This window comes from Bradyrhizobium sp. SZCCHNS30572, from assembly GCF_032484415.1.
In the GTDB taxonomy this organism is placed as follows: domain Bacteria; phylum Pseudomonadota; class Alphaproteobacteria; order Rhizobiales; family Xanthobacteraceae; genus Bradyrhizobium.
On the sequence record NZ_JAUESY010000007.1, the window covers coordinates 362,501 to 418,574 of the forward strand.

54 protein-coding genes, 2 tRNA genes and 2 pseudogenes (2 of these 58 cut by a window edge) are annotated in these 56,074 nt (G+C 63.4%); 34 read left to right on the forward strand and 24 right to left on the reverse strand.

The features are described from left to right. A protein-coding gene (locus QX048_RS21415; protein ID WP_315753799.1) for a hypothetical protein crosses the window boundary here: on the forward strand, positions 1-511 show its 3' portion. 83 nt of this gene lie to the left of the window's left edge; 511 of the gene's 594 nt are visible here — the last part of the coding sequence; its start codon lies beyond the left edge, outside the window; its stop codon occupies positions 509-511. An 84-nt stretch (positions 512-595) separates the two neighbouring features. Here the strand turns inward: QX048_RS21415 and QX048_RS21420 are convergent, their stop codons facing one another. Both QX048_RS21420 and QX048_RS21425 read right to left on the reverse strand, forming a co-directional pair. Further along, positions 596-1,903, reverse strand: a complete 1,308-nt coding sequence (locus tag QX048_RS21420; protein ID WP_315753797.1) for an NAD(P)H-dependent oxidoreductase — start codon at positions 1,901-1,903, stop codon at positions 596-598. A gap of 97 nt (positions 1,904-2,000) precedes the next feature. Further along, positions 2,001-2,804 carry a phytanoyl-CoA dioxygenase family protein gene (locus QX048_RS21425; RefSeq protein WP_315826653.1) on the reverse strand — a complete coding sequence of 268 codons (804 nt, stop codon included), beginning with the start codon at positions 2,802-2,804 and terminating at the stop codon, positions 2,001-2,003. A 209-nt stretch (positions 2,805-3,013) separates the two neighbouring features. On the opposite strand from QX048_RS21425, the gene QX048_RS21430 reads away from it, so the two are divergent. Continuing rightward, positions 3,014-3,556 (forward strand): methylated-DNA--[protein]-cysteine S-methyltransferase, encoded by a 543-nt coding sequence (locus QX048_RS21430; RefSeq protein WP_315718084.1) that lies wholly within the window; start codon positions 3,014-3,016, stop codon positions 3,554-3,556. 31 nt (positions 3,557-3,587) lie between these two features. On the opposite strand, the gene QX048_RS21435 is transcribed toward QX048_RS21430, so the two are convergent. The 4 genes from QX048_RS21435 to QX048_RS21450 form a co-directional block, all read right to left on the reverse strand. After that, positions 3,588-4,454 carry an MBL fold metallo-hydrolase gene (locus QX048_RS21435; protein WP_315826654.1) on the reverse strand — a complete coding sequence of 289 codons (867 nt, stop codon included), beginning with the start codon at positions 4,452-4,454 and terminating at the stop codon, positions 3,588-3,590. Between the two features lie 19 nt (positions 4,455-4,473). Next, the gene (locus QX048_RS21440) at positions 4,474-5,088 is read right to left on the reverse strand and encodes a glutathione S-transferase family protein (protein WP_315718082.1); all 615 of its coding nucleotides are present in this window, start codon (positions 5,086-5,088) and stop codon (positions 4,474-4,476) included. A 119-nt stretch (positions 5,089-5,207) separates the two neighbouring features. Further along, a complete protein-coding gene (locus QX048_RS21445) occupies positions 5,208-6,050 on the reverse strand; it encodes a fumarylacetoacetate hydrolase family protein (protein WP_315826655.1) in 843 nt (280 codons plus the stop codon). A gap of 77 nt (positions 6,051-6,127) precedes the next feature. Beyond that, positions 6,128-6,991, reverse strand: a complete 864-nt coding sequence (locus QX048_RS21450) for an MBL fold metallo-hydrolase (protein ID WP_315826656.1) — start codon at positions 6,989-6,991, stop codon at positions 6,128-6,130. Positions 6,992-7,107: 116 nt separating this feature from the next. On the opposite strand from QX048_RS21450, the gene QX048_RS21455 reads away from it, so the two are divergent. Beyond that, positions 7,108-7,563, forward strand: a complete 456-nt coding sequence (locus QX048_RS21455) for a DUF3775 domain-containing protein (protein ID WP_315736261.1) — start codon at positions 7,108-7,110, stop codon at positions 7,561-7,563. Positions 7,564-7,856: 293 nt separating this feature from the next. On the opposite strand, the gene QX048_RS21460 is transcribed toward QX048_RS21455, so the two are convergent. Both QX048_RS21460 and QX048_RS21465 read right to left on the reverse strand, forming a co-directional pair. After that, positions 7,857-8,639: an SDR family oxidoreductase gene (locus QX048_RS21460; protein ID WP_315753786.1), complete on the reverse strand. Its 783-nt coding sequence runs from the start codon at positions 8,637-8,639 to the stop codon at positions 7,857-7,859. Between the two features lie 141 nt (positions 8,640-8,780). Then, positions 8,781-9,296: a CvpA family protein gene (locus QX048_RS21465; RefSeq protein WP_315718075.1), complete on the reverse strand. Its 516-nt coding sequence runs from the start codon at positions 9,294-9,296 to the stop codon at positions 8,781-8,783. Between the two features lie 110 nt (positions 9,297-9,406). Here QX048_RS21465 and QX048_RS21470 point away from each other — a divergent pair, with 110 nt between their 5' ends. Beyond that, entirely contained in the window at positions 9,407-10,168 is a 762-nt protein-coding gene (locus QX048_RS21470; protein ID WP_315826657.1) for an SDR family oxidoreductase, read from the forward strand. 45 nt (positions 10,169-10,213) lie between these two features. Here QX048_RS21470 and QX048_RS21475 read toward each other — a convergent pair whose 3' ends face one another. Beyond that, complete coding sequence (locus tag QX048_RS21475) at positions 10,214-11,815, reverse strand: GMC family oxidoreductase (protein WP_316200653.1); 1,602 nt, start codon at positions 11,813-11,815, stop codon at positions 10,214-10,216. A gap of 173 nt (positions 11,816-11,988) precedes the next feature. Next, positions 11,989-13,422, reverse strand: coding sequence for a coniferyl aldehyde dehydrogenase (locus tag QX048_RS21480; protein WP_316171771.1), 1,434 nt, complete (start codon positions 13,420-13,422; stop codon positions 11,989-11,991). A 486-nt stretch (positions 13,423-13,908) separates the two neighbouring features. Here QX048_RS21480 and QX048_RS21485 point away from each other — a divergent pair. Further along, positions 13,909-13,985: transfer RNA gene (locus QX048_RS21485), tRNA-Met, on the forward strand. Positions 13,986-14,269: 284 nt separating this feature from the next. Here the strand turns inward: QX048_RS21485 and QX048_RS21490 are convergent. From QX048_RS21490 to QX048_RS21500, 3 genes are all read right to left on the reverse strand, one after another. Then, the gene (locus QX048_RS21490) at positions 14,270-15,355 is read right to left on the reverse strand and encodes a YeeE/YedE family protein (RefSeq protein ID WP_315718316.1); all 1,086 of its coding nucleotides are present in this window, start codon (positions 15,353-15,355) and stop codon (positions 14,270-14,272) included. Between the two features lie 121 nt (positions 15,356-15,476). Further along, a complete protein-coding gene (locus tag QX048_RS21495) occupies positions 15,477-15,827 on the reverse strand; it encodes a metalloregulator ArsR/SmtB family transcription factor (RefSeq protein ID WP_315718315.1) in 351 nt (116 codons plus the stop codon). A 24-nt stretch (positions 15,828-15,851) separates the two neighbouring features. Then, positions 15,852-16,241, reverse strand: coding sequence for a thioredoxin (locus tag QX048_RS21500; RefSeq protein ID WP_315754880.1), 390 nt, complete (start codon positions 16,239-16,241; stop codon positions 15,852-15,854). 121 nt (positions 16,242-16,362) lie between these two features. Between QX048_RS21500 and QX048_RS21505 the strand changes: the two genes are divergently transcribed. Beyond that, complete coding sequence (locus QX048_RS21505; RefSeq protein ID WP_315778323.1) at positions 16,363-17,097, forward strand: cytochrome c biogenesis CcdA family protein; 735 nt, start codon at positions 16,363-16,365, stop codon at positions 17,095-17,097. Here the strand turns inward: QX048_RS21505 and QX048_RS21510 are convergent, their stop codons facing one another. Beyond that, positions 17,098-17,814, reverse strand: a complete 717-nt coding sequence (locus QX048_RS21510) for a hypothetical protein (RefSeq protein ID WP_316200654.1) — start codon at positions 17,812-17,814, stop codon at positions 17,098-17,100. A 94-nt stretch (positions 17,815-17,908) separates the two neighbouring features. Between QX048_RS21510 and QX048_RS21515 the strand changes: the two genes are divergently transcribed. The 17 genes from QX048_RS21515 to QX048_RS21595 all read left to right on the forward strand — a co-directional run bounded on the left by QX048_RS21515 (position 17,909) and on the right by QX048_RS21595 (position 33,753). Beyond that, entirely contained in the window at positions 17,909-18,502 is a 594-nt protein-coding gene (locus QX048_RS21515) for a thioredoxin family protein (protein ID WP_315826661.1), read from the forward strand. Between the two features lie 129 nt (positions 18,503-18,631). Then, on the forward strand, positions 18,632-19,075 hold the full coding sequence (gene soxX, locus QX048_RS21520) for a sulfur oxidation c-type cytochrome SoxX (protein ID WP_315718311.1): 444 nt from the start codon (positions 18,632-18,634) through the stop codon (positions 19,073-19,075). A gap of 20 nt (positions 19,076-19,095) precedes the next feature. Next, entirely contained in the window at positions 19,096-19,548 is a 453-nt protein-coding gene (soxY, locus tag QX048_RS21525) for a thiosulfate oxidation carrier protein SoxY (RefSeq protein WP_315718310.1), read from the forward strand. Between the two features lie 18 nt (positions 19,549-19,566). Continuing rightward, a complete protein-coding gene (gene soxZ / locus QX048_RS21530) occupies positions 19,567-19,893 on the forward strand; it encodes a thiosulfate oxidation carrier complex protein SoxZ (RefSeq protein WP_315718309.1) in 327 nt (108 codons plus the stop codon). A gap of 33 nt (positions 19,894-19,926) precedes the next feature. Then, on the forward strand, positions 19,927-20,751 hold the full coding sequence (gene soxA / locus QX048_RS21535; RefSeq protein WP_315772267.1) for a sulfur oxidation c-type cytochrome SoxA: 825 nt from the start codon (positions 19,927-19,929) through the stop codon (positions 20,749-20,751). Between the two features lie 24 nt (positions 20,752-20,775). Then, complete coding sequence (gene soxB, locus QX048_RS21540) at positions 20,776-22,470, forward strand: thiosulfohydrolase SoxB (RefSeq protein WP_315826662.1); 1,695 nt, start codon at positions 20,776-20,778, stop codon at positions 22,468-22,470. A gap of 5 nt (positions 22,471-22,475) precedes the next feature. Next, positions 22,476-23,759: a sulfite dehydrogenase gene (gene soxC / locus QX048_RS21545; protein WP_315826663.1), complete on the forward strand. Its 1,284-nt coding sequence runs from the start codon at positions 22,476-22,478 to the stop codon at positions 23,757-23,759. Beyond that, positions 23,698-24,456: a cytochrome c gene (locus QX048_RS21550; RefSeq protein WP_315826664.1), complete on the forward strand. Its 759-nt coding sequence runs from the start codon at positions 23,698-23,700 to the stop codon at positions 24,454-24,456. The genes soxC and QX048_RS21550 overlap by 62 nt, the downstream gene beginning before the upstream one ends. Positions 24,457-24,482: 26 nt before the next feature. Further along, positions 24,483-24,917 carry a hypothetical protein gene (locus QX048_RS21555; RefSeq protein ID WP_315718331.1) on the forward strand — a complete coding sequence of 145 codons (435 nt, stop codon included), beginning with the start codon at positions 24,483-24,485 and terminating at the stop codon, positions 24,915-24,917. A 10-nt stretch (positions 24,918-24,927) separates the two neighbouring features. Next, positions 24,928-25,830 carry an alpha/beta hydrolase gene (locus QX048_RS21560; protein WP_315826665.1) on the forward strand — a complete coding sequence of 301 codons (903 nt, stop codon included), beginning with the start codon at positions 24,928-24,930 and terminating at the stop codon, positions 25,828-25,830. Between the two features lie 8 nt (positions 25,831-25,838). Then, a complete protein-coding gene (locus tag QX048_RS21565) occupies positions 25,839-26,279 on the forward strand; it encodes a DsrE family protein (protein WP_409978004.1) in 441 nt (146 codons plus the stop codon). A gap of 68 nt (positions 26,280-26,347) precedes the next feature. After that, positions 26,348-27,448 (forward strand): YeeE/YedE family protein, encoded by a 1,101-nt coding sequence (locus QX048_RS21570; protein ID WP_315754833.1) that lies wholly within the window; start codon positions 26,348-26,350, stop codon positions 27,446-27,448. Between the two features lie 418 nt (positions 27,449-27,866). Next, positions 27,867-29,555: a methyl-accepting chemotaxis protein gene (locus QX048_RS21575; protein WP_315826666.1), complete on the forward strand. Its 1,689-nt coding sequence runs from the start codon at positions 27,867-27,869 to the stop codon at positions 29,553-29,555. Between the two features lie 470 nt (positions 29,556-30,025). Then, the gene (locus QX048_RS21580) at positions 30,026-30,568 is read left to right on the forward strand and encodes a YeeE/YedE thiosulfate transporter family protein (protein ID WP_315826747.1); all 543 of its coding nucleotides are present in this window, start codon (positions 30,026-30,028) and stop codon (positions 30,566-30,568) included. Positions 30,569-30,578: 10 nt separating this feature from the next. Next, positions 30,579-31,136 carry a YeeE/YedE thiosulfate transporter family protein gene (locus tag QX048_RS21585; protein ID WP_315718301.1) on the forward strand — a complete coding sequence of 186 codons (558 nt, stop codon included), beginning with the start codon at positions 30,579-30,581 and terminating at the stop codon, positions 31,134-31,136. 48 nt (positions 31,137-31,184) lie between these two features. Continuing rightward, a complete protein-coding gene (locus QX048_RS21590; protein WP_315718300.1) occupies positions 31,185-31,526 on the forward strand; it encodes a rhodanese-like domain-containing protein in 342 nt (113 codons plus the stop codon). Between the two features lie 259 nt (positions 31,527-31,785). Beyond that, positions 31,786-33,753, forward strand: coding sequence for a methyl-accepting chemotaxis protein (locus QX048_RS21595; RefSeq protein WP_315826667.1), 1,968 nt, complete (start codon positions 31,786-31,788; stop codon positions 33,751-33,753). 98 nt (positions 33,754-33,851) lie between these two features. Here QX048_RS21595 and QX048_RS21600 read toward each other — a convergent pair whose 3' ends face one another. Beyond that, positions 33,852-34,691 carry an SDR family NAD(P)-dependent oxidoreductase gene (locus QX048_RS21600; protein ID WP_315754829.1) on the reverse strand — a complete coding sequence of 280 codons (840 nt, stop codon included), beginning with the start codon at positions 34,689-34,691 and terminating at the stop codon, positions 33,852-33,854. A gap of 151 nt (positions 34,692-34,842) precedes the next feature. Here QX048_RS21600 and QX048_RS21605 point away from each other — a divergent pair, with 151 nt between their 5' ends. Then, the gene (locus QX048_RS21605; protein WP_315718298.1) at positions 34,843-35,232 is read left to right on the forward strand and encodes a response regulator; all 390 of its coding nucleotides are present in this window, start codon (positions 34,843-34,845) and stop codon (positions 35,230-35,232) included. Between the two features lie 105 nt (positions 35,233-35,337). On the opposite strand, the gene QX048_RS21610 is transcribed toward QX048_RS21605, so the two are convergent. Beyond that, positions 35,338-35,565: a hypothetical protein gene (locus QX048_RS21610; RefSeq protein WP_315718297.1), complete on the reverse strand. Its 228-nt coding sequence runs from the start codon at positions 35,563-35,565 to the stop codon at positions 35,338-35,340. Positions 35,566-35,792: 227 nt separating this feature from the next. Here QX048_RS21610 and QX048_RS21615 point away from each other — a divergent pair, with 227 nt between their 5' ends. Then, positions 35,793-37,028 (forward strand): GGDEF domain-containing protein, encoded by a 1,236-nt coding sequence (locus QX048_RS21615; RefSeq protein ID WP_315826668.1) that lies wholly within the window; start codon positions 35,793-35,795, stop codon positions 37,026-37,028. 21 nt (positions 37,029-37,049) lie between these two features. Beyond that, complete coding sequence (locus tag QX048_RS21620) at positions 37,050-37,679, forward strand: peptidoglycan recognition family protein (protein WP_315826748.1); 630 nt, start codon at positions 37,050-37,052, stop codon at positions 37,677-37,679. A 75-nt stretch (positions 37,680-37,754) separates the two neighbouring features. On the opposite strand, the gene rpoH is transcribed toward QX048_RS21620, so the two are convergent. Then, positions 37,755-38,654, reverse strand: a complete 900-nt coding sequence (gene rpoH, locus QX048_RS21625; protein ID WP_315754871.1) for an RNA polymerase sigma factor RpoH — start codon at positions 38,652-38,654, stop codon at positions 37,755-37,757. A 219-nt stretch (positions 38,655-38,873) separates the two neighbouring features. After that, a complete protein-coding gene (locus tag QX048_RS21630) occupies positions 38,874-39,854 on the reverse strand; it encodes an RluA family pseudouridine synthase (RefSeq protein ID WP_315826749.1) in 981 nt (326 codons plus the stop codon). A 31-nt stretch (positions 39,855-39,885) separates the two neighbouring features. Between QX048_RS21630 and QX048_RS21635 the strand changes: the two genes are divergently transcribed. From QX048_RS21635 to QX048_RS21650, 4 genes are all read left to right on the forward strand, one after another. Next, positions 39,886-40,224, forward strand: coding sequence for a hypothetical protein (locus tag QX048_RS21635; protein WP_315718294.1), 339 nt, complete (start codon positions 39,886-39,888; stop codon positions 40,222-40,224). 406 nt (positions 40,225-40,630) lie between these two features. Further along, a tRNA-Glu gene (locus tag QX048_RS21640) sits at positions 40,631-40,705 on the forward strand. Positions 40,706-41,040: 335 nt separating this feature from the next. After that, complete coding sequence (locus tag QX048_RS21645; protein ID WP_316200682.1) at positions 41,041-41,379, forward strand: DUF2326 domain-containing protein; 339 nt, start codon at positions 41,041-41,043, stop codon at positions 41,377-41,379. A gap of 5 nt (positions 41,380-41,384) precedes the next feature. Next, positions 41,385-42,962 (forward strand): hypothetical protein, encoded by a 1,578-nt coding sequence (locus QX048_RS21650; RefSeq protein ID WP_316200655.1) that lies wholly within the window; start codon positions 41,385-41,387, stop codon positions 42,960-42,962. A 107-nt stretch (positions 42,963-43,069) separates the two neighbouring features. Here QX048_RS21650 and QX048_RS21655 read toward each other — a convergent pair whose 3' ends face one another. Together QX048_RS21655 and QX048_RS21660 are read right to left on the reverse strand one after the other, a co-directional pair. Next, on the reverse strand, positions 43,070-44,212 hold the full coding sequence (locus QX048_RS21655) for a DUF3800 domain-containing protein (protein ID WP_316200656.1): 1,143 nt from the start codon (positions 44,210-44,212) through the stop codon (positions 43,070-43,072). After that, positions 44,209-46,584 carry a type I restriction enzyme HsdR N-terminal domain-containing protein gene (locus QX048_RS21660; protein WP_316200657.1) on the reverse strand — a complete coding sequence of 792 codons (2,376 nt, stop codon included), beginning with the start codon at positions 46,582-46,584 and terminating at the stop codon, positions 44,209-44,211. The genes QX048_RS21655 and QX048_RS21660 overlap by 4 nt, the downstream gene beginning before the upstream one ends. A gap of 350 nt (positions 46,585-46,934) precedes the next feature. Here QX048_RS21660 and QX048_RS21665 point away from each other — a divergent pair, with 350 nt between their 5' ends. Further along, positions 46,935-48,116, forward strand: a complete 1,182-nt coding sequence (locus QX048_RS21665) for a Shedu immune nuclease family protein (RefSeq protein ID WP_316200658.1) — start codon at positions 46,935-46,937, stop codon at positions 48,114-48,116. A gap of 3 nt (positions 48,117-48,119) precedes the next feature. On the opposite strand, the gene QX048_RS21670 is transcribed toward QX048_RS21665, so the two are convergent. The 3 genes from QX048_RS21670 to QX048_RS21680 form a co-directional block, all read right to left on the reverse strand. Next, positions 48,120-48,542 carry a hypothetical protein gene (locus QX048_RS21670; protein ID WP_316200659.1) on the reverse strand — a complete coding sequence of 141 codons (423 nt, stop codon included), beginning with the start codon at positions 48,540-48,542 and terminating at the stop codon, positions 48,120-48,122. A gap of 703 nt (positions 48,543-49,245) precedes the next feature. Further along, entirely contained in the window at positions 49,246-49,662 is a 417-nt protein-coding gene (locus QX048_RS21675; RefSeq protein WP_316200660.1) for a GNAT family N-acetyltransferase, read from the reverse strand. A gap of 34 nt (positions 49,663-49,696) precedes the next feature. After that, positions 49,697-50,827, reverse strand: a complete 1,131-nt coding sequence (locus QX048_RS21680; RefSeq protein ID WP_316200661.1) for a DUF4238 domain-containing protein — start codon at positions 50,825-50,827, stop codon at positions 49,697-49,699. Between the two features lie 212 nt (positions 50,828-51,039). Between QX048_RS21680 and QX048_RS21685 the strand changes: the two genes are divergently transcribed. Further along, the gene (locus QX048_RS21685) at positions 51,040-51,657 is read left to right on the forward strand and encodes a hypothetical protein (RefSeq protein WP_316200662.1); all 618 of its coding nucleotides are present in this window, start codon (positions 51,040-51,042) and stop codon (positions 51,655-51,657) included. A gap of 47 nt (positions 51,658-51,704) precedes the next feature. Beyond that, positions 51,705-54,434: a TrlF family AAA-like ATPase gene (locus QX048_RS21690; protein ID WP_316200663.1), complete on the forward strand. Its 2,730-nt coding sequence runs from the start codon at positions 51,705-51,707 to the stop codon at positions 54,432-54,434. Positions 54,435-54,574: 140 nt separating this feature from the next. Here the strand turns inward: QX048_RS21690 and QX048_RS21695 are convergent. Then, positions 54,575-54,810 (reverse strand): annotated as a pseudogene (locus tag QX048_RS21695) (DNA polymerase IV); the annotation flags it as partial. An 827-nt stretch (positions 54,811-55,637) separates the two neighbouring features. Between QX048_RS21695 and QX048_RS21700 the strand changes: the two are divergent. Further along, a pseudogene (locus QX048_RS21700) lies at positions 55,638-56,074 on the forward strand (ParB/RepB/Spo0J family partition protein) (it continues 1,575 nt past the right edge of the window).

Genomic DNA, 56,074 nt, shown 5'->3' on the forward strand with positions numbered 1-56,074 from the left:
GGCACTTGCGCAGGCTGCCAAGGATTCGCCGGCCCAGCCGCCCGGACCCACGGTCAGCCAGCCGCCGCAGCTCAAGCAGATCGCGCTGACCGACCAGCAGATCGAAAACGTGCTGGCATCGCAAAAGGACATGGATGCCGTCACCGACAAGCTTCCCGAAAACGCGCCGCCGGACCAGAAGGTGGTGACGCAGCTCGATGGCGTCGCCAAGAAATACGGCTTCGCCAGCTATGACGATTTCAACATCGTCGTCGACAACATCAGCCTGGTGATGGGCGGCATCGATCCGAAGACGAAAAAGTACATCGGTCCCGAAGCCGTCATCAAGCAGCAGATCGATCAGGTCCAGGCCGACACGAAGATGAAGCCCGACGACAAGAAGCAAGTCCTCAGCGATCTCAACGCGGCGCTGAAGGCGAAACCGCCCGAGGTCGAGAACAAGGGCAACATCGATCTCGTCGTCAAGTACTACGACAAGCTCGCCGCGGCGTTCGGCGACGACGACAACTGAGCCCCGGACGTCACGTGAACTCAGAGCCCCGGCCTGTTGGTCGGGGCTTTTTATTGACCGTGAGAGGTCATGCGCGGGAGCGAATCAGCGCGCGAACGTCCTTTCCATCTCTTTGCGGGTCGCGACGATATCCTTGTCCATGTCGTCGACGTCGACGTCGCTCCACCGCACGACTGAACCATGAGCAACGTCGTCGGTGAGCTTCACGCGATGCGCCAATCCGATCGGCAGCGCCCCAAGCTGGAGGCTCTTACGCGCCGGAATCACCTTGCCCCAGACCGTGTAGCCGCCCTCTCCATCGAGCATCTCGCCGGCGCGCAGATCCTTCTTGGCGACGGCGACGACGTCGCCGCGGAAACCGAGCGGCTGTCCGGTCGGCTCGCGCCGCAGCGCCGCCGACAGCACCGAGACGTTCAGCTCCAACCCGATCAGGTGATAGGGCTTGTACATCGCCGCATAGCGGCCAGTGGCGTCCGTCTTCAGGCCATATTGGCGGAAGCAGTCCGCGGCGTAGTCGTTCGGCGCCTCCAGCACGACATAGACGCCCCAGCGCAGATCGCGAAACACCGGCCGTCCGTCGCGTTCGAGCGATGACACCACCTCGACCATGCCCGATCGTTCCAGCACGCCGCCGCGGTCGCGCGGACGCAGGACATGGGGCAGATCATCGACGCCGCAGGGGGGAAACAGCAGTCCGTCCGTGGGCACGTCGAGCCCGGTCGCGTTGGCGATCGCGGCCATCTCGATCGCCGACTTGGTGCCGTCGAGGAAGGAATTGAACATCTGCGGATTCATGCCGGCGGACTGTGCTTCGCCCGCCGTCAGCCCGTAATGCTGCCAGACGCCATCGGGCGTCACGTCGTGATAGGCCGGCAGATATTTCGTGCCCTTGCCGGCCGCGACCACGTGGAAGCCGGTCGCGCGCGCCCAGTCGACGAGCTCGGCCGTCAGCGCCGGCTGGTCGCCATAGGCCAGTGAATAGACAACGCCCGCCTTGCGCGCCTCTTCCGCGAGAAGCGGCCCGGCCAGCACGTCCGCCTCGACATTGACCATCACGATGTGCTTGCCAGCCTTGATCGCGGCGCGCGCGTGGCGGATGCCGGCAGCAGGGTTGCCGGTCGCTTCGACAACGACGTCAATGCCGTCACCCGTCGCCTTCGAACCATCGGGGCTGAAATTCGTGCGCGCGATCAGCTCGGCGCTCCAGCCGACCGTCCGGCACGCGTCGCGGGCGCGCTCGGGATCGAGGTCGATGATGACGGGGACCTCGAGGCCCGCGACGTGCGGAACCTGCGCCAGGAACATCGAGCCGAACTTGCCGGCGCCGATCAGTGCGACGCGCACAGGCTTGCCGGCGGCGGCGCGGGCTTGGAGGAGGGCGTGGAGGTTCATTGGATAGTCCAGTGTCGATGCTTGCGCGAGCTGGCGTGATTTTCCTGACTCGTCAAGCCCGGGCATGACGCCTCTTTTCGTAGCGCGATTGTCTGCCTCACTCCGCCGCCTCGCGATTTTTCGCGCGAGCGAGCTGCAGCAGCGCGTCATCCGGAAGCATCGCGATCGGCGTGAAGTCGCGATGCGCGATGTACTCCGGCCGCGTCGGGGTGCGGATATGGTTCGAGACGGCGTTGAGCGTGAGGTACACGATCTTGCGCGGGTAAGGCGTGATGTTGCCGGCGGAGCCGTGCACAAGATTGCCGTGGAACATCAGCATGCCGCCGGGCTTTCCGGTCGGCGCGACGATGCCGCCTTCCGCGACCAGCCGCGTCACCGTCGCCTCGTCCAAGGTCCACAACGGATAGGACGTTGTCGCGAGATCATGCGACGCCTCGAGGTCGCCGGCATGCTGGCTGCGCGGCACCAGCATCAAGGGGCCGTTGATCGGCATCACCTCGTCGAGAAAGATCGCGATGTTCATCGCGCGCGGCTCCGGCATGCCGTCGTCGCGCTTCCAGGTGCCGTAGTCCTGGTGCCATTGCCAGACATCACCGGTGAAGGCCGATTTGGCGTTGATCTTGAACTGATGCATGTAGACCTTCTCGCCGAAGATCTGCTCGATCGGTTCGATCATGCGCGGATGCGCCGCGAGCACGCGGAAGGCGTCGTTGTAGAGGTGGGCGGCAAACGCCGTGCGCGGCGCGCCGCTCTTCTCGCGCCAGACCTCGGGACGGTTAACCGCATAGATCGCCTCGGCCTCGCGGGCGAGAAAGGCGGTCTCCTCGGGGCTGAACAGCTCGGGCAGGAACAGCCAGCCCTCGCGGTTGAAGAATGCGATCTGCTCCGGCGTCAGCTTCATGGCCGTCTCCCTCGCCTTGGTTTCCTCGGATGAGGCGCCCGCTCTTTGCGCCGGGCTGCCCCTGCGCCGTGCTCCCATCCTTTCGGCCTGCCGATGGACATCACGGTGCTTCCGCTGTCGACATTGGCAGAATCCGGGTGGATCGCAACATTCTCCAAGCCTAATTTGACTGGCAGATGATACGGGGCAGAGCGGCGATGGAGTCCGTCATGTCAGAGCAAAGCTTTGCAATTTTCGAGACTGCGATCGGCGCTTGCGCGATTGCATGGGGAGCGCGCGGCATCAATGCGGTGCAACTGCCGATGGGCGGCGTCGCGCAGATCCGCATCCGGATGCAGCAGCGTTACGAAGGCATCGGCGAAGCCGAGCCGCCGCCGCATGTGCGGCGCACCATCACGCGGATCACGGCGCTGCTTGCCGGAGAGCCGGATGATCTTAGCGATGTCGACCTCGATCTCGACGGCGTCAGCGCGTTCCAGCGCGGCGTCTACGAGATCGCGCGCCGGATCCCGCCGGGCCGGACCCTGACCTATGGCGACATCGCCAAGCAGCTCGGCGGCGTCGAGTTGTCGCGCGAGGTCGGCCAGGCGCTCGGGCGCAACCCGTGCCCGATCGTGGTACCCTGCCATCGCGTGCTGGCGGCGGGCAACAAGCCCGGCGGCTTCTCCGCCAATGGCGGTGTCGAGACCAAGCTGAAGATGCTGGCGATCGAAGGCGCCGCGGTGAACCATACGCCGAGCCTGTTCGATTGACGGGCGCGGTGACCGGCGCCGCGCCCGTGTCTCAGACCGCCTCGCAGGCGAAGCCGTTGCCCTTGCGGGTAATGCGGCCGACCGAGGGCGACGGGAAGTGCGCCGTGCAGCACAGCGTCGACGTGTCGCAATAGCGCTCGAGAAAGGCGCGGCGCGTCACCCCGGCCTGAGCCGGGTCGACGTCGAATCTCGGTGACAGCTCGGGAAAGCTGAGCTGCAGCGGCGTGTGGATCAGGTCGCCGGCGAACACCGCATCGTCTCTGCCCCTGCCGACGGCGACTGCGATATGGCCGGGCGTGTGGCCCGGCGTCGGCAGCAGCCGGACATGATCACCGATCGCGAATGCGTCGCCGACGATGTCGGCGCGCTTGGCCTCGACCACCGGCAGCACGCTGTCGGCGAATGGAGGCACCTCGGCCTTGGCATTCTGCGCCACCCAGTAGTCATATTCGCGCTGCGCGAACACGTAGCGCGCATTCGGGAAGGTCGGCACCCAGCGGCCGTCGTCGAGCCGCGTGTTCCAGCCGACATGATCGGTGTGCAGATGTGTGCACATCACGACGTCGATGTCGTCGACCGATACGCCCGCGGCCGCAAGCGCAAGCATGTAGCTGTCGTCGGTCTTCATGTTCCAGACCGGCCGCGCGCGCGGCTTGTCGTTGCCGATGCAGCTGTCGATCAGGATGGTGTGGTGAGGCGTCCTCACCACGTAGGACTGAAAGCACAGGATCAGCGAGTCCTGCGCATCGAGGGCACCGGCCGCCTGCAGCGCGCTGCGCTCTGCCGCCAGCATCTCCGATGTCAGCTCGGGAAACATCTCACGCGCCGGCAGGAACGTGGTTTCCTGCTCGATGATGCGATGAATGGTCGTGTCTGCAACCGAGAACGTCAGCGTCACGGCAGCTCCTGTTCAGGGATCAAGCCGCCGGCGGCACCGAGATCTTCACCGATTCGCGTTCGAGCATCTTGTCGTGGAACGCGTCGAGTGCCGGAAATGCCTTGCGCCAGCCGCAGTCGGCGAAGCGGAAATCGGCATAGCCGAGTACGCAGACGAGTCCGATCGCGACGATGTCGAACGGGCGTGTCATCAAGTCGGGCTGCGCATTGAAGCGCGCCATGCCCATCCAGGCCCTGTTCCAATGATCGTCGGACCAGGCCTGCCAGCGGAGGCCCTCGGGCCGCACCATCGCCTCGTAGCGGCATAGCAGCATGGAATCGAGCATGCCTTGCAGCATGGAATGCTCGCTCTTGACCTTCCAGCGCGACGGGCCGGAAGCGGGGATCAGCTTGTTGCCGCCGGCGAGCTCGTCGAGATATTCGACGATCACGTAGGAATCCAGGATCACGTCGCCATTGTCGAGGATCAGCACCGGCAGCTTCTTCAGCGGCGTGATCTTCGAATACTCCTCATTGGCCTGGCCCGGCACCACGGCTGCAGGCACGAATTCGAGCCGGTCGATCAGCCCGAGTTCGATGGCGGCGATGCGCACCTTGCGGGCGAATGGCGAGGCGGGCGAGAAGGTGAGTTTCATCGGAAGTGTCCTCTGGCTGGTCATTCCGGGGCGATGCGAAGCATCGAACCCGGAATCTCGAGATTCCGGGTCTGGCGCTACGCGCCATCCCGGAATGACTCACAAGTCGATATCGCGCCTTACGCCTCGATGATCTCCTGGCGCTGCTCGCCGAGGCGTTCGATGCCGAGCGTGACGACGTCTCCGACATTGAGGAAGGTCGGCGGCTTCATGCCCATGCCGACGCCGGGAGGCGTGCCGGTGGTGACGATGTCGCCGGGCAGGAGCGTCATGAACTGCGAGACGTAGGAGATGCACTTCGCCATCGAGAAGATCATCGTCGCGGTGGTGCCGGTCTGGCGGCGCTGGCCGTTGACGTCGAGCCACATCGACAGGTTCTGCACGTCTGGAATCTCGTCCTTGGTGACGAGCCACGGACCTACGGGACCGAACGTGTCGTGCGACTTGCCCTTGGTCCACTGGCCCAGGCGCTCGATCTGGAAGTTGCGCTCGGAGACGTCGTTGCAGATCGTGTAGCCCGCGATGTGGTTCAACGCCTCGGCCTCTGAGACGTATTTGGCGCGGGTGCCGATGATGGCGGCGATCTCGACTTCCCAGTCGAGCTTGGTCGAGCCGCGCGGCTTCTCGACCTGATCATAGGGACCGCACAGCGCGGTGTTGGCTTTCAGGAAGAAGATCGGCTCGGCCGGGATCGGGTTGCCGGTCTCCTTGGCATGGTCGGAGTAGTTGAGGCCGATCGCCACGATTTTCGAGATGCCGGTGACAGGGGCGCCGAGCCGCGGCTTGCCGGCAACGGCGGGCAGGGAGGCCGGATCGAGCGCGGCGAGCTTCTTCAGCGACTCCGGCGCATAGGCCGCGCCATCGAGGTCCTTCACATGCGCCGACAGGTCGCGCAACTGGCCGGATGCGTCGATCAGGCCCGGCTTTTCCGCGCCCTTCTCGCCGTAGCGAACAAGCTTCATTGGTTTCTCTCCCTCAATTCCCTGGTATTCCAGAGCCCTGTCATGGAGCATGGCGGGAGGAAATTCAACCTTGCGGGCTATGCGTCGCCGCTGCCCTGTAATGCCTCGAAGCGGAAGGCGGCGCCGTCCCGCCGGATATGGCCGGCATGGAAATGGCCGCCGATCACCAGCGTCTCGGTGTCGGCAAAACGCGAGAACAGCGCCCGCCGGGTCGCGATCGCCAGCGCCGGATCGGAGTCGACCGTCGAGCTCCAATCGAGACGCGCCATCTGGCAGGGATGGTGGGCGACGTCCCCGGTGAGCACGGCCTGCGCGCCATCCGAGCGGATGTGCAGGCTGACATGACCCGGGCTGTGCCCCGGCGTCGGGATCAGGTTGATCTCGTCGGTGATCACCGCTTCGCTTCCGACGAACTCCGCGCGTCCGGCGGCGACGATCGGCTGCACGGAATCGGCGAAGGTCGCGGTCTCGTCGGCGGCCTCGCTGTGATCGCGCCAATGCTCATATTCGGTGCGGCCGAAAACGTAGCGCGCATTGGAGAAAGTCGGGACCCAGCGGCCGTCGACGAGCCGCGTATTCCAGCCGACATGGTCGACATGGAGGTGGGTGCAGATCACCATGTCGATGCTTTCGGGCGGGAGGCCGGCAGCGCTCATCGTCTCCAGGAACGGTGTCGCGCGGTTGTTCCACATTGGCACGCTGCGGCCCTGCTTGTCGTTGCCGAGCCCGGTGTCGACCACGATCCGCATCGTCGGTGTTTCCAGCACCAGGGTGTGGATCGACATCTTCAGCCGACCTTCATCGGTCGCAAAATCGGGCGTGAGCCAGGACAGCTCGCGGATCGTCTCGGGTGTTGCCTGCGGCAGGATGAAGCGGGTGCCGCCGACGGTCTCCAGCTCGACGAATTTGGTGACCCTGACCCGGCCGATCGTCCAAGACATGCGCGCTTCCTCGTCCTATTCTTGATGCCGGTCACGATGCCGCGCGGCTTGTTCCGGCGCAATGGATCAACTGCCCGGAACAGGCGTTGCTGCAGTCCGTCCATGAGGAGAACGCCATGCCAGAGCTGACGATATCGCCCGAGAAGGTCGCCTTCCTGATCGAAAAGGCGCGCGAGTTCGACGTCAAGGAGCAGGCGACCGATGAGGAATCCGGCTCGAATGCCGTCGATGACGACATGGTCGACGTGCTCCAGGATAGCGGCGATGATCCCGTGGTGCGCGAGATCACCGGCTTCATCAACGCGATGACCGAGGACGAGCAGACCGATCTCGTCGCCTTGATGCGGCTCGGCCGCGGCGACGGCGATATCGACGAGTGGGACGATCTGCGCCGCGAGGCCGCCGGCCAGCGCGACCGCCACACCGCGCGTTATCTGCTGGGCGAGCCGATGCTCGGCGACCTGCTGGCGGAGGGCCTTGATGCGTTCGGCATCGATTGGACCGAAGGCCGCACCACGGCGGATTCGTCGAGCCCAAGCCAGCGCGACGAGGACGAGACCACGAAGCGGTAGGTCGTTCGGAAAGGCAGAGTCGCTGTATTCATAGCGCGGATGGCAAACAGAACTCACAGCTTTATTAGTTGGATTCGAATTCCTATTGCGCCGGCGCTGCGCTCCCTCGCCCCGCTTGCGGGGAGAGGGTTGGGGTGAGAGGGACTCTCCACAGACACCGCGTTCGCGGAGAGCCCCCCTCACCCCGATTGCATCTCGCGATGCAATCCGACCTCTCCCCGCAAGCGGGGCGAGGTGAAAGCCCGGGATCGGCGTAGCAGGTTTCCGCGCCAGACCGCCCAAGGAAGTCTGTCTTACAGCGTGCCTGGGAAGGCGCCGCCGTCGAGCAGGATGTTCTGGCCGGTGATGTAGCCGGCCTTGGCGCCGCACAGGAAGGCGCAGGCGAGTCCAAATTCCTCGGGATCGCCGAAGCGACCTGCAGGGTTCGTCTTGGCGCGGTCGGCGAGGATCTGCTCCGGCGTGACACCGCGCTTCTCGGCCTCGCCCTTTGCCGTCGAGAGCAGGCGGTCGGTCTCGAACGGCCCCGGCAGCAGCGCATTGATCGTGACGTTGTTGATCACGGTCTTGCGCGACAGGCCGGCGACGAAGCCGGTGAGGCCGGCGCGGGCGCCGTTGGAGAGGCCGAGAATGTCGATCGGCGCCTTCACCGCGGCCGAGGTGATGTTGACGATGCGGCCGAACTTGCGCGCCATCATGCCGTCGACGGTCGCCTTGATCAGCTCGATCGGCGTCAGCATGTTGGCGTCGAGCGCCTTGATCCAGTCGTCGCGGGTCCAGTTGCGGAAATCGCCGGGCGGCGGGCCGCCGGCGTTGTTGATCAGGATGTCCGGATCCGGGCAGGCCTTCAGCACGGCGGCGCGGCCCTCGGGCGTGGTGATGTCGCCCGCCACTTCCGTGACGGTGACGCCAGGATTGGCCGCGCGGATCTCGGCCGCGGTCTTCGCCAGCACTTCGGCGCCGCGCGCCGTGATCGTGACATGTACGCCTTCATTGGCCAGCGCGATGGCGCAGGCGCGGCCCAGGCCCTTGCTGGAGGCGCAGACGATGGCGCGGCGGCCCTTGATCCCGAGATCCACGATTGATCACTCCGATATGTCAGTGAGGCTGGAAGAAAGATGGGTGCATTCTAGCCAACCGAATTGCCGCTGATAAGAGCAGCCGGCCTGTGCCGAATTGCATGGCTCGCTATGACGGGAGAGGCGGCGCCGCCGTGTCCGTCAGATGCGCCGTTCCTGCTTCAGCCGGTCGATCAGGCTTGCGAGCTCCGGAGGCAGCGAGCGGAAGCCTTTTGCGCCTGCGAGCGAGAGCATCGGCCGCAGGCGTGATCCCTCGAGGAAGCGCGGCTGACGCTCGGGGGGAACGATCCTGTCGAACACCAGCACCAGCGTGGTCGCGACCATGCCGGTGCGCACGGCGCCCAGCAGAGCGCCGCCGAGCCGGTCGCCAAAACCGGCCTCGGAACCGATCGCTTCGTCGAGCAGGATGCGGCCGATCTTGCCCAGCGCCATGCCGATGACGACGAAGGCGGCGAAGAACTGCAGCCAGTTCTGTGCCAGCGGAGTGCCGTGCACGTCGCGCAGTTGCGGGCTCATCGCCGCGACCGCGCCCATCGCCAGCGGCATCGCGAGCAGGTAGGCCAGAATCGTGATGGCGCTGCGCAACAGCCCGGTCGAGAAGCCGCTGTAGACGGCAACCATCAGTGCGGCACAAGCGGCGAGGTCGAAAGCGTTCATGGTTGCTCCGCCGCGGTTGTAGGCCGGGCCCGGTAAACGATTCCGGTTTGCGCTACTTCAAATCGTCTGTATCAATGCGCCGCAACAAATGAGCAACCGTGGGAGGAACCATGTCCGAGCTGTTCGACGTCAGCCGCGAGGTGATCCTGATCACCGGCGCGAGCCGGGGGCTCGGCCGGCAGTTCGCCCGGGTTCTATCGGCACGTGGCGCCGCCGTCGCGCTCGCGGCACGCCAGACCGGCAAGCTCAAGGCGTTGGAGGCGGAGCTCAAGGCAAGGGGTGGTCGCGCCGCCGCGGTCGAGATGGACGTGACGAGCATGGCATCGATCGTCAGGGGCATGGATGCGGCCGAGGCCGCGCTCGGACCCGTGACGGTGCTGATCAACAATGCTGGCATCGCGGTAGAGAAGCTCGCGGTCGAGCAGAGCGAGGCGGATTGGGACGCCGTGATCGGCGCCAATCTGAAGGGCGCCTATTTTGCCGCAACCGAAGCAGCTCGGCGCATGGCCGCGCGCAAGACCGGCGGCAACATCATCAACATTGCCTCGGTGCTCGGCTTCAGCGTCGTCAAGTTCATCTCGCCCTATGCGATCTCCAAGGCCGGCGTGGTGCAGGCGACCAAGGCGCTGGCGCTGGAGCTCGCGGCGAGCGGCATCCGCGTCAACGCACTGGCGCCCGGCTACATCGACACCGACATCAATCACGAGGTCTGGGAGACGCCGGCGGGCGAGAAGCTGGTCAAGCGGATCCCGCAGCGGCGCGTCGGCCACGAGAGCGACCTCGACGGCGCGATCCTGCTGCTGGCGTCCAACGCCTCGCGCTACATGACCGGCAGCGTCGTCACGGTGGACGGCGGCTTCCTGCTAACGTGAGACCCTGCTGATCGGCAGGTTGATTTCCCTCGATGGCGAGCCGTCTCAGCCTTTCAGCTCGCGCTTGATCATGTCGGCGGCCTTCTCGCCGATCATGATGGTCGGCGCATTGGTATTGCCGCCGATCAGGGTCGGCATGATCGAGGCGTCGACCACGCGCAGGCCGGACATTCCGCGCACCTTCAATTCGGGATCGACCACGGCGAGCGGATCGTCGACGCCCATCTTGCAGGTGCCGACAGGATGGTAGACCGTATCGACGCGGGCGCGCAGGATGGCGCGAATGTCGTCGTCGGTCCTGACGTCCGACGTGAACAGGTCGCGCTTGCTGAGGCTGCGCATCGCCGGCGTCTGCATCAGCCGCAGCGTGGTCTTGTAGCCGGCCACCATGGTTTCGAGATCGTCGGCCTCGCCCAGGAAGTTGGGATCGATCAGCGGCGCGGCGAGCGGATCGGCATTCTTTAAGCCGACCATGCCGCGGCTCTTCGGCCGGAGCAGACAGAAATGGCAGGAGAAGCCATTGCCGTGGCGCTTGCGGCCGTGATCGTCGGTGACGGCCATGCCGAAATGCAACTGGATGTCGGGCACGTCGAGATCAGGCCGCGTCTTCAGGAAGCCGCCGCATTCGGCGAAGTTCGAGGTCAGGACGCCGCGGCGCTCGCGGCGATATTGGCCGATGCCCGCCAGCAGCCGGCGCAGGCCCTTCGGCGACAGGGAAGAGAAGTTGGGGTTGTCGGAGGTGTAGGCGAAGATGAAATCCGGATGGTCCTGCAGGTTCTGTCCGACACCCGGCAAATGGTGGACGCCGGCGATGCCGAGCCGCGCCAGGGCGCTCGCGTCGCCGATGCCCGACAGCATCAGCAATTGCGGGGTCTGGAACGCGCCGGAGGCGAGGATCACTTCGCGCCGGCAGCGGATCTCCTTGACCTCCTTGCCCTGGCGATACTTGACGCCGACCGCGCGCTTGCCCTCGAACAGGATCATCGACGCATGCGCCGAGGTCTCGACCCGCAGGTTGCTGCGGCTGCCGCGATGCGGCTGGATGTAGGCCCGTGCCGCGCTCCAACGCTCGCCATTCTTCTGCGTGACCTGATAGAGCCCGAGCCCTTCCTGCGTGTCGGCATTGAAATCGTCGCGGACCGGAAACTGCGCTTCGCGCGCCGCCTGGAGAAAGATGTCGTGCACGGGATTGTCGGTCCGCAGCCGGCTGACCGGCAGTGGTCCCGATTGGCCGTGATACGCGCCGTTGAACTCGGCGTTGTTCTCGGCGCGCTTGAAGTAGGGCAGCACGTCGTCATACGACCATCCGGTGTTGCCGAGGGAAGCCCAATGATCGTAGTCGGCGCGGTGGCCGCGGATGTAGACCATGGCGTTGATCGCGGAGGAGCCGCCGAGCCCGCGGCCGCGCGGCTGATAGCCGCTGCGCCCGTCCAGGACCTTTTGCGGCACGGTGGTGAAGGACCAGTTGTTGACGGGCCCCGCGACCATCAGGAACAGCATGTAGGGCGTGGTCACGATCCAGTTGTCGTTGCGTCCCCCGGCGTCGAGCAGCGCGACGGATGTCGCCGGATCTTCCGACAGGCGGCCGGCAACCGTTGCGCCGCCGCTGCCGCCGCCCACGACGATGAAATCGACCTCGTCCGTCACGCATCTCTCCCTGATGTTTGTTTTGCTTGTTGTTCGAATGTCGTTCCGGCGGCGCGCGGCAGGTGGCGAAGTCATTTGCGCTGAGCGTCGAACTCGGAATCGAGAGTTTGATCTGCACCCGATCGTCTCGGGATTCCTGGGGGCGCGCTCTGCGCCCCGGGAACGACGATTGGCTAGGACAGGAATCGCAGAAGCTTTTCGATCCGCGCGATGCTGGCGCCGTAGGGTGGATAGAGATCCTTCATGCGGTTGAAGGGAGAGCGGTAGAACACCGGCTTCAACTTGCTGAAGCTGTTGAAGCCCCATTCGCCGTGATAATGGCCGATGCCGGAGGCGCCGACGCCGCCCATCGGCTGGTTCATCTGCGCAAAATGCAGAAGGCAGTCGTTGATGGTGACGCCGCCGGAGACGGTGCGCGCCAGCACCGTGTCACGGGCCGCAGCGTCAGTGCCGAACCAGTACAGCGCGAGCGGCCGGTCGTGGGCGTTGATGTGGCGGATGACGTCGTCGGATTGCCGATAGGTCATGATCGGCAGCAGCGGACCGAAGATCTCCTCCTGCATGACCGCCATGTCCGCGCTCGCGCCGACCACGATCGTCGGTGGAAATTTCCGCAGCTTCTTCCAGGCCGGATCTTCCGGGCTGGTCGTGCTCAGCGTCCTGGCGCCGCGCGCGATCGCATCGCGCAGCAATCCTTCCAGCCTAGCATAGTGCCGCTCGGAGATGATCGACGTGTAGTCGCCATTGGCCGGGTTGGTGCCGAACATCTGCAGCATGTGCCGGTGCAGCTTGCTCGCGAATGCGTCCGCGTGCTGTTCGGGCACGAACACGTAGTCCGGCGCGATGCAGGTCTGGCCGGCGTTGAGCAGCTTGGCATAGGCGATGCGCTCCGCGGCTTCGTCGATGTCGGCGGAGACGTCGACGATGGTCGGTGACTTGCCGCCGAGCTCGAGCGTCACCGGGGTCAGGTTGCGCCCGGCGGCCTCAGCGACGATGCGGCCGACGCGGGTCGAGCCGGTGAAGACCAGATGATCGAACGGCAGCGCGGCAAAGGTCTCCGCGACGCCGTCCTCGATGCCGGTGACGATGAGCTCAGTCGGGTCGAAATTCGCCGCGATGAGCTCCTTGAGCAGCGCGGAGAAGTGCGGCGTCAGCTCGCTCGGCTTGATCATGACCCGGTTGCCGGCGGCGAGCGCGCCGATTGCTGGCGCCAGCGTCAGCTGCAACGGGTAATTCCACGGCGCGATGATGCCGACCACGCCGAGCGGCTGCGGGATCAGGCGGTTGCGCGCCGGCCAGAACTGCAGCGCGGTGGCGATGCGCCGCGGCGCCATCCAGCGCGGCAGCACCTTGAGCGTGTGCCTGATCTCGGCCTGCAGGAACAGCGTTTCGGCAATCGTCGTCTCGACGGCGCAGCGGTGGCCGAAATCGGCCGAGATCGCCTGCTCCAGGCGCTTCTCGTTGTCCGACAGCATCGCTCGCAGCCGCTTCAGGCCGTCCAGCCGTGCCGCGAGAGCGGGCGGGGGCGCATTGCGGGAGGCCTCGACCTGGGCGTGGAACGCGTCGTCGAGCGCCGAGAGGGCTGGGCTCTTCAGGGACTGGTCCATGGACGTCTCCTCGCGTGTACCGCGGCCGCGTGCAGGGCCGTCATTCTGGTTGGCTTAAAGCTGCCGCGTTGCGGGACCCTTGGCAAGCACGGCGTCGGTTTTGTGCCGGCTGGGCGCGAGCGTGGAGCCAATCCATTTGGGGTGTGTGTCGTCGGTCCCTGCCGCCGCCCCCCGAAGAACTTGTCCTTGTCCCCAGCCCGGGCCGTGCCGTGGTCCCGGCCGGCAAATAGGTCGCTCTCATATGTATTTGTAATGTTGAGGTAATTTCTGATGTGAGTCGTGAGAGAGGCGGTGTCACAATCCGGCAAAAAAACTTCCCGAAAGGCCTTTCCAAACCGGCCTCGCATTGGTACATACCGCCCGCACCCGACGGCCGGCTAGGCCAACGGGCTCAAGCCTTCTCAGGAAGCCTTTGGGATGGATCGGCAGCGCCTCGGTGTCTGCCAGGACCGCCCGGCGCTTCTCTGAAGGTGACGCACAAGTTAACGCGGGGTGGAGCAGCCCGGTAGCTCGTCAGGCTCATAACCTGAAGGTCATAGGTTCAAATCCTATCCCCGCAACCATTGAGACCGACACTCCCGTAGCCGACGAGGCTGCGGGAGTTTTGGTTTGTGAGCTGCTGTGCAGCTGAGGACAGTGCCGTCTCCCCCTGAAGCGTGGCATCGGAAGATCCGGGAATTATCACCAGGACGGCGCTCAGGCGACCATGCGAGCCGGCAGACAATCTGCGAAGCGCGTGAACTGAAGTATTGAGGCAACGGCGAAATCCACAATCCGTCTGCCTGCGGTACAACCCCATTGCCCTGGTGTGGGAGCGAGCTTGCACATTGCGCGAGCGCAGCCGCCGTCACGATGTCAGACGCAGCAGGTTGCGCACGGCAGGGCGCCATTCGCCGGTCATGGTGTATTCGAGGCCGAGACGTGCGCCGCAGGTGATCGCCAGCATCGTCAGCGGCGCCGAGATCGCCAGCGTCGAGAATGCCGACAGGCCCTGTCCGATCGTGCAGCCCATCGACATGATGCCGCCGGTGCCCATCAGCAGCGCGCCGGTCATGTGACGCTTCAACTCACGCGCGTCATCGCAGGCTTCCCAGCGGAAGACGCGCGAAAACATTGCCGCGACGAACGAGCCCAGGATCACGCCGGCGACGGAGCCGATCGCAAAGTCGGCCCGGCTGCCCGAAAGCGTGGCGATGTAGAGCACGGTATTGCCGAGCGGGGCAACGAAGGTCAGGGATGCCACGCGCGCCGGATCGAAATCGTCATTGCCGAGCCAGCTGGTGGCGAACCAGCCGAACGCCACCGCGCAGCCTACGGCGAGGCCGGAGAGCAGCAGGCGCGGCGATCTCACGAGGCGCCCGTCGGCCAATGCCCAGGCCGCGAGCGCGACCGCTGCGACGGAAACGGTTGCCGGCCGCGCATATGAGCCAAGTGCGGGCGACAGCAGCATATCCATGCCCTGGGTCATCGTTTCGGGCAGGCGTATGGAGAGCGGCTCGATCAGCGAGATGCGCAGGAATCCCGTGAGCCCGCGCATCGCGGCCAGGGCTGACACGCCCAGCACCAGAAACACGACGATGGCGCGCAGATCACCGCCGCCGATACGGACCAGTGTCCCGAAGCCGCAGGTGCCGACCAGGGCCATCCCGATTCCGAACGACAAGCCGCCGAGGATGGCGCCGCCGAGCGGAATGGACGACGTCAAGTAGATCGAGCGCGACAGGTCGATCAGGCCGAAGCTGGCGAGCAGCTGGGTTGCGACCAGCGCGACCGCGGCCGCCAGAGCGAAGGATTTGAGTCGCCGGGTATCGGCGCCGAAGAACGCGTCCTCCAGCATCGCGAGCGTACAGAAGCGGCCGGCGCGACCGGCGACGCCGAGAACGGCGCCCGCGAGGAGCCCACACATGAACGTCAGTGCTGATGGGCTGAGCATTCCTCTCCGACATCCTCGTTGGTTTCCTGGCATTGTGCGCCAGGAGCGGCGGGGACGCCAGACCTCTTGCGCCGCTACGGGGCGCGCCGATGCGAAGCCCGAGACCGCGAGGGCCAACCGGTCAGCGGCGGCGCTTGCGGACCGGCTCGCAATAGACGTCGTAGATCGCCGTCAGGATCTTGCGGACATCTTCGCTCGCAAGGCTGTAGTAGATCGTCTTGCCCTCGCGCCGCGTCGTGACCAGCCGGTCGAGCCTGAGACGGGCGAGCTGCTGCGAGACGGTCGACTGCCGCTCGCCCAGGAACTGCTCGAGCTCGGTGACGGATTTTTCGCCTTCGGCAAGGATGCAGAGCAGCAAAAGCCGGGACTCGTGGGACAGTGCCTTCAGCATCTCGCTGGCTTCCCGCGCCTTCTCGATCATCTGCTCGAGCTCGGCAGAGGTTTCGATGTCCTTCAACTTCGGCAGCGGCATGAATTCTGAATCCCTCGGTTGGCGTCAGGAGCGGGCCGGAGCCCCGCTTGTAGCATTCATTATGCGGCCGAGCAGCCCAAAGAAGAACGCATCGCCGGGATAACCGCGGATGCGTCCGATCTCGCGGCCCTGATCGACCACCACGAAGGTCGGGGTGAACGCTCCCGGATCGATACCGGAAAGGTCCGTCGGCAGCGGCTTGGCAAGGTCGACCCGTCGCAGCGGCAGCGCGCGCCCCTCGTCGGTCTTGTCATAGATCGGACCGATTTCCGCGTTGAAGCGGGCGCACCAGCCGCAGCCCGGACGTTCGAACATCACGAGCTCGGAGGCGAACGCCGGGGACGAGAGGCAAATGCCGGTCACTACGGCTCCTGCGAGCGTTGCGAATCCGCGCGATGCACGTCTGCTGGTCATGCCGAGATCCTCTCTGGACTTGGTGGCCAATCTATCATTAAATTCGAATATGTACTAGTGCGCGATTTCCGAATCCTGCCCGGCAGGCCGGGCACGTAGCGCTGGCCGACCGGGGGGAAAGATGGATCTCGACGTCACGCTGGGCGCCGCGCTGGCCGCGGGTCTGTTGTCGTTTCTGTCACCGTGCATTCTGCCGCTGGTCCCGCCGTTCCTGTGCTACATGGCCGGCGTCTCGGCGGCCGACGCGATCGGCGAAACCAGCATGGCCCAGCGGCGGCGGACGGTGCTGACGGCGCTGTGCTTCGTCGGCGGTTTTTCGCTGGTGTTCGTCGGTCTCGGCGCCACCGCCTCGGTGTTCGGAAGGTTCATTGCCGGCCATCTCAGCCAGCTCGGCATCCTCGCTGGCCTCGTCATCATCACGATGGGGCTGCATTTCCTCGGGGTGCTCCGGATTCCGCTGCTGTACCGGAGCGCCACGATCGACGTCGGAAGCAAGCCGGCCGGCCTGCTCGGTGCGTTCGTGATGGGACTTGCCTTCGCCTTCGGCTGGACGCCGTGTGCGGGGCCGGTCCTTGCCGCCGTCCTGATGATGGCCGGCGCGGAGGCGACGGTGGGGAAGGGCGCGCTGCTGCTCGCCGCCTATTCGGTCGGGACCGGCATCCCGTTCCTGATCGCCGCTGCCTTCACGGGACAGTTCATGACCATGCTCAAGGGCATCAAGCCGCATCTCCCCCTGGTCGAGAAGACGATGGGCGGCTTTCTCGTCCTGACCGGCGCGGCCTTTCTCGCCGGCGTGATCCCGCGGATGTCGGAATGGATCTTCGAGCGCTTTCCGTCGCTCGCCACCATCGGCTGATCAGCCGAAGCGGAAGTCCAATAGATTGACGAAGGACTGCAGTTCGATCTCATAGCGATGCACCAGGCCGGCGTCGCTCTCGCGCGCCGCGCGGCCGATCTCGCCGGCACTCGTCGTGGCGCCGTCGATCGGGCGGCGGAACTCGGCCTGGCTCGCCACGTCGGGCGCGGCGAGGCCGTTGCAGCGTTGCAGCCGGTCGCGCAGCGCTGTGCCGGCCTGGACGACCTCGCCAGGCTCGGCCTTGCCCGCAGCGAACCGCGCAGCTGCGTTGCGCAACGCGTCCATGACGGGTGACAGGTCGAACACGCAATCGCTGAGTTCGACCACGCCGGCGTCCTGCCTCAGGGCGTGAAGCGACCGGCGCAACGCGGCAATGGCCGCCGCAGCGCGTGCCCCGTCACCTGCGGTCAGCGCTTCGTCCGCCTGCTTCAGGCGATCGTTTCCGGTGGCGATCAGCTCTGCAAAGGATTTGACCGAATAGGGCGCATTGGAGCGCTCGGCGAGCCGGCTGAGCCTGCCCCAGGCGATCCGGGCGTCGTCGAGCTCGATCTGCGCCAGGCCCACATTGCCGGTGCGGCCATAGCTCGCGGCGGTGCGCAGGCTGGCCATCGCCGAGCGCATGAAGGCAGCGACGTCCGTGTTCTCTTCGGCGCGCCCACGGACGCCGTGCGTGAGGCATGACAGCACGAGCGACAGCATGATGACGCGGCGCAGCATCGAATGTCCTTTTCACATTCTGTTATTCGAATATCATGTATCGAAATTCCGTGGACTTGGCAAAGTGGACTTGGCAAAGCGCGCGAGCAGGCTGATGACGACGAACCGGACGATGACGCGGCGCGATCTGGTTGCGCTGCTCTCTGCTGCTGCTGCGGCCGTCGGCCCGGCGTCGGCGCCGGCGCAGGCCGACGCGGCGCTCGGCGACGACGGGCTCTATCACCAGTCCTGGTTTCTCAACAGCTTCCTGGACCTGCGCGAGGATCTCGAAAGCGCGGCGTCGGAAGGCAAGCGGCTTGCGATCATGTGGGAGCTGCGCGGCTGCCCGTTTTGCCGCGAGACGCATCTGGTGAACTTTGCCGATCAAGAGATCACGGACTACATCCGTGCCAATTTCGAAGTGCTGCAGCTCAACCTGCTCGGCGCGCGCAAGGTGATCGACTTCGATGGCAAGGAGCTTGCCGAGAAGGAGCTCGCCGAGCGCTACGCGATCCGCTTCACGCCGACGTTCCAGTTCTTTCCGCCATCGGCCGAGGGGGTCTCTGCGAAGGAGCCGCTCGCGCGCGAGGTGGCGCGCGCGCCGGGCTATCTCAAGCCGCCGCATTTCCTCGCAATGTTCCGCTTCGTGCGCGAGAGGGCCTATGAGCGCGGCACATTCCGCGACTATCTCGCTTCGACCAGGGGTTGAGTGCAGTGCGGCATCGAAATGCGCTTGACACCAATCACATTATCAAATCATAATTCTTGAATATGATGGATCGTAAGTCCGTCGTGTCATCGTAAGGCGAGGGGACGCCTCGCCGGTAAGGGTGGAAACATGCGCCGTTTGATTCCGGCCGCCTTGCTCTGCGTGTTGCTGTCGGCAGCCGCGCGGGGTGACGAGCCGATCAGGCTCGATGTCGTCGACTATGCCATTCCGAAATCGCTGACGGGCGCGCCCGGCAATGCCGATGCCGGCAAGAAGGTGTTCTTGACGCGGACGCTGGGCAATTGCCTCGCCTGCCATCAGGTGTCGTCGCTGAAGTCGGAAGAGTTTCACGGCGAGTTCGGTCCGTCGCTCGACGGCGTCGCGACCCGCTACAACATGGCGCAATTGCGCCTGATCGTCGCCGATCCCAAGCGCATCTTCACCGATACGGTGATGCCCGCCTTCTACAAGAACGACGGACTCAATCGCGTCAGGTCGGAGTTCGTCGGCAAACCCGTCCTCACCGCCGCGCAGGTCGAGGACGTCGTCGCCTTTCTCGAAACATTGAAGTAACCGCCTCTGGAGGATGATGCATGGGCGCAATCAACAGACGACAGGCGTTCCTTCTCGGCGGCGGTTTCGTCGCCCTGACGGTGCTGCCGATGGCCGCCAACGCCGAGCCGAGCAACGACGCGGCCGAGATGATCAAGAAGTTCACCGGCGGCAAGGAAGCGGCCAAGGGCAAGATCACGCTCGATCTGCCTGAGATCGCCGAGAACGGCAACACCGTGCCGCTCGCGCTCTCGGTCGAAAGCCCGATGACCGCCGAGAACTACGTCAAGGAAGTGCTGTTCGTGGCCGACGGCAATCCGAATGCCGGCGTCGCCACGCTGATGTTCACGCCGATGTCCGGCAAGGCCGAGGCATCGATCCGCATCCGTCTGGCGCAGACCCAGAACGTGATCGCGGTCGCGAAGATGAGTGACGGCTCGCTCTTCACTGAGCGCAAGACCGTCAAGGTCACCATCGGCGGCTGCGGCGGCTGAGACAGGGGAGAGACGAACATGGCAGACAAGCCGCGGATCAAGCTTCCGAAGGAAGCCAAGAAGGGCGAGATCATCCAGATCAAGACGCTGGTCTCGCATCTGATGGAATCGGGTCAGCGCAAGGATGCGCAGGGCAAGCCGATCCCACGCAAGATCATCAACAAGTTCACCTGCGAGTTCAACGGCAAGCCGGTGTTCTCCTGCGCGCTGGAGCCGGCGATCTCCGCCAACCCGTACATCCAGTTCGACGCAAGGATCGACGAGGAAGGTACGTTCAAGTTCGCATGGACGGATGATGATGGCTCCGTGGTGACGGCCGAAGAGAAGATCGCGTTGAAGGCCTGATCGGCAGCGTGTGATCGCTAGGAGGAGTGACGGATGTCCATTCGCTACGGTTCTCTCGCCGTCCTGGCTTCGGCCGCGCTGGCCCTGTCCGCAGTCGCGACGTTCGGCCAGGAGGCCGAACGGAAGGGCATTCCGGCGCCTCCCGGTCACGTCTTCAAGACCATCATCTCGGGCTATCAGTTCCGCACCAAGGAAACGCGCGCGCTCCAGGATGACGACCTGGAGAATCCCGGCTTCCTCGCGGTGGAGCGGGCCGCCGACGTCTGGAAGACGGTCGACGGCAGCGAAGGCAAGTCGTGCATGAGCTGCCACGGCGAGGCGGAAAAGACCATGAAGGGCGTCGGCGCCGCCATGCCCAAATGGAGCGATAAGCTCAACAAGCCGGTCAATCTCGAGCAGCAGATCAACATCTGTCGCACCGAGCACATGAAGGCGCAGCCCTGGGCCTTCAAGTCGAAGGAACTGACGGACATGACGGCGTTCGTCCGCTACCAGTCGCGCGGCATGCCGGTGGCGGTGAAGACCGACGGTCCGATGTCGCCATGGTTCGAGAAGGGCAAGGAGATCTACTATACGCGGGTCGGGCAGCTCGATCTCGCCTGCGCGTCCTGCCACGAGAAGAACAACGGCAAGTTCATGCGCGCCGATTTTCTGAGCCAAGGCCAGACCAACGGCTTTCCGACCTACCGGCTGCGCGATCAGCGCCTGATCCCGCTGCACGAACGGTTCGAGGGCTGCATGTTCGACGTTCGCGGCGTGCCCTACAAGCCGCTGTCGGACGAGTTCCTCGCGCTCGAAGTCTACGTCGCCTGGCGCGGCATCGGGCTGCCCGTCGAGACACCGTCGGTCCGCAACTAGCCGCGGACACAAGGAAGATACATCATGATATCGCGTCGCGAATTCGTTCAGGTCGCATTGGCGGCGGCTGCCCTGGCGGGTGGCTCCGGTCTTGCGGGTGCGACCCGCGCCTTTGCTCAGCAGAAGCTGACCGAGAAGGAGCTGCTGGCGTTCGATCCGGTCGGCAACGTCACCTTGGTGCATGTCACCGACATCCACGGCCAGCTAATGCCGCTGTATTTCCGCGAGCCGTCGACCAATCTCGGCGTCGGTGACGCCAAGGGCCAGCCGCCGCATGTCACCGGCAAGGATTTCCTCACCCGCTTCGGCATCGCGCCGGGCTCGTCGTCGGCCTATGCGCTGACCTCGGAGGATTTCGAGGCGCTCGCCAAGACCTACGGGCGGATCGGCGGGCTCGACCGCGCCGCCACCGTCATCAAGGCCATCCGCGCCGAGCGCGGCGACAAGGTCGTGCTGCTCGATGGCGGTGACACCTGGCAGGGCTCATGGTCGTCGCTGAAGACCCGCGGCCAGGACATGATCGACTGCATGGCGCTGCTGAAGCCGGATGCGATGACGGGGCATTGGGAGTTCACCTACGGCACCGAGCGCGTCAAGCAGGCGGTCGATGGTCTGGGCTTCCCCTTCCTCGGCCTCAACATCCGCGACACCGAATGGAACGAGCCGGCGTTCGAAGCCTCGACGATGATCGAGCGCGGCGGCGTCAAGATCGCGGTGCTCGGCCAGGCCTTCCCGTACACGCCGGTCGCCAATCCCCGCTGGATGATTCCGAACTGGTCGTTCGGCGTGCGCGAGGAGGATGTTCAGACCCAGGTCGACAAGGCACGCAAGGACGGCGCCGGCCTCGTGGTGCTGCTGTCACACAATGGCTTCGACGTCGACCGCAAGCTGGCCAGCCGCATCAAGGGTCTCGACGTCATTCTCACGGGTCATACCCATGATGCATTGCCTGAAGCGGTCAAGGTCGGCAAGACGCTGCTGATCGCGTCGGGCTCCTCCGGCAAGTTCGTCTCGCGGCTCGATCTCGACGTCAAGGACGGCGAGGTGAAGGGCTATCGTTACAAGCTGATTCCGCTGTTCTCCGACGTGATCACGCCGGATCCGGCGATGGCGGCCAAGATCGCCGAGGTGCGCAAGCCGTTTGCCGCCGATCTCGCCCGCCCGCTGGGACGGACCGAGACGCTGCTGTATCGCCGCGGCAATTTCAACGGCACGTTCGATGACCTCATCTGCCAGGCGCTGCTGCAGGAGCGCGATGCGGAGATCGCGCTGTCGCCGGGCTTCCGCTGGGGCACCAGCGTGATGCCGGGCCAGGATATCACCTTCGAGGACGTCACCAACGCCACCGCGATCACCTATCCGGCCGTCTATCGCATGGGCATGACCGGAACGCGGCTGAAGGAGATCATCGAGGACGTCGCCGACAACCTGTTCAACGTCGATCCCTACTACCAGCAGGGCGGCGACATGGTCCGCATCGGCGGCATGTCCTACGCCATCGACGTCAACAAGCCGCAGGGGCAGCGCATCTCCGACATGCGCCTGATCAAGACCGGGGCCGCGATCGATCCGACGCGCGAGTATCAGGTCGCGGGCTGGGCCAGCGTCAACGAAGGCACGCAGGGACCGCCGATCTGGGAGGTCGTATCGAGCTATCTGCAGCGCCAGAAAACCGTTCGTCTCGAGCCCAACCGGGCCGTCAAAGTCTCCGGAGTGTGACGACGATGTCCAAGGACAAACTACTTCCCTCAGCCCCACGCGCGTCGCGCCGTGGTTTCCTGACTGCAGCCGGAGGTCTTGCCGCCACGGCGCTGGCCTCGCAGGCGCGTGCCGGCGTCGGCAATCCCGCCAACCAGCCGCCGAACGTGCCGGAATGGACGCGGACCCTTGGCGAGGGCGTCGCTGTGCGCCCCTACGGCAAGCCGTCGAAGTTCGAGAAGGACGTTGTCCGCCGCGACGTCGAATGGCTGACGGCTTCGCGCGAATCCTCGGTCAGCTTCACGCCGCTGCATGAGCTCGAAGGCATCATCACGCCGAACGGGCTGTGCTTCGAGCGCCATCACGGCGGCGTGGCCGACGTCGATCCGGCCGATCACCGGCTGATGATCCATGGCCTGGTCGAGCGGCCGCTGCTGCTGACGCTCGACGAGCTCAAGCGCTACCCGCGCGTCAACCGCATCCACTTCATGGAATGCGCGGCCAACTCCGGCATGGAGTGGCGCGGCGCCCAGCTCAACGGCTGCCAGTTCACGCATGGCATGATCCACTGCGTGCAATATACCGGCGTCTCGCTGCGCACCCTGCTCGAAGAGGCCGGCGTCAAGACCAACGGCAAATGGCTGCTGGTCGAGGGCGCCGACTCCGCGTCGATGGATCGCAGCCTGCCGATCGAGAAGGCGCTCGACGACTGCATCATCGCCTACAAGATGAACGGCGAGGCGCTGTATCCCGAGCAGGGCTATCCGATGCGCCTGGTCGTGCCGGGCTGGCAGGGCAATCTCTGGGTCAAGTGGCTGCGCCGTATCAAGGTCGGCGACCAGCCCTGGCACACCCGCGAGGAAACCTCGAAATACACCGATCTCTTGCCGAACGGAAAGGCGCGGCGCTTCACCTGGGCGATGGATGCCAAGTCGGTGATCACGAGCCCGAGCCCGCAGGCTCCGATCAAGCATGGCAAGGGCTTCACGATCGTCTCGGGACTGGCGTGGTCGGGCAACGGCAAGGTCAAGCGCGTCGACGTGTCGCTCGATGGCGGCCGCAACTGGTGGCCGGCGCGGATCGACGGCCCGGTGCTCGACAAGGCGCTGACCCGTTTCTACTACGAGTTCGACTGGAACGGCGAGCCGCTGCTGCTGCAGTCGCGCGTCCAGGACGAGACCGGCTACGTCCAGCCGTCCAAGGCCGAGCTGCGCAAGGTCCGCGGCTACAACTCCATCTATCACAACAATGGCATCCAGACCTGGCATGTGCAGGCAAACGGTGAGGTCGAGAATGTCGAGGTCGCCTAAGCTCATCATTGCCGCCGCAGCGCTGGCAGCGCTTGCGGGCTCGGTGGCGTTCGCCGGCGGTCCGAGCGAGAAGACCGAGGCCAAGTCCGATGCCAAGGCGCCGCAGCGCTTCAACATCGGCCGCGCGCCGAGCGCGGAGGAGATCCGCGGCTGGGACATCGACGTGCGTCCGGACGGGCAGGGGCTGCCAGTCGGCAAGGGCACCGTCGCCCAGGGCGAGAAGCTGTTCATGGACAATTGCGCCAGTTGCCATGGCGAATTCGGCGAGGGTGCCGGCCGCTGGCCGGTGCTCGCCGGCGGCAAGGGATCGCTGACATCAGACAATCCGGTCAAGACGGTCGGTTCCTACTGGCCCTACGCCTCGACGCTGTTCGACTACGTCCGCCACGCGATGCCGTTCGGCAGCCCGCAGTCGCTGAAGGTCGACGAGTACTACGCGCTGGTCGCCTATGTGCTGTATCTGAACGACGTGATCACCGATCAGAACTTCGAGCTGAGCAACAGCAATCTCGCCACGATCAAGATGCCGAACGAGGGCGGGTTCATCATGGATGACCGGAGCACGAGCGAGAAGGCGTTCTGGCAGAAGGATCCTTGCATGAAGAACTGCATCGCGCCGGTCAAGATCACCGGACGCGCGACAGCGGTCGACGTCACGCCGGAAGACAAGGACGGCAAGCCGCGAGGCGTCGAGTGAGGATTGCCGGATGCAGCCGCCGCCAGATGCTATTGGCGGCCGCATCCGTCGCCCTGGCCGGAAGCGGGGTTGCGTCCATCGCCACTGCAGCCGAGCCACATAGGCTCGCGCTGCAGATCAGCGACGAGGATCCGGCCAAGATGCGCGCGGTGCTCGACGTGGCCGCGAATGTCTCCCGCCACTATTCGGGCGAGGGCGCGGAGGTCGAGATCGTGATCGTTGCGTTCAATGGCGGCCTCGACATGCTGCTGGCCGACCGCTCGCCGGTGAAGGAGCGGGTGCTCGGCTTCGCCAAGTCGATGCCCAATGTGAGCTTCATCGCCTGCGGCAATACCTTGGAGACGCTCGCGAGCAAGGAGGGACGGCAGCCGCCTCTGCTCGACGGTGTCACGGTCGTCAAGACCGGGGTCGCGACCCTGCTGGAGCTGTCCGAGAAGAACTGGACGATCGTGCGTCCCTGAGGAATTTGCGATGCGGTGGTGGCTCGCTCTTGTCGTCTCGTTCATTGCGTCGATCGCCTTCGCGGCCGAGGAGCCGCGCGAGCTCACGATCGGCGGGCGTACGGCGCTCGGCACGCTCCGACTGCCGGCGCAGTCTGGACCGGATGTGCCGCTGGTGCTGATGACGCACGGCACGCTCGCGCACAAGGACATGGAGACCATCCAGGGCCTGTCCAAGGCGTTGGCCGAGCGGGGGATCGCCTCGCTCGCGCACAATCTCGTGCTCGGTCTCGATCGCCGCACCGGCATGTACGATTGTGCCAAACCCCATGACTATGTGACGGACGATGCTGTCGTGGAGATCGCCGCCTGGCTGAGTGAAGCGCGCAAGACGTCGTCGCACGTCTTCGTCCTCGGTCATTCGCGCGGCGCCAATCAGGTCGCGCGCTATCTGGCCGCCAATCCCAGAGCGGCGGTCGACGGTGCGATCCTGCTGGCGCCCGCGACGGCGAGCATCGAGGCCGGTTTGAGAGACGCCTATGCGGAGAGCTACGGCCAGCGATTGGCGCCGCTGCTCGACAAGGCTGAGGCAGCGATCGCCGCCGGGCGCGGCGGTGATTGGATGTCGGTGCCGGGCTTCATCTATTGCCGCGATGCCAAGGTGACGGCGCGCGCATTCGCAGCATTCTATCGCGCCGACCGGCGTCAGGATACGGCGGCGCTGGTCGCCGATGTGAGCCTGCCGGTTCTGGTGCTTGCGGCAGCGCAAGACAAGACGGTACCGGACGTGGCAGCGTCGTTCGCGCCGCTGGCGTCACGCGCCGGCAGCCGTGTCCGACTGGAGACGATTGACGACGCAGATCACTTCTTTCGCGATCTCGCCGCCGAGGATGCCGCTGATCGCATCGCAGGATTCATTGCAGCCGCGCGTTAGGAGCCACCATGGAACGTCGATCTTTGATGCAAGCCGGTCTTGCCGGCCTGTTTGGAATCTTCGGTGTCAGCAGCGCACGCGCGGCGACGGAATCTCCGCGCCAGCGCGTCGCCTATCATCTCGCCGATCAGGACCGCGCCCTGTTCGTTCTCGGCAACCTCCAGAACCACGTCGATGGCACCGGAGGACCTGGACGCGCAGACATTCGCCTGGTGATCCACGGTCCGGGCTTGCGGGCCTTTCATGCGATTTCGGCCGACCAGACCATCTCGGCTCTGGCCGAGCGCCTCATGAAGGCTGGCGTCGGCTTCGAGGCCTGTGCGAACACCATGAAGGCGCAAGGCGTGAAACTCGACGATCTCTTGCCAGGGTTCGCGGTGGCGGAGAAGGGCGGCGTCGTGCGCCTCACGGAGCTGCAGCAGAGTGGATACGCCTACCTGCGCCCGTGACGGGCGCATGCGTCCTTGCCGATGCCGCCCGGCATGTTGAGCGGTAGGCCTGAACGACGGGAGCGCCTGTGCTCACCGCATTGATCGACCTTCTGGGTGAGGAGCTGGTGTCGCTGCTGTGCGGGCTCGCGGCCGGCGGCGCGTTCGGCTTCTTCGCCCAGCGCAGCCGCTTCTGCCTCCGGGCGGCCACGGTCGAGTTCGCGCGCGGGCAGGGCGGTCCGCGGCTGGCGGTGTGGCTCCTCACCTTCGCCTCGGCGCTGCTGGGCACCCAGGCGCTGGTGGCGATGGGCCTGCTCGACGTCTCCGAAGCGCGCCAGCTGGCGCAGCAGGGCAGCATTTCCGGCGCGATGATCGGCGGCACGCTGTTCGGCTGCGGCATGATCCTGGCGAGAGGCTGTGCCAGCCGTCTGCTGGTGCTCTCGGCCAACGGCAATCTGCGGGCGCTGCTGTCCGGCCTCGTCTTCGCGGTGACGGCGCAGTCCGCCTATCGCGGCCTGCTCGCGCCGGCACGCGAGTGGCTCACCAATCTTTGGCTCGTCGACGGCGGACCGTCGCGCGACATCATGAGCCTGTTCGGCGGGGGTACGCCCGAGAAGCTCGGCTTCGGAATGCTGTGGTTCCTCGCCGGGCTCGCCGCCGTGTCGAAGTTTCAGGTTGGCCCGAAGATCCTGCGCTCGGCGGTGGCCGCGGGCGCGGCGGTCGCCGGGGGCTGGCTCCTTACCTATCAGCTCGGCCAGGCCTCGTTCTCGCCGGTGCCGCTGAAGAGCCTGACATTCAGCGGTCCTTCGGCGGAGCTGCTGATGCAGGTGCTCGCCAGCCCGCAACTGAAGCCGGGCTTCGATCTCGGCATCATTCCGGGTGTGTTCATCGGCTCGTTCGTTGCGGCTGCGCTGGCGCGTGAACTCAATCTCGAAGGCTTCTCGGATGGGCGCGGCATGCGCCGTTACATGATCGGCGCCGTCCTGATGGGATTCGGTGCGATGCTGGCGGGCGGCTGCGCCGTTGGCGCCGGCGTAACCGGGGCATCGGTGTTTGCGCTCACAGCGTGGATCGTGCTCGGTGGCATGTGGTTGGGTGCGGCCGTCACCGATTTTGTCGTCGACCGCTGGCTGTTCGCCACCAAGCCGGCGCAGAGCCCGGTTCAGTCGCCCTCCGTCATGCCTTCTTGAGGCATCCTGCGGAAGCGAGCCTGCTTCTGCTGAGCGGCATTGGACATGCAGCGTCAAGGCGCAGCATCCATGAATCTCCGGGACCTGTCTGTCACAGGCTCGTCGACGCGTGGCGTGTCGGCGCACTTCAAGCCTCCGACGAAGAACATTGTCTGATCAGATCGGATCGAGCCCGAAGACACGCGTCTTTGCGTCGTCACGCCGGAGCGCAGATCGCGTAGTCCGCGGATTGGCCACAGGAGATGCGCGCCGAACACGGCATTCGGACCATCGTGCCCGATCATGACGTTGGTAGATTCCAGTCTGGAAATCCCGCCCGTTAACCAATTTGCGAAGGTCGGGTGATACCGTCGCGAGGGGACGACGCAATCATGCGGCGGACCGATACGAATCGCCGGGACTACGAAAGGCACGCGTGATGTCGCAACTCTCCATTCGAGCAAAAATGGCGGCCGTCATTGCGCTGCTGCTGGTGGCGATGACCATCGTCGGGTTGCTGGCCGTCCGCGGCATGCAGACAATCAATACGCATACCGAACAGATCGCCAAGAACTGGCTGCCGAGCGTGCGCGTGCTCGGCGAGTTGCGTTCGGCGATCAATCTCAATCGGGCGCAGCTGCGAGCCTACATGACGGCAGATACGACTGAGGAGAAGGACAATCTCGACCGCAACATGAAGGCAACGCTCGCCGTCATCGCGACGGCGCGCCGCTCCTATGAGGCGATGATCTCGTCGGCCGAGGAGCGCAGCCTGTTCGAGAGCTGGTCGCGGGGCTGGGAGCAATATGTCAAGGCTGCCGATGGTGTGCTCGAGGTGCTGCGCGCAGGGAACGGCAACGCGACCAAGCAGGCGAGCGATCTGTTCAACAAGACGGTCCGGAGCGTCGCCAATCAGTCGGACGAATTTCTTCGAAAGCTGATTGACCTCAACAATCGTGGCGCCGACGCCGAAACCAAGATCGCCGCGGATGGCTATGCCGAGGCATTTGCATTGATGTCGACGGTCATCGTCCTTGCCGTTCTCACCGGCATCGGCGTCGGAAGCTGGTTCGTTCGCGACATTTCCCGGCGCATCGCTTCCATCATCAGGCCGATGCAGGCGCTCGGTGAGGGTAACCTGGCGATCGAGATCCCCTATCGCGGTCAGAAGACCGAAGTAGGCATGATGGCCGACGCCCTGGACGTCTTCAAGACCGCCTTGATTGCGAAGAAGCAGGCCGACGATATCGCTTCGAGAGAGGCAGAGGTGAAACTGGAACGCGGCCGGCGGCTCGACGAGATCACTGGCCGCTTCGAGGCCGTGGTCGGCGAGATCGTCGATACCGTGTCCACGGCATCGAGCACTTTGGAAGGTCACGCCGGAGGGCTCAGCAACACGGCGAGCCGCGCACAGAACCTGGCCACATCCGTCACCGCGGCTTCCGAGGAAGCCTGCACCAATGTGCAGTCGGTGGCATCTGCGACCGAGGAGCTCTCCGCGTCCGTCAACGAGATCAGCAGGCAAGTCCAGGATTCGGCCCGGATGGCCAATGAGGCGGTGGCACAGGCACGCAGGACCAATGAACAGGTCGGCGAGCTCTCGAAGTCCGCTGCCCGCATCGGCGACGTCGTCGAGCTGATCAATACGATTGCCGGACAGACCAATCTGCTCGCGCTGAATGCAACGATCGAGGCCGCACGCGCCGGCGAGGCCGGCCGTGGATTTGCGGTGGTCGCATCCGAGGTCAAGGCGCTGGCCGAGCAGACGGCGAAGGCCACGGGCGAGATCGGCCAGCAGATCTCCGGCATCCAGTCCGCCACCCAGCAATCGGTCGGTGCCATCCGCGACATCAGCATCACCATCGAGAAATTGCAGGAGATTTCGTCGACGATCGCATCAGCCGTGGAGCAGCAGGGCGCTGCCACGCAGGAGATCTCGCGCAACGTCCAGCACGCGGCGGCGGGAACGCAGCAGGTCTCAGCCAACGTTGCGGATGTGCAGCGCGGTGCCGTCGATACCGGAACCGCCGCATCCCAGGTGCTGTCCGCCGCGAAATCGCTGGCCGACGACAGTGCCAGACTGAGCATGGAAGTGAAGAAGTTCATCGCCGGCGTGAGAGCCGCCTAGGAACTCGCAGCGACTGAGAGCCGCGCAGATCCGATCTCGCCGCCATTCGCCGGCCCGCGTCGGGAGTGCTGGACAGGTGCGCAGGCCCGGCCACCACGCGCCGGGCATCGCTTCTGCATTGGCCTGCGAGCCTCATCTCGAGGACTTCTCCCGCGGCCGCGGCAAGCGGCGCGACCGAGTCGCGTGGTGACGATGGACCTGCGAGAGGCCGCGCCGACATGAACAGAGCGTGGGGCTGCGGCGGATCATGCTCCACTGCGGCTTGCTCGGGCCTGCCGTCCCCGAGGTCGCCCGTGCCGCTGATTCCTCGCCGTCAGGCTGCCGAAGAGCCCCGCCTTTTCACCTATCGGCATCGTGACCTATCGGCACTGGCCGATTTATAATTGCATAAATTCGAATATATGCATATAGTGGCGTACGTCGGTCGCGGCGCTGGGCCGCGTCAGCAGGGAGGACCCGTCGTGGCAATGATGAACGACGTCATGGTCAAGGATCTGGGCGAGTCCGGGCGCATCGACTGGTCGCCTTATCTGGTCGGCGCCGGCATCGGCATCCTCAGTTGGGTGGCCTTTGCCGGGTTCGGCGACCCGCTCGGCGTGACGACGGCGTTCTCGCGCATCGCGTCGCTGTTCGCCGTGCCGGTGATCGGATCCGAAGCCGTCGCCGCCAACAGTTATTGGAAGTCGATGCCGCTGAAATGGGATTATGGCGTCTGGTTTCTGGTCGGCATTCCGCTCGGCGCATTCCTGTCGGCGGTCATCTCCGGCACGTGGCGACTGGAGCTGGTGCCGGAGGTCTGGAGGGAGCGCTTTGGTCCGTCGGTGTCCAAGCGCTTCGTCGCTGCGTTTCTCGGCGGCATCGTCATCATGTATGGCGCGCGTCTGGCCGGCGGCTGCACCAGCGGCCACGGCATTTCAGGCGGTCTGCAACTGGCGCTGTCGAGCTGGTTGTTCCTCGCCGTGATGTTCGCGACCGGCCTGGTGGTGTCGCGCGTCATGTTCCGGAAAGCATAGGAGAAGGGCCATGACGTCATTGATGAGCATCGCCGGCCCGCTCTTGATGGGCGCCGTGTTCGGCTATCTCCTGCAGCAGGGCAAGGTCACGAGCTGCAACGTGATCGAGAACCAGTTCCGGCTGCGCGACTTCACCGTGCTGAAGGTGATGGGCACGGCGATCGTGGTCGGCGGCATCGGCGTTCTGCTGCTGGTCGATACCGGCAACACCAAGTATTACGTCAAGGACGCCAACATGCTTGCGGTCGCGCTCGGCGCGGCGCTGTTCGGCGTCGGCATGGTGGTTTACGGCTACTGCCCGGGCACTGCGCTCGGCGCCATTGCCAGCGGCAGCGTTCATGCTGCAGTGGGCGCTTTCGGCATGATCGTCGGGGCGATCCTCTATGCGCTGAGCTTCGACTGGGTGAAGGCCCATGTCCTGAATGTTTGGGCGCTCGGCAAGGTGCGGCTGCCCGACATCACCGGCGTGCCGGATGGCGTCTGGTTCGCCGCGCTCGCGATCGGTGCAGGTGCGTTCTTCTTCTGGGTCGAAGCGTCCGCGGCCAAGGCGAAGCGGACACAGGGCTAGGCTGAGTCGCCCGAGTGCCCCTATGTCAAACAGTGAGAGGTTCCTCCCATGCTATCAGGACTGTTCAGCAGGTTGACCGGGTCGACCAGCGTGCCGGCGATCGAGCATGATGAGCTGGTGCGGGCGCATCAGCAGCGGAGCTGCGTCATCGTCGACGTGCGCGAGCCGCATGAGTTCAAGGGCGGCCACATCCCCGGCGCCGTCAATCACCCGCTGTCGCGTTTCGACCCGGGCAGCCTCGTGCACGACAAGCCGGTGGTTCTGATCTGCCAGGCCGGCGGCCGCTCGGCCACCGCCCTGCGGCGGGCGCTGTCGGCCGGGCGGCAGGATATCCGCCACTATGCCGGCGGCATGAGCGGCTGGCGGGCGCGCGGCGGTCCTGTCGCCTGAACGCGCCCTGCCGGACAGGTCGGACGCTCTGCTCTGTCAGCATGTTCCGACGGGACTTGTGAAGGGTTGAGGTGAAGTGATCTGCAACCAGCATGGATTGCGGCAGGTTAAGAGCAAAGTGTGCGGCGGAAGGCTCCGATAGCCGTTCCCGCCCCGCAGCAGCTAATTTGTTGTTGGTCCAGTCCATTGGTTGACTCGTTCAGGAATAATTAGTTGCAACGCTGCAATACTCGAACACCGGTCGACGTTCGAGGATCGCATGTTGAAGTTTGGTGGCTTGAGAACCCGGATCACCCTTTCTCTGGTGATCGGTGCGGCAGCGACGGCCCTCTTCGTGCTGCTGGTCGCCATGTGGATCATCGGCGGCATCATCGACCGCGCCAATGAGCGCGAGCTCCACGCCCAATATGACGCCTTCAATTCGCGCCTGCAGCTGGAGGCGACCCGCGCGGAAGCGATGAGTGCGGTGGTCGCCAAGATCCCCGCGGTCCAGGACGCCATGGCGCAGAACGACCGCGACGCCTTGATGCGGCTGTTCGGCGCGGGCATGGCCAGCCTGAAATCCGATTATGGCGTCGACCAGTTTCAGTTTCACACGCCGCCGGCGATGTCCTTCCTGCGGGTGCACCAGCCGGCCAAGTTCGGCGACGATCTGTCGGGATTCCGCAAGACGGTGGTGGCCGCCAACACCGACCGCAAGCCGATCGTCGGGCTGGAGGGCGGCGTTGCCGGCCTCGGGCTCCGCGGCGTCGTACCGATCGTTTCCGCCGGCAAACATCTGGGCTCGGTCGAGTTCGGCCTGACCTTTGGCCAGAACTTCTTCGACGAGTTCAAGCGCAGCCGGAATGTCGAGGTCGCGTTCCGCCTGGCTGGCGACACCGGCTTCAAGCTGTTCGCGACGACGATCGGGGAGACCTCCTTCTTCGCAAGCGGCGACTATCGGGAGGCATCGGCCGGCAGCTTCCTGTCGCGCCAAGGACAGCTCAAGGGTGTTCCGGTCGTCGCGCTGCTGGGCCCGATCAAGGATTTCTCCGGCAAGCCGATCGGGGCCGTCGAGATCATCATGGACAACAGCGAGTTCATCCAGGCTCGCAATCGCGCCGGGGCGTTGGCGATCGGGATGACGCTGGCCGGCCTCGTGCTGATCGCGCTCGCCGGGCTGTTGATCGCGCGCGGCATCTCCCGCCCGATCGTCCAGATGACGAGCGCGATGCGCGAGCTCGCCGACGGCAACTTGGACGTTCGCGTCCCGGCCGACTGGCGCAAGGACGAGGTCGGACAGATGGCACGCGCCGTTTCGATCTTCAGGGACAACGCCGTCCGGATGAGGGATCTGCAGGCGGAGCAGGAGAAGGCCCAGGCTCGTGCCGAGGAGGACCGGCGCCGCATGCTGATGGAGGTGGCCGATGGCTTCGAGGCCAGCGTCCGCGGCGTCGTCGACGCCGTGTCGGCTGCGGCCATCGAAATGGAGGCGACCGCCCGTTCGATGTCGGTGACGATCGATCAGTCGAAGCAGCAGGCCCTGACGGTATCGCAGGCGTGCGGCTCCGCGTCGGACAATGTCAACACCGTTGCCTCGGCGGCCGAGGAGCTGTCATCCTCGATGAACGAGATCAGCAAGACGCTCGAGCGTGCGTCGTCCGTGGTTCGCAAGGCCGCGGACGAAGGGCAGCAATCCAACGACAAGGTGCAGCGGCTCAACATTGCGGCCAGCAAGATCGGCGAGGTCGTCGCACTCATCACCCAGATCGCCAGCCAGACCAATCTGCTGGCGCTGAATGCGACGATCGAGGCCGCGCGCGCCGGCGAGTCGGGCAGGGGATTCGCCGTCGTCGCTAGCGAGGTGAAGACGCTGGCGACCCAAACGGCCAAGGCGACCGAAGAGATTGGTGCTCAGATCGCCGCGGTTCAGGCCGAAACCGCCGCCGCGGTCCAGAGCATCGGTATGATCTGCACCACGATCCAGGAGGTCGACGAGATCTCGACCATCATCGCCTCATCGATCGCGCAACAGGACGCCGCGACCCGCGAGATCGCCGGCAATGTGAACGTCGTCGCCGGCAAGACCCAGGACGTCACGCGCAACATCGCGGGCGTCACGTCCGGGGTCGTGCAGACCGGCCACGCCGCCAACGAGGTGCTGTCGGCGGCCGGCGAGCTCGCGCAGCAGTCGACCCGGCTGCGTAGCGAGGTCAACCAGTTCCTAGCCCATATCAGGGCGGCCTGACCGGTCGTTGGGTGGCTGAAGTATCAAGCTCGCCGACACGCCGATCGCTCCGGCGTAGCCACGGGCGCGAGCTGGGGTGGGGGCTCCTGTCCCGTGGCTCATCCCTGCTTCGCGGCCGCCTTCTCGAGCCGCTTCGCCATCACGCGCCAATAGGTGCCCGGCATGAAGCGCTGCAGGAGATCCATGAAGCGCGCATCGCCGCCAATCAGGATGCGGGGCTCATTGCGCTCGATGCCCTCGATGATCCGCAACGCGGCGTCGCGCGGGCTGGTCCTGGCAAGCCGCTCGAACCGCTCGATGGCCTGCACGCGGCGCGCATTGTCGGTCATGCCCTGGCCGGCGCGGGCATTGCGCGCAATCGCCGTGGCGATGCCGCCGGGATGCACGACGGACAGCCGCACGGGACTGCCGGCGGCTGTGAGCTCGTGACGCAGGCTCTCGGAAAATCCCCTTACCGCGAACTTTGCCGCGGCGTAGGCCGATTGACCGGGCGGAGCGATGATGCCGAAGATCGAGGACAGGTTGACGACGTGCGCTTCGCGCTGGCGCGAAAGATGCGGCAGGAACGCGCGCGTGCCGTGCACGACGCCCCAGAAATTGATGTTGAACAGCCACTCCATCTCCGCCTGATCGATCTCGGCGAAGCTGCCGAACAGTGCCACGCCAGCATTGTTGACGACGATGTTGAGGCCGGGATGCGCGCGGGTCGCGTCTACTGCGAACTGGGTGACTGCAGCCACATCGCTGACGTCCAGCCGGTGCGTGGTCACCTTGCGGCCGGTTGCGGTGAGCTCGGCGGCGAGGCTTGCGAGGCCCGCCTCGTCGCGGTCGGCGAGCGCGAGATCGCAACCGCGGGCCGCCAGCTCCTGCGCCAGCGCACGGCCAATGCCGCTGGCTGCGCCTGTCACGGCGGCAGATGCGCCTCGAATGATCGTCATTGTCGCTTCACTCCCCTGATCGACCGGTTCTGCGTGCCTGTTCCAATTGCAGCTGGGTTTTCTGCCACTTTTTCTGATTGGAACCGAACCATCCGGCCGTTCAGCTTTTAACTCACATTACTTTGCGAGCACACATTCGTGGAGGACCTGCATGGGACAGTCGCAACCTTTTCGCGCCACCGCACTGATCGTGGAAGACGATCTGGCGCAGCGCGAGATGATCACGCTGCTGCTCGAAGAGAGCGAGTACGACGTGATCGCGTGTGAGAGCGCGGAGGCCGCCGAACTCGTCCTGAACAAGCCGGGTCATCGCATCGTGCTGCTGATGACCGACGTCAATCTGGCGGGCCGCATGAACGGGGTCGAGCTTGCCCATCTCGCCAAGGCGCGTCACCCCCACATCAATGTGGTCGTCACTTCTGGCCGGCCGTTGTCGCAGCCGCTGCCGGGCGGCACGAAGTTCTGGAGCAAGCCGTGGGCGCCGCTGGACGTGCTGCGCGAAGCCGAGGTGACGCTCGAGCGCACGCCCGATATCAGGTGAGGCGTGTTGCGTGGCAACCGCCGACCGGTGGAGACGTAGGATCGGCTAGCGGGTCGAGCTGACTGAGAGCCGGGTGGAAGCCGCGCTCCCACCCGGGAAGTGCAACTACTTCTTCTTGGCAGCCTTCTTGGTCTTCTTCGCAGCTTTCTTGGTGGCCTTTGCGGCCTTCTTCGCCTTCTTCGCCATGGAATCCTCGTCAGGAGTTGATGGATTGCAACGCGACTTTGAGGCTTCGCTGGCGCACGCCAGCCATGCATCAGCCTCGGGTGTCGATCCCAGCAGATTCGCGAAGCTCTGCCTCACGCTGTCACCAGCGCGGTTGCGCTTATCCACAGCTCGATGCATTCGCCGGCCAGTTGCGCCACTGGCGCTGGGGGCGTGACAAGGTTAGCGGATCGTAAAAGGTGTCTTCATTGATTCAAAACCAAGGCGCAACCTTGGTTGGGCCCTTGAGGAACCGTTAACTGCGCCGCGCCCATGTTGCCTCGAGCAACAGGGTAGCTCATGAGCGCGGCGTTATTGAACATCGAGGACAGGACCTGCGGCGTCCTGCTGTCGGGATGCTGAACGTTCCGACGCTGTGGACCGCCTTCGTGGTCAATTTCCTCGCGTTGGGCCTGATCTGGGCCTACGTGATGCGCAGCTATCCCAATCTGGATTCGGCGCGGTACTGGACGGCATCTGCGTTCATGTGCGCGCCGGCGGCGGCGTTCGCGCTGACGCGGTTCTATTTCGGCTCGTTCGTTCCGCTGCTGGTCGGCGGCTCGCTGATGACCTTCGCGATCTGCCTCGCGGCGATGGGCGTCGAGCGCTTCTATGGCTCCAGGGCGTCGTGGCGACTGAGCTTGACCGTCGTCGCGATGACCTGCTCGTCGATCGCATTTTTCCAATACGGATACGACCACGGCCCACTGAGGATCCTGTGCTACTCGATCGGGCAGGCGGTCCCCATGGCGATCATCGCGCGGCTGGTGCTGGATGCGAGGCGCGGGCCCGTCAATCCGGGAGCGCGGCTGGCCGGCCTGCTGTCCGTTCTGATCATCGCGGTGTTTGCCGCGCGCTCGATCGGGGCGTTCATCGGCGCCGATTTCAATTTCAGCCGCTCCACCAGCGGTCAGGCCGCCGCGGTGCTGCTGCTGATCTTCCTGTCGATGTCGCTCAATTTCGGCTTCCTGCTGATGGCGGTGGACCGGCTGCGCAACGAGGTCGCCGACCTCGCGCTGCTCGACGATCTCACCGGCGTCGCCAACCGCCGTCACCTGATGCAGCGCCTGAGCGAGGAATGCGCGCGCGCCGAGCGCTCGCGGCGGCCGTTCGCGCTATTGGTGATCGATCTCGACGGCTTCAAGATCATCAACGACACCCATGGCCATGCCGCCGGCGATGCCTGCCTGCAGCACTTCACGCTGATGGCCCAGACCCGGCTGCGCCCCGGCGACATGCTGGCCCGCACCGGGGGCGACGAATTCTGCATCGTGCTGCCGGCGTCCGCCTTGCGCGAAGGCGCGATGATCGCGCGGCGCATCCTGCAGGTCTGCCACGACGATGCGGAGGCCTGTGCCGGCGCCGAGGTGCCGATCGAGGTCTCGATCGGCGTCGCCGAATGGACCGAGGATGTCGGCGCCTTCCCCGACCGGCTGATGGCGCGGGCGGACCAGGCGCTCTATGCCGCCAAGAAGGAGGGCAAGAACCGCTATGCCGTCTTCGCCGCCGACCACGAGACGCCGACATTGGCGCCGGACCAGATCGAGCCGATGATGGCGCCGCCGCGTCGGCAGGATGCCGCTGCCGGGTAGCCGGTGCTATCGTTGCCGACCATGAGGCCGGTCCTGTTCTCCCTCCGCGCAGCGCTCGCGCTGCTTCTCGTCGCGCTGCCTCTGCCTGTTGCGGCTGAGGATCTCACGTCGCTCGCCCGTTCGTCCGGCACGCCGGACATCCCGGGACTGAAGATGGTCTGGCTGGCGCCGTGGGGCGATCCGCACCTCGCCCATCCCTGGACCAACATCATCGTCCACCAGACCGAGGGCCCGGCCGGGTCGGCGCGAGCGGGGGCGCTGGCCCAGGCCAAGAACCCGAAACGGCGCGGCGTCACCGTGTGGGTGGAAACCGACGGCACGGTGTATTGGGCGGTGCCGGACACCCTGGTGACCTTGCATGGCGACGGCGCCAACCGCAACGACAACCGCTATATCGACAACGGCCCCACCTATCGCAAGGTCGTGCGCGACAATTCCATTGGCGTGGAGTTCGCCGGCAACTATCCCGACGTCACCACGCCTCCGACGGACGCCCAGGTCGCCGCCTGGCGCGTGCTCTCGAAGCTGCTCCGGCTGCGCTATGGCATCGCCCGGGAGCGGATCTATGCGCACAACTGGATCGACTACAAGGACGCCCGCTACTGCGAGGGCTGTGCGCTCGCCGAGCTCGCCCGCGCCGCGCCCGACTAACTGCACCTAACAAGAAGCCGGCGTCTCCGCCGGCTCCGATCGCATCCAAAAACCACCTTCAAGCAAGCCGCGCGTCTAGTGCGCGGCCTCCAGGGCCGCCGCCTCCTGCCTGGCGATGGCGCCCTTGACGGCGGACTGCACCTTCTCGAACGCGCGCACCTCGATCTGGCGCACGCGCTCGCGCGACACGCCGAACTCGGCCGCCAGGTCCTCGAGCGTCATCGGCTCGTCGGCCAGGCGCCGCGCCTCGAAGATGCGGCGCTCGCGCGCGTTGAGCACGCCGATCGCGCCGTTCAGCGCCTGCCGCCGGTGGTCGTATTCCTCGTGCTCGGCCATGATGGCTTCCTGGTTGGGCGTATTGTCGACCAGCCAGTCCTGCCATTCGCCCGCTTCGCCGTCGTCGCGGATCGGCGCGTTCAGCGAGGCGTCGCCGCCGAGGCGGCGGTTCATGTCGACCACGTCCTGATCGGTCACGCCGAGGCGCTTCGCGATCAGCTTGACCTGATCCGGATGCAGATCGCCTTCATCCAGCGCGTTGATGCGGCTCTTGGCCTTGCGCAGGTTGAAGAACAGCTTCTTCTGGTTCGCGGTGGTGCCCATCTTCACGAGCGACCACGATCTCAGAATGTACTCTTGTATCGACGCCTTGATCCACCACATGGCGTAGGTGGCGAGGCGAAAGCCCTTCTCGGGCTCGAACCTTTTCACCGCCTGCATCAGGCCGACATTGCCTTCCGATACGACTTCGGATATCGGCAGGCCGTAGCCGCGATAGCCCATGGCGATCTTGGCCACGAGCCTGAGGTGGCTGGTCACGAGTTTATGCGCTGCGTCGCTGTCGTCATGCTCGCGCCAACGCTTGGCGAGCATGTACTCCTCCTGCGGTTCCAGCATCGGGAACTTGCGGATCTCGGCGAGGTAGCGTGAAAGTCCCGATTCTCCGTTGAGAACCGGCAGTGTAGCTGTACGGGCCATTGAGCGCCCTCCAGTTGGTTCAGGCCCCCGATAGCGGCGGGCCAGGCAAAGCGGTCGCTTGGTTAAAGCCAACCGGTTTGCGACGTTCCATGCGTCGACCATTCGACGCAGGCGCAACATACACCATTTTCGCTTCCCGGTGGAAGGATTCCGGGGGTCACGACCCCGTGTGGCTCCATTAAGTTTTTGACATGCTTGCGTTTTTCTGAAGGTCCTGCGTCATAGCGCCGCTCGCAGGGCATCCCCCAAAAGAGAAAGATCCTCCGGAAGCTCCGATTCCCAGCGCATTATTTCTCCCGTCCGGGGGTGCTCGATCACCAGCAGATAGGCGTGCAGCGCCTGCCGCCCGAGCGCCTCGAGCGCTGCCCGCGCGGGCGGGGCGAGCTGGTTCGCCTTGGTCTTGAAATGCGGGCCATAGACGGCATCGCCCATCAGCGGATGCCCGAGATGGGCGAGATGCACCCGGATCTGGTGGGTGCGCCCGGTCTCGAGATGGCAGGCGATCAGCGACGCCACCGGCTTGCCGTCGCGGCCAGGAAAGCTCTCCTGCACCTCGTAATGGGTGATGGCCTCGCGGCCCTTGGGCCGCACCGCCATCTTGTCGCGGGCATGCGGATGCCGGTCGATCGGCGCATTGATGGTGCCATGCGGCCGGTGCGGCCCCCCCCACGCGAACGCCAGATAGCCGCGCTCCATCGCGCCGGTGCGGCCGTGATCGGCGAACTGCGCGCTGAGCGAGGCGTGGGCGTGGTCGTTCTTCGCCACCACCATCAAGCCGGTGGTGTCCTTGTCGAGCCGGTGCACGATGCCGGGCCGCTTGACCCCGCCGATCCCGGAAAGACTGGCGCCGCAATGCGCGATCAGCGCGTTCACCAGCGTTCCCGTCTCGTGTCCGGCGGCGGGATGCACGACGAGGCCGGCCGGCTTGTCGATGACGACGATGTCGTCGTCCTCGTAGATGATTTTCAGCGGGATCGCCTCGGCCGCGGGCTCGGCGGCGACAGCCTCCGGCACGTCGATTGTGATCGTGTCGCCGGCCGTGACGTGATAAGCGGGGTCCCGCACCGCCTCGGCACGGAGCGACACCTGTCCGGCCAGGATCAGCGCCTTCAGCCGCGACCGCGACAGCTCCGGCAGCCTGGCCGCGAGCACGCGATCGAGCCGCGGCGAGCCTTCGTCGCCGGCGACCGTGACCGTCATCAGACCGTGGGATTGTGAAGTCGAGATGTCCATGAACTCTACCGTTGCGCCCGAGCCGTCCTCGCCCGAGCAGGCCCAGCTGATGGCGCGGCTGCGGCGCATGATGATGATCGCGGGCGTGACCACCTCGATCGCGATCGCAGTGCTTCTGGTCGCCATCGGCTACCGCCTTTTCCGCGGCGATGGAAGCACAGCTTCGGGCCCGGACCTCACCGCCATGCTCCCGAAGGGCGCCCGCATCGTCGCCACCGGCACCGCCGGCGACCGCCTGGCGGTGACGCTGGATGTCGGCGGCACCACCGAGATCCGCACCTTCGACGCCAAGACCCTCAAACCCACCGGCCGCCTCCGCTTCGCGGTCGAGCCGTGAGGGCAGGGCGGTTTCGCCCGGCCATTTCGGCCCTTTCTCTTTTTGACTTTGGCCCATCTCCCCGCCCGCGGGCAGTCAGCGCCTCCCCCGCCTGCGGGGGAGGTCGCATCGCATCGAAGATGCGATGCGGGTGGGGGAACTCTCTCCTCTGGCACCGGTGCTCGCGGCGCCCCCACCCCAACCCTCCCCCGCAAGCGGGAGAGGGAGCCCACCGCCCTCGCGGTCGGCTGATTCCATTCCCATTGATATCCACTCCCCTCACCACCCGGGCGGTGAGCTCCCCTCCCCCTTGCGGGGAGGGGTCGGGGGTGGGGGTCCCCCCGGGGACTCTCTCCTCCTCCACCCACAAATTCTGCATCCCCCGTCTTGCGGCGCGGCGCGTTCAAGGCTATGCGGTTCACCTCACGCTCCCTTCGTCTAGCGGTTAGGACGCGGCCCTCTCAAGGCTGAAACAGGGGTTCGATTCCCCTAGGGAGCGCCAATAAATTCAATAGCTTAGCTGGACACGACCGAAATCGTCGAATATCCGTCGAATAAGCATCGACGGACGGCAGCGGACTGCGCCGGCCGTGCGTAAGCGGAAGTCGAAGGGCTGCGCCAGCGGCTCGATACGGCGGAGAGGATCGAAAGCACCAAGGCCGAGCTTGATGTCGCGCGTGCTAAGCGGTCGAAAGCATTGCGCGACGACATCCACGAGCGTGGTGATGTGATTCGGGAGGCGATCCTTGCTTTTGAGTCTCTCTCAGGGTCCCTGTACGAAGGGCTGGCAGTCTCACGATTTCAGAAACCGGAAGCGGCCCTCAATTCGAAGTCCATATTGACGGGCAGCGAAGCAAAGGCATCACCAACATGCAGATCTTTTGCTTCGATCTGATGTTAACCGAGATTAGCCTCAAACAGGGGCGCGGACCTCGCTTCCTGATCCAAGATAGCCATCTCTTTGACGGCGTCGACGAGCGTCAGGTGGCCGAGGCGCTGCAACTGGGCTCCGAGCGAGCCGAGGCATCGGGGTTCCAGTACATCGTCACCATGAACTCGGACGCTCTGCCGCGTGAAGGTTTCAGACGTGGTTTGAATATCCTGGATCATGTGCTTGAGACCAAGCTTACCGATGCGACCTACACTGGTGGTCTGTTCGGCCTTCGCTTTGAGTGAGCCGAATGGGAAATGACTTAAAATCCGAGCAGATTGGTCGCATTGGCGAACGGCAGTTCGAACTCTTGTGCGAGCGTGCCGGTCTGTTTTGCAACAAAAGTAGCGTCGATGTGATGGGTTGGGATTTCATCGTCGAATTTCCGATGGAATCCATCGAACAAGGTGTGACGCTTGATCAGCGACCGGCCAGAGGCGTTCGCATACAGCTAAAATCCACCTTGGGCCGATCCGGGAGCCGCATCCGACTGAGTTTGTCTGCAATCGATCGGCTAGCGAAAGACGCGCACCCCGCGGTCATCGTTGTATTCCGCATGAAATCAAATGGTGAGTTGCAGTCCGGTTACCTCGTCCATCTGATTGGCGATGAGCTTGCGCGCGTGCTGCGGCGACTTCGCGTTGCTGAGGCACATAGGGCGCACGACATCAATCATGCCGATATCGGCTACGACTTTGAAAAGGCCGGAAGACGTTTTGAACCCACTCCCGCGGGTCTGCTAGAAGCTCTGACGTTGGTATGTCAGCAAAGTCCAGCCGCGTACACGGTCGAAAAGCAGCGCCAGCTCGCCGAGCTTGGATATGAGCAAGGGCGCTTCACGGCTGAAGCGCTGATCCGGCTCGAGGGGCCGGATCATTTGAATGATCTTCTGCTCGGCCTCGTTCCGCTCAAGCCGCATCAGCTTCAGGTATTCGACAATCGATTCGGCATACGTCTTCCCTATCAGGGGATGTTGTTCGATGACCTTGATGAACTTCGGCTTATCCCGCCGACCCTTGGTTCATGCGATGTATCGTTCCGGGGGCCGGGCTTGGGTCCGGCGGCCCGGTTCGAAGCTGAAATGTTTATCGGGCCTCCAATATCGGGCGGCCCAGAACTGCTGATCCGCCATTCTGATTTCACCATTCGGTTTACGCCCACGGGGCTGAAGTTTGAGACAATCCCGGTCCTGGAAGGTTTTCAACGTAACCTCGCGCAATGGGTTGAGCTGACCCGTGCACTATCGTTGATGGCAACCGGCCGAGCGACCATAACGATCTCAGGAAACACGCGCATTCCTGCGATATCGTTGCCGGCGGATCAGCCAATTGACGGCCCATATCTCGATCTAATGCCGCTCATCTCCGAGTTTTTAGGCGGGTGGCAGCGTCTTCTGGTGACCGCAGGCATCCGGTCTACTGCCGGCATTGATTTCGATGCCTTTTGGGGTGCCAATGATGCCAGGTTCGCGGTCGACCTCTTCCTCAACCCGAAGCCGCTCGCGCGGATGGAGTTTCGGGAGCTTGGCTCTGCCGAGCCGCCTGAGATTATTGAAGGTCTATACTACAACAGCTGTTCGTTTGCCGATGTGAGCCTGACCTACAGTGTCAAGGTATTGTTCACGCGAACTGACGATCCGATTTGGCGATATCGCTCGACTGGATTCCAACCGCTCGACGTTCGCCCAAAGGTGGATGATCACGAAGAATATGGTGCAGACCAAGCAGATGCCCACGGGCTGAGCCTGATCGTCGATCCTAAGAGCATCACGATGATCCATGAACCTTCGTCCGATCCGGCACTCAACTCGAGCGACCGATCGCAATAGGCTGCGGCGAAACTGCCGACACGTCTAGGCCATTAGATGGCCGATGGTGCAGTCGGTGTACGACCAACTGCCAACGACCACCAGATCACGGACAGCGGTGTCGCACATCACGTCTGCATCAGGCCAAGGCGCGCGAAGTCTTGGCGAGAGACTACGAAGTTGAATCCTGTCCCCCTTTCGGGCTCTCCCAGGAGCAGCAGCGAGTGGAAGGTTCTGATGGCTCCCGACGAAGGAACGTTCGCCTGGGCAATGACGCTTTGAACGTAGCGCATCACAAACCCTGCCAGGACATCGGCTGCCTGAATCCCGACCGAGCTGTTCGACGGCGAAAACGTCAGCTCGGCGCGTTCCTTGAAGCCATAGTCGGCATGTTGCACCGGCCAGCTTAAACCCAACTCGGCATATTCTTCGCTGGCTCGCTTTCCCTGTTCGAGAACGTGATCATACTGGAGCTGCTCGTCGTGGATAATCCGAACACCCCCTAGCTGTCTCTCACGGAAAAGATTGATGCGCGCATAAAGATTGGTGAATGACGACAGGTTCGGAAGTATCCAATAAGGTTTCGCGGACTTGCTCAAATCAGGCACAGGCAAGAAGCTATGAACGTCGGGCTGCTGAGCCGCTTCGTCTTTGAACTCGGCGAAGCTGTCGATAACAAACTGGTGTACGAAACCCGCATTCGTATCGGCCGGCATGCGGCTCTCCAACCACGCTATCAATGCCTCGAACGCAAGCCGCGTTGACGCCACCGACGGTTCCAAGCAAGCTTTCACGTATGAATGCATGACAGCCGCAGGCATTAGAGCGTGGAGAAACTCCGCGACGTCATTCTTCATCCGCATTACATCGGTTCTACGGTCAAAATCACCAGCAACCGGCGGGATGACGAAATGATTGACCATCGTGGTGCAAATGAAGAAGCGCTTCTCGACAACCTCCGCGAAAATTGGGCAGCGCTGTTCGCTGAGATAGGCGACAAGATCAAAGACAAAGCCAGGCTTGTTCGTCAACGCGGTTGATTTGATCTCTCGCGTCTGGATACGATGATGTGTACGGAGCCGGTCCAACTCGACGGCGAGAGAATCAACATCATCAATGCCGGCACCTACAAGGGTGAAGACTGGTTGCTGCCCGAAGTCAAAGGCCCTGCCTGTCTTGACAAGATCGCCCGAATTCCCGCTCTCGTCGACATAGAAATTGCGTGCCGTGCGTGCCGGCCAGAACGGCAGTTCGGGCAGCCTGTGGATCATGCGACCGCACTCTGCAATGCATGCTCTAACGCCGGCGCAACCAGCTCATTGAGCATCCGCTCGGCCCACGGCCGCCGAACGTCGTCCACAAGCTTTGCGGTCTCTCGCAGTGCGATGTCGAGTCTTGCGAGCAGCGCCAACGAGCCGTCTTCGACCGCCGCTTCAATCCAGCCCTCGAGCTCCGGCCCCTCTTCGCTTACGCGTCGAAACAGTGAAAACGTAATGGGTTCGACGATCCCGGCCCCGTGGCACACAACCTCACCATATCCTGGGATTTGATGACTAGAGATGCCTCTGCCTTCAAAACCAAGGTCAGGACGTCGAAGCGTGTGCGGGCAGCGACCGACCTCCGAAAGGATTGCCAGATCGATTCGCTCGAGCTCGCCTTCGCGGACAATGCCGATACGCTGTCCGCCGAGATGTGATAAAATCAACCAGGCGTGGGAATGGCCGATTAGCTGGCCAGGTCCCTCGTCGGGATCCACCGGGAACGTATGCCGCTGCCCATCAAACTCGCCGACAAACGATCCGTCCGCCTGGAAGGTCAATTCCATCATCCCGATGCCAGGCACATGCATCGCCGCTTTCATGCCGGGTTTAATCGGGGTCCGCTCCGGTGGCATCCGGACCAACTCCGCTACGACGTCGAGCGGAACTCCCGTGCTTCCGCGCATCGCGTCAGCAAAGGAATGCGCAGCAATGATGTCGCCTAATGGTAACCGCGACGTCACGGATACCATCGAGCGAGCCGCCTCCGTGGCGTCAGCACGTCCCCGCTCGATGAGATCCGATGCGAGCACGATCGACGCTTCACTGGCCAGCAGTTCTGGCAAGCGAACGAACAGAACAGACTCCCCCGATGAATGAAGGCTTGGCTTCAAATAGCCTCGCCTCAGCAGACTATCGATCTCGGCGTGAGGCAGAAAGCCCAAGAGCGTCTGACGACGAACCACAAATGTCGCCATTGCCTCCAGCATGAGGGCGATCGGTCGCTTCTCGTCTTCCACATCGCGGAGAGCAGCTCGCGCAATCTCGCGAAACTGCCGGCGCAACTCGTCGTCAGTAAACCGTTCACGCGCATGCGCGATCAGACCAAGGCTTAACTGCGCGGGAAGGACGGTGGCCCTACCTGGTTGCTCACCGGGTTCGGGAGCGTATCGCCCCCCGAGCGCACGCAAGATCCAGGGCACCCGCAGTTCGCGCGACGAGAGCCCGCCGTGCATGATCGCCATACGATGATCCCATAGAACTCTTGTTGCGAGCTCAAATTCGTCATCATCGAGCACATCCAGTTCGATCCGTCCGTCTATTCGGCGGCCAATCGTTGAGGCTTGGCGCCCGCGCGGGTGCTCTATCAACGTTTTAGTGACCGCATCATCAACGGTTACGAGCAACCGAAGCTCCGGTCCGAAGGATGACGAGCTCAGGTCCTCCAGCTCACGACGCAGACGTTCATGCTCGGGACCGACACCGTCGACGGCGAGCACGAGCGCTGGGCCCTTGCCGCGTGAAAGTCGCGCAAGCCAGGAGCGCGCTTCGTCGGCGCTGACGGGCCAAGCCAGGGATCGCGACAGAATATCGGCAATCGACTGAAAAATGCCAGTGCCTTCATCACCCATGACGAATAGAAGCACCAGGTCAGCAGAATCCGCCGTACGCCGAACCATCTCTCGAACGAGGCTGCTTTTGCCGACGAGTGGCGCGCCCTCAACCAACAGGAATTTCTTGCCGCGCGATAGCTCCACCTCGACGACTGCCGAAGCCTTCCGCGGCAACAGGAAGTCTCGAACGAAGGGTTGCAGCGGCTCGTCCCACCGGCCGCTCAACTCGTCAACTATCGCGTCAGACGCACTCCGGACGGCCTGTACCCAGACGGCCGGCTGTGATCCCATCAAGGTGCTGACCGCGTTCTTGAGGTCGCTTGCGGCGACCCGTGCCGTGGCGGCGACAAGCTTGTGGAATTCTGCTTCGGATGGAGTCGCTGGTTGCCAAGGATTTCCGCTGTATGACTCAAGGATCCGGGTGTCTTCCCCGTTCGAGACGACGACGAGCGGAAAGCGCGGCCGGATCACGCTTGCATAGGAGAGGCCCTGGTCCACGTCCGCCGTCGTGAGCGGCAGCCCTTTGCGCTTGAGTTCCAGAACAGCAAGCGGGGTCTCGTCCCAACGAACCAGGATGTCAGTGCGGCCTTCGGCCTGCCAATCGCGGAGACCGTCAATCTCGATGGTCGCATGCCCGAAAACGAAAGAGAATTTCGTCTGGTGACGGATCGCGCCTGCCGGAAGCCAGGGAAAGGCTTTTCGGATGACTGCATGAATTTCAGATTCGAGGTCGGCCTCCGTAGGAGACCTTGTGAGTTGCGTGGCAGTCATCGGAATAATCTAGTCCAAAAATGATCTGGGCCTGATCTGCGCCCCAACAGAAGCCCGATATTCGAGTCTGACGACCTGATCGCTGGTCGACCCCAACGATCACCGGCAGTCTCGTTATATGGCCCTTCTCCTTGACCGCAGCCAGTGCGCCTAGCCGGGCCCCGCTTGGCCGACTGACATTGAATACGGGCCACGCGCACGGCAACGGGCCAAAACAGTCAGTCAATCTTCGCCCTTCGGCGTGAGACCCTTGCCGTCTGCCGGGTCCGTGAACATAATGGGAACATTCCGGGCGGCAATCCGCGCCGTATCCCTTCTGGTAAATTGCCGGCCGACAGCAGGAGTCGCATATGGAAGACCCGGACGAATATACGATTTATCTGCGCAGCAAACCCGACAAAACCTATGTCGGCTCATCCTTCCCGTCGTTCAGCGGCAGACGGATCAGAATCGCAAACAAATACATTGAGGGGGATGGCGGCTACGAATTTGCGACCGTAAAGGACGAGGTTGTCCTTCGGACCACCCCTGGCGAGAGGATCCAGATCAAGGCGAGCTTTCTCGAAGACGATCGGTCGTTTCAAACTGTCACCATTCAGAAATTTACCAGTAAGGGGCGTGCCTGCGAGTATTTCGCGTTCAGGCCTGCAGAAATCGCAAGGCTATTGAAATTCCTCTCCGACATCAAACGCGTCCATTTTCCCAACGAAGGGAAGATCAATATCTCGGACGCCGATTTGGAAGAGCTGCTCCTCAGCCCCGATCAGATGAAGCGGCTAGCCACTGACAATCAGGATCTGCTCGCGACCTTGGCGCGCACCGAGATTACCAACGAGGACATTGTTGCGCTTGGCTATCGACGCAAGCAATTGCGGATATTCAAGCAGCTGCTTACGGAGCCCTCGTACTTCGAGGAGGCTCTGCGCAAGCATCCCAAGGGTCCTGAACATGTCTGGCAGAAATTCTTCGAAGCCAATCCTTGGATTTTCGGTTGTGGCCTGTCGCTGATCAGCTTTGGTCCACTGGATGACCGCAAACTTGAGCAGTCCGTGCGCGGCTTCGATCTCACCGGCCCGGGCAAACGCGTGGATGCTTTGTTGAAATCACACGCAATGTTGAGCACAACCTGCTTCGTCGAGATCAAGCGCCACGATACCGATCTCGTTGCGGAGAGCAGCTACCGAGCCGGCGTCTGGCAACCGTCCAAAGAGCTGTCCGGAGCTGTCGCTCAGGTTCAAGGCACAGTCTCGGCTGCGCTCGAGCAATGGCAGGCGCGCGAAACGATCGTTGGCACCGATGGCAACCCGACCGGCGAATCCTTGTTCACGACCGAACCTCGTTCGTTTGTGATCTGCGGCAGCCTCGGCGAGTTTCAGGCAGAGCATGGCATCAATGAGCGAAAATTTCGCTCGTTCGAGCTCTATCGCCGCAATCTGATCCGACCGGAAATCGTTACCTTCGATGAGCTTTACGAGCGCGCCCGGTTCATCGTTGAAGCCGAGCGCGTGAGCAAAGACAGTGCTGCTGCCTAGATCTCAATTTGCCGATATTCGCTGCAACGAGTGCACGTCGTAACGTTCGACGTCGGTTCGAACGCGCTCAAGTCCTCCCGCCTTTACCCAGCCGTAGTGACGGCGTTGCGCCGAGCGCAAAGTCATCCCCATCAGATAGGCGACCGCCATCGGACTCTTCCCAAGATCGAAGAGGCGATAGCAGGTCTCAACGCCGCGCTTCATCAGATGGCCTGTTGCAGGAATGTAGTCGTCGGCATAGCTGTAGCCAAGCCGATGATTGGCCGGAAAACGTGGCGAAAGATCACCTACGACCTCTGTGCCCCGCAGGTCGAGTTCGGCATTGATGGCCTCAAAGCGCTGCCGCTCTCGATCAATTTGCTTGGAAATAATTCGATCGAGTCGTTTGAGATCGCGCTCGAAGACGTGCTCGGCAAGTTCGAACAATACGCCGTCCATGGACAGCGTGAGCGAGAGATGACCGCGCCCGCGCTCCCACAACGACCGCCTGTATGCGCGCAGCCTGTCAAGTGCGTCGCCTTTGTAAACCGGCGCGTTGAACGCCAGGTGATCGATCGCTCAGTAGTCACGGCTCACATCAGACATAACCAGTTGAATCCGGTGTGCTATGTCGTTTCGGTAGTCGAGCAACGCCTTTAGCTGCCTCGGTCGATCTGTAGCGTAGGATGTTTCGCTCGATCGCGGACGGACGGCCGCCGCGCGGATCATCATAACGACCCGCCGGGAACGCTCGGCCGTATTGGGATTTGCGGTGGAATTTTGTGAAACCAGGCACCTGGGAACTCCCCTTCTGCGCCTGGATTGCAGGTCCGCGGCGCGACTTCAGAAGATTGGCGGAACGGACGGCGGCAACTGCCGCTCGCTCACGCTACTCGTCTGAGAAATGCACCGGATCGCATGTCTTCTCGTGCTACCGCGAGGCGTTGGACTCTGTGTCAGCATGGACGAAATCGGGCCTGCTCAAGTGGAAAGACGATCGTGGAGCGTCACTGCCCCTAAAGGCATGAAATTGTAGACGGAAATACAATTGGTGTCATTCGGCTCGGCTGTATTCCGCGGCCGAGGTTTCTCGTTGACCAGCCACGCAAAGTTGGTGCCGCGCCATCATGCCAGACCGGCACGGAGCTCTTCAAAGCCGGCCTTCTATTCTTTTCTCGAACTCAGTCGGGCAGCCATTTCGTTCGGAATAGCCTTGCTTCCTGTACCAGGTCGCAAGACGGTTTACCGGAAAGCCCGATTCGAGCGGCTGTGGAGAGAGGGTGACCCATTCGTAGCCTTCCGCGCGCGCACGGACCTCGACCGCTTCGAGCAGCAGCTTGCCAAGTCCGCTGCCCCGGAGCCGGGTAACAACAAACAGTTCGCACAATGCTAGGCAATTTATTTCCGGAAGCTCATCGAACGAAACGAAGCCGATCTCAGTTCCGCTCCTGCGTGCGATAAATTGTTGGGTGCGCCGTCCTTTGGAGCTCGCCAGAATGCGTTGGCTGACCTCTAAATCGTGTCCGACATATCCATCAAGTATGGCAGCAAACTCGATCATCATCATGACGCTCCGTATGGACCCGGCAACGATGCGAGGACTACCGCTGCGTCGCAGGGCGATGTTTCGCTGCGAACGCAAAAAAGTCCTCGGGAGCTACCTTCTTTGCAGCAAGGAGCCGTCCGAATTCTTCAACTAGATCCGAGTAGTCGCTGTCGCGTTCCGGTGCCGGGCGAAAGTCATGCCGCTGGTGCTTAGGACGGCGACGGATCTTCATGAATCCCCCCCTGAGCCGAACATCCAATCCCGGCCTGAACTCGTGTAACAAGCCGCGCGTTGTTTCCGGCTCTGGATCGGGCTCTCTGTCCACCAAAGGATGTTCTTTTACGGAACTCTTTTCGTCTCTTCTGCGCCTGACGACGCGCAGAGCTTGCGCGTGGACCGAGGCCTCTTCACCCTCACTGAAGTAGACGTTTTCGTGCGCGTTGAGCCACTGCAGCTCATTTAGTGCCACAACGTCGTCGCTCGACGAGATAGTGACAACGCGACAGTTCTTCTCGCCTACTTTGTAGGTTTGCGCATCGTATAGCAGGATCAGATATTTCGGCGATAAGGGAAGAAATATTTGCAGACCCGCCTGTCCTAACCCGGTGTGGCCGGCGCGTTCATTGCCTTCGAAATGCTGGTTATGCCGAACAATTGGATTATCGGACGTGATAAGTCCAAGTCCAGAGTTGTTCCGCAAAAGCTTGATCTTCAGATCGTAGACAGCCGGCACCATCCGAGACGCGACCTGAAGCGACATCAGCACCGGATCCTCGAAACCGATCTCATATTGGTCGAGGTCGTCAAACTGCCCACGATAAATGGTCTTAAACAGCTTGTCCGTTGACTCTGCCATCGCATCAGCCTCGTAATTCGTCCGCGCGGCTTGGAGCACGATGAAATGCGACAGGATGATATGCTCAGCAGAAAATGGTCGCGGAACGGCTTCGTTCTTAAGAATAGCGTTGTTTATCAGCTCTGCGGCCGCGCCCTCCATGCCAGCAAGCGCATGCTCAACCGTCAGATCCTTGCCATAGAAATAGTCCCGATAACACTGATTTCTAAGATTTCCCTTGGAAATCACACGTTGCGAGGAGATGTTGTAAATCCCGATGCTCTTCCCATCCCCGGAGAAATTTCGGAGATAGAATTTCGGCACAAAATGGTGCTTTTTGTTTTGCGGCATGGACAAGCAAACCCGAATCGAATGAACTACTCTGTGTCGGCTTTCTTGCAAGAGCAATGAGTGCCGCTGCTCTCAAAAGGTTTCTGCGGCGACCATGCTGACGGTGCTACGTGCCCGGCGGCTTCTCGATCCGAGTGAGGCAAGCGTCCGCCCGATCAACATCCTGAGTTGCGAAGAGCGGTGTATCTAGCTTGTTTTGGTCTCGGCGCAGGGTGAGCCAGGTTTTCCATCAAGAGACAGGCAACGACAGCGAGCAGTGCAGCGAGACAAAAGCGCAACCGCCTATCTGGCTGCGTGCATCTGTCGCCGATCTTGAGGCGTTGGATTTCGAACAGCCGATCGCCGGATCGAAAAGTGCGGATAGCCGTCAAATGGGCGACTTGTTTCGCGCCGCCGCCGGCGACGAAGACGCGTCGGCTGCGGCCGTATTCGGCATGCTTGCGGCGGCTGCAGGAATGATGCTGCGGCCCGAAGAGAAGAACGAGCCATTCGGGCCGATGCTCGTATTGCCAGATGGCCGCAGGTCACCAGCGCCATCCGACTTTCGCGGTCAACCGGAAGAGGTGCTAGCGACTGCCGCTCAAGCAGCGAAACATCCGGCCCTGAGGGCGAGGCTAACGGACCTTTGCTGGGTTCTCGATCGCAAGAAAGGAAAGTTGGGGTCAGGCGCTGTCGCGGCGTACACAGACGTTGTCAAGCGCGTGGACGACGGCTTACTGACATTCCCGTTCGACGAAGGGCAGGGCGCCTTGAAACACGACGCACGCGGTCTGCTGCGACGCGCTCCTCATGTCAGCAGTTTGTTGTTGGGCGCTTGGCCTCAACTCTAATTGAAAAAAATGTGTTTTGGCGCTGCCGTCGGGAGTAATATTCAGCAATGAACAGGTCTAAGGTCGATTCGCCCGATCCTCAGCTTGCAAGCCTCATGGGTCACAGCGCGGTACCGGAGGGTATCCGCGCTGCTTTGGGCAAGCCTTCGGGCGCGCGCTTTTTCAAATGTGCCTTGCAGGTCAACCCGTTCGCCTACACCACGCGCCACGCAAAGAAGACCGCATTCAAGACCGAGGAGGAATACAACGAGGCGATCGTAGCGGCCTGCGTCAAGGAAGGGATCGAGGTGGTCGGTATTACGGACCATTTTCGGATCGCGACCTCGCAAAAGCTGGCCGCGGCTCTCGAGGCTGCCGGCATCCATGTGCTTCTTGGATTCGAAGCAAGTTCAAGCGAAGGCGTGCATTTGCTTTGCCTATTTCCGGGCTCTACCAGCCATAGCGAACTGGAACGAACGATCGGCGCCTGTGGCGTGACCGACCTGACGGCCGAGTCGCCGCAGTCGGACAAGACGTGCGAGCAACTCCTCCAACTTATTCCCAAGATGGGTGGGATCACGGTCGCCGCCCACGCCTGTAGTCCGTCAGGCCTGCTGACGACCCTAAAGGGACAGCCCCGAGCGCGTGTCTGGGGTAACCCTGATCTTCTGGCGATCGCCTTGCCCGGCCCGCGTGCCAGCGCGCCCGAGAATTGCCGTGACATTATCGCTAACAAGGACCCGGCGCATGCGCGGCCTCACCTCGTGGCGGTCATCAATGCCAATGATGTGAGCGATCCTGCCGCGCTTGCCGATCCTAGCACGACCTCGTGGATCAAGATGGTCGTTCCTTCGATCGAAGGTTTGCGCCAGGCGTTTCTCGACTGCGATTCACGCATTCGTCTCAACAGCGATCCCGCTCCGACACAGCATACCGAGCTGATCGCCGTCTCCTGGGCAGGTGGACTACTCGACGGTCAGTCTCTTCGGTTCAACGAATCGCTCAACGCTCTGATTGGTGGCCGCGGTGCGGGAAAATCCACCCTGATCGAGAGCCTGCGGTATGCATTCGAGCTTCCGCCCAAGGGCGATGAGGCAAAACGCCAACATGACAGCATGATCAAGAGCGTGCTCGGGCAGGGGGCGACGATTGCGGTGTTGTTGCGCTCGCCGCGTCCGTCACCTCAATACTACTTGATCGAGCGCATCTATGGCAGTAAGGCCCGCGTGCGCGACCAAAGCGGTGAGCTTTTGCAGAACGTCAAGCCACAGGCGGTCCTCGGCAACCTCGAGGTCTACGGCCAGCATGAGATCTCCGAACTGACAAGGTTCCCCGAGAAACTCGCCCAGTTGCTGCGTCGATTTACGGAACCGACTGCCGACAAGTCCGCGGCCAAAGCCGGTTTGCGCGAGGAATTGGAGCGCTCTCGAACGGCCGTCACGACCGAGGAGACTGAGATCGGCCGCATTGAGGAGGCCCTCGCGGCGCTGCCGGCGCTCAAGGAGCACCTCAAGCGATTTGCCGCTGCGGGCCTCGACGAGAAGCTCAAGGACAAAACCCAGATCGACAAGGAAGGTCGCCTGTTCGAAGATGCCATGGAGATGGTCGGTAAGGCCAGCGAACTCGCTGCCGAAGTTCTTGCGCAGGGGACGGCCGATGGACCGATAGTCGGGGATGATGCCAAGGAGCTTCCTAACGGCGTGATCGTCGCGAAGCTCGACAAGGTTCAGAAAGATCTACTTCAGAAGATCACCGCCGCCGGCAAGGCCATCGAGGCAGCCGTCAAGGAGGCGACTAAGGCGGTTGAGACGATCAAGGTCGAATGGACGCCGAAGCAAACGGCGGCCAACGAGCTCTATCAGAAGACCCTCAAGCAACTGAAGGCGGAGGGACACGACGCCGACAAGTTCGTGCAATATAAGAATCAGGTCGAGCGCCTGAAGCCCAAGGAGACCGAGCTCAAGACGCGCAAGAAGACGCTGGCGGAACTGCAAAAAGCAAGGCGCGAGTTGCTGGCCAAGTGGGATGCCGCAAAGGCCGAGGACTATCGCGAGCTTCAGAAGGCGGCCCGCAAGGTTTCGAAACGGCTGAAGGATCGCGTGCGCGTCAGTGTGCGCCCAAGCGCAACGCTCGACCAGTTGGAGACGGCCATTCGCAAACATTGCTCGGGAAATTTCACCCAGCCTCTTGAGCGGCTGCGCGCAAAGGACGACTTGAGCCTCACTGATCTCGGATCGGCTGTCGCCGAAGGAGCGGCTACGCTCGTCAGCAGGTACGGATTCTCACAGAACGCGGCAGAGCGCATGGCGCAAGGCGGGGCGGCGCTCGCTCTGGAAATTGAGGAGTGCGAAGTGCCGGCCGAAGCAGTGCTGGAGCTGAACGTCGGCAGTGAGAATGCACAAACCTGGAAAGAACTTGCGCAGCTCTCGACTGGGCAGAAAGCGACGGCCGTGCTCCTGCTCCTCTTACTCGAATCTGACGCGCCGTTGATCGTCGATCAGCCCGAGGACGATCTCGACAACCGGTTCATCGCCGATTGCATCGTCCCGACGATGCGCGACGAGAAGAAGAAGCGGCAGTTTATCTTCTCGACGCACAACGCCAATATTCCCGTCCTTGGAGACGCTGAGCAGATTGCTGGGCTTACGCCGGTTGTGGAGAGCGGAGTTGAGCATGCGACGATCCCTGACGACCTGTGCGGATCGATCGATACTCCTGCGATCAAGGAAATGATCAAAGACCTGCTGGAGGGCGGTCAGGAAGCGTTCGAATTTCGCAGGCAGAAATACGGGTTCTGATCCGCGCTGAGAAGGCCAAACGCGCGGGCCTGATTTGTTTGCGATGTCCGAGCGACGGCCTTTTCAGACCTAGCGCACGTCTGATTTGGGCTGCTGGGCTGAAGGTCAGCAACCGGCCCAAAACGAATTGAACGAGGCCATTACATCAGCAGCGCCAGCGGCTTCGCGTCGTCGGCTTGCTGCAGCGCTGACAGTGAACGCTGAGAAGGCGGACTGGCTTGGGAACTGGCATCTCGTTCTTTAGCAGCCTGAGGGCTATGCGCTCGAGTTCGGTGCGGCTCGATACGGCGGCAGGCACGGAGCGGCTGCGCGTCATGATCCCGAAGTCCTTGAACTTGACCTTCAACGTCACCGTTCTCCCGTAAGAATGGCATGTCGTGTCTGATCATCGGTGGCAAGGGGCAGGTGGGAGCTGCGGTGATAGGTGCGCTGACTGCGGAGCCGTCCTGGGCTGAGGTCGTGATGTCAATCGCGGGGCGATTTCTCCGTGCACTCATCCCCGTGTACGGCAAATGATCTTGGATTCGGCAGATGCTCGGTTTCCGGCAGAAGTGACCGAGCTTGCCTCGATCATAATTGCGCAAGGCGCACCCGTCTAGGCGTGTGCGGCAACGGCCGCAGCGGGCTCTCGTGAACCGAACCGCGTGGCGTCTCGGCCATCCAGCTTCGATCCCTCGCTCGGAATTCAGAATGATGTGTCGCTCGCCGGAGGCACTCGCTCGCGGGCCGCGCCGTCATTGCATATCGACGTCGCTGTCACTGTCCTGCGTTCGGGTGCCTTGTTAACCGGTCTCGCGACTGCAGTCGGTTCCGCGTCCCGCCGCGGTTTCCGCGTCGGCGCTATGCTGACGCTCCTGCGGCTGCCTTTTTCTTCCGGACATCGCTTGCACCGACAGGTCTCTCTTCTCGCAAGAGGCTAAGGGGCGTTGCCCCTCGCGCGCACCAGGGTGAAGCGCCGGCTGGTGCCGGCGCCGCCCCGAGCGGTCTCCCCGGTCTTCCGCGCTCCCTCACGTCCTGAATCGTCGCGGTCGGTCATGCGCTTGTGCAGACCCAGCTTCTAGCGAGCGGCCCTTTTCGGGCGGGCGATCCCCCTCCGCTCGGGTCGCCCTGGCACTTGCTACCCCCGGTCTCGCCGACGGGCAGGGGCGCAGGCGCGGAGTGCGCGCGCTATGCGCCCATCAAGCGAGAGAAGGGAGATCGATCATGACGGCCAAATCAGTGGAAACCATTGTGGAGAGCGGGACGGAGGTTTTCATCCCGCTCAACAAACTCAAGAAGTCCCCGAAGAACGCCCGCAAGACGCTGCACAGCGAGGCGGCGATCGAGGCCCTGGCGGCGAGCACTGCCGCCAAGGGCATTCTGCAAAATCTGGTTGTCGAGCCGGAGTTGGATGGAGAAGGTGCGGCAACCGGGTTCTATGTCGTGACCATCGGCGAGGGCAGGCGGTTGGCTCAGCTCCTGCGCGTGAAACGAAAGGAGATCAAGAAAACCGAGCCGATCCGCTGCATCGTCGACACCGCCAACGATGCCCACGAGATCAGCCTCGACGAGAACGTCACCCGCAGAATATGCATCCCGCCGACCAGTTCGAGGCGTTCAAGAGGCTCGCGGACGAACGCGGCTTTGGCGCCGAGGAGATC

Excerpts from the sequence above, each read along its gene's own strand:
- QX048_RS21605 (WP_315718298.1), top strand. The coding sequence starts at position 34,843 with ATGGGACAGTCGCAACCTTTTCGCGCCACCGCACTGATCGTGGAAGAC.
- QX048_RS21590 (WP_315718300.1), top strand. The coding sequence starts at position 31,185 with ATGCTATCAGGACTGTTCAGCAGGTTGACCGGGTCGACCAGCGTGCCG.
- QX048_RS21505 (WP_315778323.1), top strand. The coding sequence starts at position 16,363 with ATGGATCTCGACGTCACGCTGGGCGCCGCGCTGGCCGCGGGTCTGTTG.
- QX048_RS21465 (WP_315718075.1), bottom strand. The coding sequence starts at position 9,296 with ATGAACGCTTTCGACCTCGCCGCTTGTGCCGCACTGATGGTTGCCGTC.
- QX048_RS21620 (WP_315826748.1), top strand. The coding sequence starts at position 37,050 with ATGAGGCCGGTCCTGTTCTCCCTCCGCGCAGCGCTCGCGCTGCTTCTC.
- QX048_RS21630 (WP_315826749.1), bottom strand. The coding sequence starts at position 39,854 with ATGACGGTCACGGTCGCCGGCGACGAAGGCTCGCCGCGGCTCGATCGC.
- QX048_RS21565 (WP_409978004.1), top strand. The coding sequence starts at position 25,839 with ATGGAACGTCGATCTTTGATGCAAGCCGGTCTTGCCGGCCTGTTTGGA.
- soxC (WP_315826663.1), top strand. The coding sequence starts at position 22,476 with ATGTCCAAGGACAAACTACTTCCCTCAGCCCCACGCGCGTCGCGCCGT.
- QX048_RS21600 (WP_315754829.1), bottom strand. The coding sequence starts at position 34,691 with ATGACGATCATTCGAGGCGCATCTGCCGCCGTGACAGGCGCAGCCAGC.
- QX048_RS21690 (WP_316200663.1), top strand. The coding sequence starts at position 51,705 with ATGAACAGGTCTAAGGTCGATTCGCCCGATCCTCAGCTTGCAAGCCTC.
- soxZ (WP_315718309.1), top strand. The coding sequence starts at position 19,567 with ATGGCAGACAAGCCGCGGATCAAGCTTCCGAAGGAAGCCAAGAAGGGC.
- soxB (WP_315826662.1), top strand. The coding sequence starts at position 20,776 with ATGATATCGCGTCGCGAATTCGTTCAGGTCGCATTGGCGGCGGCTGCC.
- soxY (WP_315718310.1), top strand. The coding sequence starts at position 19,096 with ATGGGCGCAATCAACAGACGACAGGCGTTCCTTCTCGGCGGCGGTTTC.
- rpoH (WP_315754871.1), bottom strand. The coding sequence starts at position 38,654 with ATGGCCCGTACAGCTACACTGCCGGTTCTCAACGGAGAATCGGGACTT.
- QX048_RS21585 (WP_315718301.1), top strand. The coding sequence starts at position 30,579 with ATGACGTCATTGATGAGCATCGCCGGCCCGCTCTTGATGGGCGCCGTG.
- QX048_RS21495 (WP_315718315.1), bottom strand. The coding sequence starts at position 15,827 with ATGCCGCTGCCGAAGTTGAAGGACATCGAAACCTCTGCCGAGCTCGAG.
- QX048_RS21550 (WP_315826664.1), top strand. The coding sequence starts at position 23,698 with ATGGCATCCAGACCTGGCATGTGCAGGCAAACGGTGAGGTCGAGAATG.
- QX048_RS21635 (WP_315718294.1), top strand. The coding sequence starts at position 39,886 with ATGAACTCTACCGTTGCGCCCGAGCCGTCCTCGCCCGAGCAGGCCCAG.
- QX048_RS21575 (WP_315826666.1), top strand. The coding sequence starts at position 27,867 with ATGTCGCAACTCTCCATTCGAGCAAAAATGGCGGCCGTCATTGCGCTG.
- QX048_RS21660 (WP_316200657.1), bottom strand. The coding sequence starts at position 46,584 with ATGACTGCCACGCAACTCACAAGGTCTCCTACGGAGGCCGACCTCGAA.
- QX048_RS21560 (WP_315826665.1), top strand. The coding sequence starts at position 24,928 with ATGCGGTGGTGGCTCGCTCTTGTCGTCTCGTTCATTGCGTCGATCGCC.
- QX048_RS21500 (WP_315754880.1), bottom strand. The coding sequence starts at position 16,241 with ATGACCAGCAGACGTGCATCGCGCGGATTCGCAACGCTCGCAGGAGCC.
- soxA (WP_315772267.1), top strand. The coding sequence starts at position 19,927 with ATGTCCATTCGCTACGGTTCTCTCGCCGTCCTGGCTTCGGCCGCGCTG.
- QX048_RS21675 (WP_316200660.1), bottom strand. The coding sequence starts at position 49,662 with ATGATGATGATCGAGTTTGCTGCCATACTTGATGGATATGTCGGACAC.
- QX048_RS21665 (WP_316200658.1), top strand. The coding sequence starts at position 46,935 with ATGGAAGACCCGGACGAATATACGATTTATCTGCGCAGCAAACCCGAC.
- QX048_RS21580 (WP_315826747.1), top strand. The coding sequence starts at position 30,026 with ATGAACGACGTCATGGTCAAGGATCTGGGCGAGTCCGGGCGCATCGAC.
- QX048_RS21440 (WP_315718082.1), bottom strand. The coding sequence starts at position 5,088 with ATGAAACTCACCTTCTCGCCCGCCTCGCCATTCGCCCGCAAGGTGCGC.
- QX048_RS21515 (WP_315826661.1), top strand. The coding sequence starts at position 17,909 with ATGACGACGAACCGGACGATGACGCGGCGCGATCTGGTTGCGCTGCTC.
- QX048_RS21470 (WP_315826657.1), top strand. The coding sequence starts at position 9,407 with ATGTCCGAGCTGTTCGACGTCAGCCGCGAGGTGATCCTGATCACCGGC.
- QX048_RS21430 (WP_315718084.1), top strand. The coding sequence starts at position 3,014 with ATGTCAGAGCAAAGCTTTGCAATTTTCGAGACTGCGATCGGCGCTTGC.
- QX048_RS21445 (WP_315826655.1), bottom strand. The coding sequence starts at position 6,050 with ATGAAGCTTGTTCGCTACGGCGAGAAGGGCGCGGAAAAGCCGGGCCTG.
- QX048_RS21490 (WP_315718316.1), bottom strand. The coding sequence starts at position 15,355 with ATGCTCAGCCCATCAGCACTGACGTTCATGTGTGGGCTCCTCGCGGGC.
- QX048_RS21595 (WP_315826667.1), top strand. The coding sequence starts at position 31,786 with ATGTTGAAGTTTGGTGGCTTGAGAACCCGGATCACCCTTTCTCTGGTG.
- QX048_RS21420 (WP_315753797.1), bottom strand. The coding sequence starts at position 1,903 with ATGAACCTCCACGCCCTCCTCCAAGCCCGCGCCGCCGCCGGCAAGCCT.
- QX048_RS21425 (WP_315826653.1), bottom strand. The coding sequence starts at position 2,804 with ATGAAGCTGACGCCGGAGCAGATCGCATTCTTCAACCGCGAGGGCTGG.
- QX048_RS21655 (WP_316200656.1), bottom strand. The coding sequence starts at position 44,212 with ATGATCCACAGGCTGCCCGAACTGCCGTTCTGGCCGGCACGCACGGCA.
- soxX (WP_315718311.1), top strand. The coding sequence starts at position 18,632 with ATGCGCCGTTTGATTCCGGCCGCCTTGCTCTGCGTGTTGCTGTCGGCA.
- QX048_RS21510 (WP_316200654.1), bottom strand. The coding sequence starts at position 17,814 with ATGCTGCGCCGCGTCATCATGCTGTCGCTCGTGCTGTCATGCCTCACG.
- QX048_RS21680 (WP_316200661.1), bottom strand. The coding sequence starts at position 50,827 with ATGCCGCAAAACAAAAAGCACCATTTTGTGCCGAAATTCTATCTCCGA.
- QX048_RS21615 (WP_315826668.1), top strand. The coding sequence starts at position 35,793 with ATGCTGAACGTTCCGACGCTGTGGACCGCCTTCGTGGTCAATTTCCTC.
- QX048_RS21555 (WP_315718331.1), top strand. The coding sequence starts at position 24,483 with ATGCTATTGGCGGCCGCATCCGTCGCCCTGGCCGGAAGCGGGGTTGCG.
- QX048_RS21650 (WP_316200655.1), top strand. The coding sequence starts at position 41,385 with ATGGGAAATGACTTAAAATCCGAGCAGATTGGTCGCATTGGCGAACGG.
- QX048_RS21455 (WP_315736261.1), top strand. The coding sequence starts at position 7,108 with ATGCCAGAGCTGACGATATCGCCCGAGAAGGTCGCCTTCCTGATCGAA.
- QX048_RS21480 (WP_316171771.1), bottom strand. The coding sequence starts at position 13,422 with ATGGACCAGTCCCTGAAGAGCCCAGCCCTCTCGGCGCTCGACGACGCG.
- QX048_RS21450 (WP_315826656.1), bottom strand. The coding sequence starts at position 6,991 with ATGTCTTGGACGATCGGCCGGGTCAGGGTCACCAAATTCGTCGAGCTG.